Raw genomic sequence first — 48,653 nt, 5'->3', positions numbered from 1 at the left:
CTGGAGGACGACGTGCGCACCACCGACGAGGGCTGGGGCCTGGTCGACGATCCCGGAGGATTGTTCGGCCCAACGATCGTGCGCTGGTGCCCAACCGTTCAGTGGTTCAACGGGGACGGCTTTGCCGATCACCTTCGCTCGTTGTCGCTATACCGGAGGCTCGACCGCGACGTCCGTGAGCCCCTGCTCGACGCAATCGCCGAGCGCATCCGCACGCGGATGGGCGACCGGGCATCACGCCGTTACCTGAGCGTCCTCCGTGTCGGACAGCGCGCCGAGTGAGCCCAGTGGTGAAGGACCTGCCGAATCAGTGGCAACGGACCCACCGCACTTTCATGCCTGCCTGCCGAAAACGCCGTGGGTTCCCGGTGAAAGCACCTCAGTCACGCTGAACCCACGGCCGACGTGGCGGTCGAGTAGGAACCACGCAGAGAGTGCAGTTTGCTGTCACATGATTTGACACCCGGGTTGAGCTGGCTGTTCGCTGTGCCGCGTGGATGAGGTGAGTGACCCGCGGATGGGGTTCCTGCGCTCGGATGTGGAGCGGTACTGCCGGGAGTTGGACGGGCTGGCGCCGGCGTTGCGAATGCGGCTGCTGGAGGAGATGCGGAACGCGCTGGTGGGTGCGTTGGACGAGGCCCGGGTGGAGGCGATGGCGGCAGCCGCCGATGAGGGGTGGGGGCTGCGTCGGATCGGGGCGTTCTGTGGGATCTCGCACGAGCAGGTAAGGCGGCTGCTGGCCGAGCGGCAGACCGATGGCGGCCCGCCGGTCGTCAGCTGACGACGGTCTCCCGCGTGGTGCGCAGGGGGCGGAGTTTGCCGGCGGCGAGTTCGGGTGAAAGCCGGAAATGGTAGCGGCCGATCATGCGGATGTGGTCGTGGCCGAGCGGGGAGAGTCGGGCAAGGTCGGCGTCGGAAACGTGGTGGCCCTCGGCGCGGAGCTGGTTGACCGCCTCCTGGATATACACCGAATTCCAGAGAATGCAGGCATTCAAGGCGAGCCCCAGTGCCGATAGCTGATCCTCTTGCCCTTCTTTGTACTTTTGCCGCAGTTCGCCCTTCTGCCCGTAGAAGATGCGGCGGGCGAGTTCGTGACGGGACTCCTGCCGGTTGAGCTGGGTGTTGATCTTCCGGCGGAAGAGTTCGCTGTGGTAGTAGCGGGCGAGGAAGGCGGAGCGGTCCAAGCGGCCGATCTGCATAACCGCGCGGCCGAGCGGGCTGGGGCGCTGTAGGTTCCCAGCTCCCGTGTCCTTTTCCCACGAGCGGTGTCCCACGGCTGGCCCCCGGATGAGACACCCCAGGTCAAGAGTCCTGCGGCCTGTCTCAACTGCCGCCGGACGGCAGGGAAAAGGACACGGAAGTGAGATGAACCGGTGAGGACACTGCGTGAGACAAGCCGAATCCGCGCTGGTCAGAGCCCTGCCAGAGGACATGGGAAACGAGAACCTACAGGCGCCCCTGGCCGGAGAGGACGGGCAGGATCTGGGAGGCGCGGACGGTGCCCTCGCGCAGGGAGCCCGTGAGGCGGAGGAGGTCGTCCCAGTGGTCGGTGATGGTACGCAGCCGGATACGGCCGCCGGTGAGCGGGTTGCGCGGGCCGTAGTCGGCGGCCTGGTCGGCGCGGTAGAGCAGGGTGTTCCCGGCGTCCGCGAGGCGCGGGGAAAACTGGTAGCCCAGGAGTCGGAACAGGCCGAAGATCATTTCGGAGGCGCCCGCGGTGTCCGTGGCGATCTCGGTGGGGTTCAGCGAGGTGGGCTGGTCGAGGATGCCGTCGAGCAGGTAGAGGCTGTCGCGGCGGGTGCCGGGGATGACGATGTGGTTGAAGCCGCTGTACTGGTCGGAGAGGTAGTTGTAGAGCGTGATACCGCGGGCGGCGAAGTACTTCGGGTTCGGGCCGGAGTTGAGGACCCTCAGCGGGGTGGCGAAGCGAAGGCCGTCGGCGGAGGCGAGTTCGCCGCCGCCCCAGTGCCCGACGATGGGCAAGGTGGCCTGGTGGTCGACCAGGACCGCGTTGGCCAGGCCCAGGGTCTCGGCCCGCAGGTAGTTCTGCTCGACCCAGAACAGCTGGTCGCGGGAGCGGCCAGGCTCGTCCTCGGAGACCATCGCCTGTATCCCGATGTTGCATGCCTCGGCCACGATCACCGCTGCCAGCGAAACGATGAGATGTTCGGCGCGGCTGCTCGCCTCGGAGACGTGGTGGAAGTGGTTGAGGAACCCGGTCCAGGCGTGGACTTCGAGGAGGAGTTCGGGCAGGTCGACGGCGGGGATGCGGGCGTCGACGGCGTCGCGCAGGTCTTTGAGGCTGGCCGGTTCGGTGAGCTTGTCCAGGCCGGTGAGGACGAGGTGGTCGCGCAGTTTGCCGTTCTCGGTGCGCTGCTCGATGCGCACATGGGGGTTGTCGGCGAGCCCGGCGGCCAGGCGCCGGTAGTCGTCGTCGAGTTCGCGGCACCAGCGGTCCAGATCGACGCCCGGCTTCTCGGACAGGCCGAGGCTGCGGCACACCCGGGTACGGGCGTTCTCCCAGGTGGCGCCCTGGAGCAGGGCCTTGCGGGGGTCGCCCCACTTGTCCAGGCCGGGCACGAACACGTCGTGGCGGCGCAGGGCGCCGCGCAGGGCTTCGGCGGTGCCGACGATCCAGGCGTGCTTGTCGACGCCGCCGGCGTGCTCGCCCTCGGTGGGGAACACCCGGGTCTGCCACGTAGGTCCGAGGTGGTCGACTGGGACGGAGGGAAACAGTTCGCTCTGGCGGGACTTGGCCAGGGTCCGCTCCAGCTTGGGCAGGAACGCCAGGGCCTCCATCAGGGGGCCTGCTTCTTCGAGGCTCTCCAGGCCGAGGTGCTTGGCCAGGCGGCGCAGGGGCTGGTTGATGGTGCGGTAGCGGGCGGTCAGTTCGGCGGCGATGGTCTCGGCTTCGGGCCGGGCGAGTTCGCCGACGGTGCGCGCGGCCTGGTGCGTGGCGGTGATGTCGAGCAGGTCGAAGCCGGATCGGACGTCCTGCTCGTGGTCGGCGGCGGCATGGCTGAGGGTGATCCATGCCTCGCGCAGCATCAGGGCGGCGGAGTCCAGGTCGCCCAGGGTGCGCATGCGCTGTTTGGCGGCCAGGTTCGCGGAGGTGCGGGCGAGGTCGGACATCAGCATGTCGAAGACCTCGATCGCCTCGTCCGCGGCGCGGGTGCGCGTCGCGGCGGCGAACGCCACCAGGGTGGCCATCCTGCGCGGTTCGGCGAGGTCGGCGACCGCCTTGGCGCGGACCGAGGAGGCGTAGCGGGACAGTGCGGTGAGGCGGCCGGCGGGGACGGCGGACAGGTCCCAGGCGGAGGCGCCGAGTTTGTTGAGCTCGATGAACCGGTCGATGGCCTTGCCCGCGCCGGGGCCGGTGATGTCGCGCGGGGAGCGGCGCAGCCGGTCCAGTCTGGAGGTGCGGCGGCTGTCCTCAACCGGCAGCAGCGCGCTCAGGGCGGCGCGCTGGGCGGCATCCGGCTTGGCGGCCAGGGTGCGCCAGGTCTTGCGGTTGGTGTGCTCGCGGATGGAGGTGACCATGTGTTCGAGGACGGTGGCGCCGGGCGGCAGCACCTTGTTCTCGACCAGGTGCAGGGTGGCGAGGTCGAACAGGGCGATGGGGCGCTCGTTGCCCGACCAGCAGCGGTCCCACAGCCAGCGGGCCAGCCTCCACCAGACGTCGCCCTTGAGATCCTGGTAGCCGTACGCCTGCTTGATGGCGTTCTGGTGGTCCCAGCGGGTGCGCTCGGCGCCGTACCCGGCGAGCACCGACGCGGGGTAGCCGAGCTGCTCGGCAACGTATTCGACGACTTCAGCGGGTGCGTCCTCGGGGTTGTCCAGGAAGGTGCCCAGGAACCGCACGGTGCCGAGCTGGACGGCGTAGCCGAGCTGCGATCTCGCGCCCCGGCAGGCCATCGCCCGCCGCCGCGCCTCGCGGTCCAGGAGGAAGTAGCCGGCCAGCTGCCCGTCGTCTGGCACCTGCGTGAACGTGCCGTAGTTGCGGCGTTGTTCGTCGGTCAGGAACGCCACCCGTCCCGCCCCTCCCCGTCGCTTCTCCCCGTGCTGTGACGGCGCTCACCTTAAGTCACATGATCAGCAGACGCGGCATCGGGTCAGCGCGGCGCTGAAGGAGCTGCCGTGGGTGCAGGCGCGGCGCAAGTGTGTTGCCGTTGCGGGAGTCACGACCACCGGTACAGGGCACTCTGGACACAGGGCCGCCCGGTCGGGTGGCCGGAGGGGGGAGCTGCTCACGTGGCGTATCTGGTGGAACTTCCGCTCGGCGGAGCCGGCGGGGAGCCGGGGGAGACCGTCAGGGTGGCGATTGAGGAGCAGCCCGTGGACGGTCTGGTCCAGGTCGCCCGGCCGGGACAGGTGGTGGCACGCGCCACCCGGTCCCTCGGTGAACTGCTTTCAGGCGTACGGCCGGTGGCCGAGAACTTCGTGGACACCTTCCGCGGGATGGCGCGCGGGCCCGACGAGATCACCATCGAGTTCGGGCTCTCGCTCTCCGCCGTGGCCGATGTGGTGATCAGCAGCACCTCCGCCCAGGCCAACTTCACGGTACGGCTGACCTGGGACCGCCGGGCGCCGTGCGCCGGGACGTCGGACGCACCGTCCGGTAACCCGGTCGGCCAGGTCGCGGACTCCCCGCCCGCTGGCCTGAGCGGTCAAGTGATGGTCCCCCCGCCCAACACCCCTGGCGGCACCGCATGACCGCCCCTGTGGGGGAGCCGGACAGTACGGGACCGGGACCTGCCACGCTGGGCGCGGCCCTTCTGCGGATCAGCGATATGCGCGGCGGGCCCCGCGGCGTGGGGTTCCTCGTCACCGACGACGTCGCCTTCACCTGCGCGCATGTTATCTCCGCCGCGCTCGGCCTGCCTGACGGCGCGCAGCCGCCCGCCGCTGCGGAGGTCGTCGTTGACCTGCCCTTGGCGCATGCTCCGGCCGGCCCTGGCCCTGCGGCACCCGGCGCCCCGGCCGACCCTGGCCCCGTATCCCCGCCCCGAGTGAGAGCCCGTGTCGCGCGCTGGGTGCCCTCGCAGAACTCCGGCGCGGGGGACATCGCGGTCCTGCAACTGGTGTCGCCGTTACCGGGAGCGCGGCCGGTGCGCCTTGTCGAGGCGGGCGACACCTGGGGGCATGCGGCGCGTGCCTTCGGGTTTCCCGCCGGGCGGCCGGGAGGTGCCTGGCACTCGGGGGTGCTGCGCGCCCGGCAGGCCGGCGGATGGGTGCAGGCCGACCTCGCGGCAAGCGGACGTTACCGGGTCAGCGGTGGGTTCAGCGGCAGCCCCGTATGGGACGACGAACTCGGCGGCGTGGTTGGCATGATCACTGTGGCCGAGGCGGGTGAGCCGCCCGCCAGCTATCTGATCCCGACCGGCACGTTGCTCGCCGCTCAGCCAGGACTGCGCGCGCTCACCCTTCCCCCGTCGCCGTTCCGGGGCCTGGCCGCCTTCCGCGAGGCCGACGTGGACCTCTTCCACGGCCGGGCGGCGGAGAGCACGGAGCTGGCGGAGCAGGCCACCGGTCAGCGGTGGACCTGCCTGGTCGGACCGTCCGGCTGCGGCAAGTCGTCGCTCGCGCTGGCCGGAGTCGTGCCACGGCTGCGGGCCGATGGGTTCGCGGTGGCCGTACTGCGGCCCGCTTCCGGCAGCCGCCCCGCCGCCGCGCTCGCCGCCGCCCTGCTACCGCTGCTCGAACCGGACTTCTCCGAAACCGCCCGGCTCGCCGTACTGCCAAAGGTCACCGACCTCCTGACGCGCGGCTCGTTACCGGACGTCGTCGCCCGGGTCCTGCATCGCCAGGGGCGTGACCGTCTGCTGATCGTGGTCGACCAGCTGGAGGAGGCGTTCGGCGCCGCGCCCGAAACCGCGGCCGAACTGGCCGCCCTGCTCTTCGGTGACCGGTTACCAGAACCGGTGCACGTCCTGACCACCCTGCGCGCCGACTTCCTCGAAGCGGCCCTCGCGCACCCCATGACAGGATCCGCGCTGCACCGCGGCGTCTACGCGCTCGGCCCGCTGGAGCCGGGACAGTTGCGGGAGGTCGTCACGGCTCCGGTCGACGCGGTACCCGGGGTCGAGTACGAGTCCGGGCTCGTCGAACGCGTCCTCACCGACACCGGTGACGCCCCGGGCGCCCTGCCGCTGCTCGGCTTCACTCTCGACCAGCTCTGGCTGCGGCAGACCGGCGGCCTGCTCACCCACCGGGCGTACGAGGATCTCGGCGGCGTCACCGGCGCCCTCGGCCGGCACGCCGACAAGGAGTGGACCGCGCGGGTGCCCGCGGCGGACGAGCCGGCGGCCCGGCGTCTGCTCACCACACTGATCCGGGTGCCGCTCGGCTCGACGGCCGCCACCCGCCGGACGGCCCGGCGCACCGAACTGGACGACGCGCAGTGGCGGATCGCGCAGCGACTCGCCGATGCCCGGCTGCTGGTCACCGGGAGCAGCCCCGAAGGCACCGAGACGGTGGAACTCGCCCATGAGGCGCTGATCGGCGGCTGGCGGCGGCTGGCCGCGCAGGTAGCCGAGGACCGGGCGTTCCTGGTCTGGCGGGAGATGCTCCGGCACGACCTGGACCGCTGGGAGCGCGGCGGGCGGGCCGACGATCTGCTGCCGGGCCCCGCGGCGCTGGCCGCGGCCGACCCCTGGCTGCGCGAGCGCTCCGCCGACCTCAGCGCCGAAGAACGCGCCTACCTGGACCAGGGACGCGCGCACCAGCGCTCCCGCGCCCGCAGGCGTCGTACGTTCCGGTCGGGCCTCGCCCTCGCCTCCGTGCTGGTGCTCGTCCTCGGCTCGCTCTTCGGCTACTACCGGCACGTCAGCGACGAGCGCGCCTCGGAGTCCGCCTCCCGCGCGCTCGCCCAGTACTCCGCCGACCAGGCCGACGGCGACCCCGTGCTGGCGGCACAGCTGGCCCTCGCGGCATACCGCGCGGCGCACACTCGCGAGGCACGGGACGCGCTGCTGCGGGCGTACCTGGCGGACAACTTCTCCGACCGTGTCCTGACAGGACCTCAGGACGCTCCCATCGGCACCGGGGACATCATCACCGGCGACGCCGACGCCGTGCAGACGAGCCTCGACGGAGACGTGGTGCTCGCCAGGTCGTCCGGCGGCCGCGCCACTTTCTTCGTGCACGCCACCAGCGGCCGGATCCGCAGCCAGCACATCGATCAGGGGGTCCAGATCGCCGCTCCGCTGGTCTCGGGCAACGGGCGGCAGGCCGGGTTCGTCGCCCTGAACGGCGAGCTGATCTGGTACGACGTCCACCGGGGCGGCACCGACGAGCACCTGCTGGGGCCCGCGCACCGGCTGCCCGCCGTGTCCGGCGTGAGCGATCAGGCCTACGACGGCTACAAGGCGGTGCTGTCCAACGACGGCCGATTCGCCGCCGCCCTCGGCCGTAAGGACCTGCTGTGGTGGGACCTGGACGCGCCGGCCGGGACCAGGCGGAGCGGCCGGCTTCCGGCGCCGTCCGACGTGACGCACGGCATCCGGCTCGCACCCGACAGCCGCACGCTGGTCGTGGAGGTCACTTCGGCGAGCAAGGACGGCTACAGCGACGGGGTGCTGACGATCGACCGGATCACGGGCAGGACCCGGACGGTGGTGGCGGGCAAGGGCATCCAGGGCGTGAAGATCTCCGGGGACGGGACAGCCGTGGCGGTCTGTGCGCAGCACGGCTACGGGGCCGACGTCACCATATGGCGGCAACCCGTCGCGGACGGGACGCCCAAGAGCCGGCCGCCCGGTTACACGGAGAAGCACCTCGATTGCGACGCGATGGAGAGCGTCGACGCCACCGGCCGCCACGTCGCGCTCAAGGAAAGCGGCTGGGAGAACCTGGTCGACCTGGAGCGGCGCACCATCGCGGCCAGCGCCGGGCGGACGCTCGACGCCGATGGGCTGAGCCCGTACCCCGTACTCGGCACCGTCGGCGGTCAGCCCGCGCTGATCGGCGTGGGCAGAAACCGCGTGATCTACTCCCGGCTCTCCGCACCCAACCGGATCGTCCCGGCCGGCGCGATGGACCTCACCGACGACGGCCACAAGGTGGTCGTGACGCTCGCGGACGGCTCGCGCATCGGGATCCTGCCCCTCGGCGCCTCGAAACCGACGGTCAGGGTCTACCGACCCAAGCCGTACTGGCAGCCCAAGAACTGGGACCTCATCCAGTTCGACCACGCGGGGAAGCACCTGGCGGAACGGGTCGGCAGCAACCGCGTCATGATCCGTACGGTCGCCACGCTCCGGCCGGTCCACGAGATCGCCACCGCGCCTCTGCCGGATGGCAAGGGGGACATCAGCTACTTCTTCGAGCGGTCGGGGAGTCTGATCACGGTCTCCGGCACGGTGATCCAGCGCTGGGACACGGCCGACGGACGGCAGCTGGCGCGATACGACGCCAAGGCCCTCCACCCGACCTGGGAAAACGCTTCACCGAACCTGATGGTGGCCCGATACCCCGAGCCGGGCCGGGTCGCGGTCACCGTGTGGGGCAAGCGGGACATACGCGTGGTCGACCTGGCCGACGGCCGCACGGAAGCCACGCTGCGCACGGGCACGGACACCAACACCGTGAGGTTCTCCTCGGACGGCCGGTACTTCGCGCTGCTGCGCAGGGGTGGTGCGGTGGAACTGTGGCGCCGGGAACCGCTGGGCAGGGTGATGGGGCCCGTGGGACTGGGAGACGACACCGGGCAGTTCGCTCCCGGCTTCCCCACCGAGAACACGTTCCTGCTGGCCAGCCATGGCCTGATCCATCTCTACCGGCTCGGGGACCCAACCAGGGAGGAGGACGTCTACGACCTCGGCCCGTCGCCCCCGTCATACAAGCCGTACACCTTCCGGGCCGTCTCGGGCGACGGCCGGACCCTGCTGTACACCGACGGCTACGGCCGCAGTGCCCCGCTCCGCCTGGACCCCGACGTGTGGCGCAACGCCCTCTGCGCCGTCATCGGCTACCGCGAACTGTCCAAAGAGCAACGCTCGGGGCTGCCGGTCGAGGTACCGGAACGGCCACTCTGCCCGGAGCCGGCGCCCGGCACCGCCGAGCCGAATCCCGGTCGGCCGGAACTGATGTGAGCTACAAGGGGCGCGACTGCTGCGGCGCCTTCGGGTCGCCGTAGAAACGGCCGCGAAAACAACGGATCTCCCTGACCAGCAGGGATAGGCGTGAGGTGCTGGTCAGCCTTCCTATCCGACGGGCCCGGCAGCGGCTTCGCGGTGCTTGCGTAGTTCCCGGTACAGCGTGGAGCGGCTGACGCCGAGTTCGGCAGCGACCTGTTCGGGGATTGCGCCGTCCTTGATCCTCTGGGCGGCTCCGGCTCGGGTGGTGGCGTTGAGCTTCGCGGGGCGGCCGGTCGGTAGTCCGCGGGCTTCTTTGGCGGCGCGGGCGCCGGCGGCGCGCTCCAGCATGTAGATCCGTTCCATCTGCGCGAACATCGCCAGCAGCGCGATGGCCATGTCGGTGCCGGGCCCCGGCTCACTGGTGTCCACGGCAAGATTGTCGCCGAGCGTGCGCAGGAAGACGCCGCGCTCGGTGAGGTCGTGCACGAGGTTCAGGGTCTCGCGCATGTTGCGGCCCAGCCGGTCCAGGGTGAGCACATTGATCCGGTCCCCGGGTCGGGCGAAGCTGAGCAGAGCGGCCAGTCCTTCGCGTGGTGCACGGCCGCGGCGACCTCCTTGCGGTGCGAGGCCACCCCGATCACCCCCACCGCGTCCGCCGCGGTCCGGGCCTTGGGTCTCGGCACGTGGCGCACCCGGTGGGGGACGCCCCGAGCGATGAGGAAGCCGCGGGGTACCTGGCTGATCACCACGGCGTGAAGCCGGTGCAGACCCCTGATCACCGCTCCATGCGAACACAGCGCGAGGGGAGCGGGGTTCGCGTCATCCCAGGCCCCGCACGCCATGTCGTGTGCGAGGCGGCGCGCGTGGTCCACATCCGGATCAGGCCGGCACCCGGTCTCCCGCGTCAGCGCCAGTAGCCGCTGCGCCCCGGTCGGCGTGACGACCTGCACGGTGAGCTCGGGCAGCACGGGCCTGCTCATGAACCGTTCCCTTCCGATGTGTTCTGCGGTTGGTCCCATCCCAGCAGCCGCAGCCTTCCCGTCATGCCTCGGCCACATCCCCCACACAGCGATCACCCGATCGAGACTCTGAATTGCCCTCACTGCAACCGAGTTGCACTGAGGGCAATTCGATCGGTAGCGTGGCAGCATGCCGAACGACCTGGAAACACCGAAGAGCACTCTCGAGGTCCTGCGAGGATCCGTGGAGGCGCTGCTTAAGGTCGCCGGCCAGGAGCAGAACGAGCTGGCCGACGGAATCGGCTTGCCCAACTACACCGTCAGCCGCCGCCAGTCGGGCCGCTCGCCGTGGACCTTCGACGAGGCCGACGCCATCGCACAGCACTTCGGCATCCCGACGCTCACACTCCTTGCTGGGTCGGAAGACGCCTGCGAGGCATACGCCAGCAGCCGGGGAAGCAAGGTGACGCAGCTCATCGCCATCCGCAATGAGGCGTCGGCCACCACCGACGCGCCGACCACACCGGCCTCAACCGCGTCGCCGGAGCCGCAGAGCAGCGAACCCGCGCCTGCTCCGGCCGACGACGTCACCGAGCTGCCCGCCCCGGCACCCTGCGTGCTGTGCCAGCTCCCGGCCACCACCGCCCTCGAAGGGTTCCCCCAGCACGTCTCCGCCGACGAGTGCGCAGCAGCGGCAAGCGCCGCCCAGCCGCAGGAATCTCCGGCCGAGCCCCAAGGGAACCAGGAGACCCACCACAGCGAACCCGCCCCGGCCCGCGAGCCCGACGCATCCCGGCGTCCGCGTCCGTCGCGCGAGGGGCGTCCCTCCCGCCCCCGCCAGGAGCGCAGCGACACCAAGGACGCCGGTGTCGCCTTCCTGCGCCGCAACATCCAGGACGCGCTCGAACAGCACGGCGGTGACCTGGAGGCGGCCGAGGCATTCCTTGTCCGCAAGGCCATCCCCCACGCGATGGAGCTCCTCGACCTCACCCGCCGCGGCGGCCGCTACGACGTGGTCGCCTTCCCGCCCCTTCCCGACATCCTCAAGAAGCCGACCAAGGACAAGCCCGACCAGATCTGGGAAGCCCGCCCCAAGTGGAGCCGCGCCTGGGACAGCCTGCCGCCCGGTACCCACACGGTCGACGAACTCGACGTCAACGGCGCCTACCTCAGTTCCCTCAAGACTCATCTGCCGCTCGGCGAACTCACGCACAGTGAAGGCCACATCGACACCATCCAGCTGCGGCGGTCCGGCTTCCACTTCGTTACACCGGGGGAGTGGACGCACGAGCACCTTCCCAATCCGCTGGGTGCGCGCGATGAAGACGGTCCGTTGTGGATCGGGGAACCCACTCTGCGTCAGCTGAACCGCGCGGCCTCCGAGAAGTACGGGCGGCTGTGCGCTCCTCCGGAGATTCATGAGTCCTGGACGAGCGGCAGCACGGAGCACCTCCTGGAGTACGCGCGTGCTGCCCTCACCGAGGTGCGGGCCGAGGCGATCGCCGACGGCGACATCGTGGCCGAGGAGTACGTGAAGGCCATGTACTCGAAGCTGGTGTCGACCATGGGGGACTCGAACTACAACCGTGACCTGCACCGTCCCGACTGGATGCACATCATCCGCTCGCAGGCGTTCTCCAACCTCTGGGAGAAGGCGTTCAAGGCGCACGCCGCCGGGCTGCACGTCGTTAGGGTCAGTGGCACCGACGAGCTCCACGTGATCGGCGACTGGCGTGCAGCCGTCACTACAGGGCGTCGTCTCCTCTTCCCCGAAGGACGAGGCGTGACAGAGATCAAGCCCAAGAACCAGCGGACGATCACGATCGGCTCGGAGGCGTAGAAGTGCCCGACAGGAACATCGACTTCGGCCACTACAGGGCGATGGGGGAGCTCAGCAGCCTCGCCGCCGCCCGCGTCCTGGACAATCTCGCGGGCGGCATCACCTCCCCGGTGACCACGCGCCGCGGCCTGACGGCGCGACTGCGTTACATGACCCGCTCCGAGCACGCCCGCAACCTCATGGCCAGCGAGGGCCTCAACCCCAGCCGCGAGACCCTGTCGAAATGGCTGGACGGAACCCAGCACCCCAAGCTGGCCAACCTCGTCCTGATCGACCGGACCTACCGGCGGATGCGCCGCCATAACGTGGCCCGCTACCTCCTCCAGCGACTCAATGCCGGCGGCGGCACCCGCGTCGAGATCCACCCTGCCGACGACACCTTCGTCCAGGACCGCCACCGGCGCCGCGACAAGCAGATGCGCAAGATCAACATCAGGAAGTGGGACCGCATCATCGAAGCCTGGGCGGACGGAGCCTGGGAGAAGGGCAATGAGAAACCTCTCGACAATGCATGGGTCGACGAGCTGCGCGACGCGATCGGATCAGACTGGGGTGCCTACGAGTACACCAAGTCGCTCGGCTTCAACGCCTGACATCCCGGCCGCCTCTGACGGACAAGGACTCCGAGCCATGCTCTTCACACGCATCAGCGCCCAGACGACGGTACGGAACCTTGACCCACAGACATCCGACCGGCTCAAGGCAGCGCTCGCCGAGCTCGGCCTGGGCGAGTCGCTCCCGGAACCCGTCCACCACGCCTTCGTCCGCCCTCAGTGGCGCTACCGGCTGGTCTACCGCGCCACGACAGTGATCTTGGAATGCGCGGCCGCTCACCGGGAACATGCTGAAGGCGGCACCCCCGACCTCGCGCCTCTCGCCCGAGCCAGCCGCCTGGCGTGCGACGACATCAGCCGCGTGCACTGGATGCGCGGCACGATCCCCTTCGACCGGCGCCACCGCATCGACGCCGTACACGCCCACGCCCGCCGCGTCGTCAACCGCGTCCAGTGGGCCGAGACGAGCCTGGACGCCAACCCAGCAGCCAACTTGCCTCCCTATGCCCGCCGTTGGCTCACCATCGCCGACCGATACCTGGTGGGCCGGATCGGCGCCCTCCTCGACGACGTTGAGTGGTCGACACCACGCCGCACGTAGGCGCCCGCCCCACTCCCGTCCCGGGCTGCACGAACCATGCCAGGACACCAAACAACCCCAGCCGAAACGGAAACGAGGCAGGTCTCTACATGAGCGGATTCATGCCGGGCGGAGCAGTCGACCCGGAGATCCGGGGCACCTTCCGAGTGGATGCAGACGAATACATTTCACGGAACGCCGGCGGGTTCATTTCCTGTCCGCCCTCCGTCATCGCCCGCTGTGCAGCCCATCGAGTCGCGCCCGAATCACTGACACTGCCAGCCGGATACAGCCAAGAATCCCTTGCCCAGATCATGGCAATCACGGGGTTCGTCGATCAGGACGTACGCATCTCAGGACGGCAGGCAGAGGAACTCGCGCAGATGGGCGAGCAACTGCTGAAACTGCACAGCGCAGGCAAGGTGCAGCCTCCCCTCGGGCCCTTCGAGGAGCAGTCAGTCGCTCACCTGCTTGACACCGTGTCGTGGGCGAGAGAGTAGACCGCGGAGATCCCCGAAGCCACGACCCCGTCACCTGAGCACACCGCCAGCTCCCATCACCCCCAACCCGGGCGACACAGCGCCCGGCCACCGACCATCCCAGGCCCCGCCCATTGGGCGGGGCCTGAGGCGTGCCGCGCTGATTCCTCTACCAGCCCCACGGCCCGATGGTCCGTCCAAGCCCTCGTTGGCACTTGCGGCACTAACCGACCCGCTTCCTACCGTCTGGCAACCAGGCGCCCCACCGATCTTGAGTGAGCCCCAGCGGGCCCCAGTCGGCTGGTGATTTTGCGCCGCCCCCAGGTTCCGTAGGAGAGCTTCCATGCTGGCGAAATCCGTCATGTCCCGCGCCCGCCGCCTTGCCACGAGCATCACCAAGGGCCGCACGGCGATGACCAACTGGTTCGGCCGCAGCACGCCGTCCGCCCCTCAGCCCTTGCGCCATGAGCTCCACCGTGCCGCCCGCTTCTGGCCGGTCGAGTCCGCCGGCTTCGACGGAGAGGACACCCTTCCCGCGCTCGAGCTGGGTGGCGTCCTCGTCTACCTCGACGCTGACTCCGCCGAACTCCGGGTCAGCGCCGACCTCGACACCGTCGACCAGCGTCTCGTCCGTCACGACGATCCCGACGAGACCGTCCCGATGCACATCACCGTCCAGGGCGACACCGTCTTCCGCGCCTGAGCCGCGAGCAATCACTCCCGCTCCCGGCCGCCTGCCCGGCTCGCCCCTCTCGGCCAGCCAGCATCCGCGTGGTGCTCGCCCGCACCGCCCGTCACTCAGCGCCACAGGCCGCGACACCTCGAACTTCCAGAGGACACCACCCATGCGCACATTCCCCCTCACCTGGCAGGACAAGTCACCCCACACCGAGCAGGAGTTCTCCGGCAACTGGCCCGGCCCCCCTGTTCAGCCTCAGCCCCTCGATCATGCGAGGCGAAGGGTTTTCCCTGACAACTCAACTCCCCGTACGCATCCCACAGCACGGCGCCTTCCCCTCGAAGCAGGAAGCGAAGGACACCGCTCAACGTCTCTTCGACCGGTTCGTCGCCCGCATCGCGCCCACCACCAGCGCAAACCCTCCCGCCACCGCCCTGGTCGAGGTCCTCAAGGTCCTCACGCCCCCGTTGCCCACCGACCACCGGCCGACCGACGCCACCCACCACCGAGTTGAGCAGCCGCGGAACGCCCCACCGGGAGACAGGTGACTCAGCCGGACAGTACGTAGTCGTGGACCTCCCGGACTCCCACGTGATGCACTTCCACAACCCCTTGAGCTCCGACTACGGCTACGACTGGGACATCACCGACGCCACGGCGCAGCAGGTCCTCACCGGCACGCTGAGGCTCGGAGCCGCCGAGACAGCCCACCGCATTCACTCCCTCCTGAACATCCTGGGCTGAGAGCAACCGTCCGCTCCGGGCACCGGGACTCACCGGCCTCCCGCGAAGCCACCCGCCCCACCACCCGTCTCCAGCCCGGGCCCGCACACTCTCGTGCGGGCCCGGGCGCCGTTCCAACCGGCGTCCCCTGCCCTCCACTCCGCAACCGGGACTGGTCAAAACAGGGACCGGTGGAGGAGTTGCGACGCTTGGCGGGCGCCCTCCGACAGTGCGCTCCACCGGGCCGCCGCTCCGCGATGCGCCCGTCGTCACCGATCGACGACAGGAGCCCCATGTCCTCGCAGTCACCCCTTCAAGTCACCATCTACGACTCTCCCGAACACGAGCACCCCGCCGTCCGCCGGGCCATCGAGTCCTTCGGCCTCGCCACGGACTGGGGAATGCACGCCGGACGCGCCAGGACCACACCGGCCTCCCTCCGGCTGGGGGAGAGCTACGGCAGCCACCACGCCCCTCTGGGCGCCTCCGACGACCTGGCCGCTCGTCTGCGAAAGGACGCGCCGGACACCGCATTCCTGCTCTGGCAGGACCCGTACTTCGAGGAGGCCGACGGCCACTACGTCGCGTACGTGCCCGGGGTTGGCGGCTTCGAGAGCGCGTGCAACGCCAACGGGTCCCCTCACATCGCGCTCTCCGAACTCATCGTCAGCCTGCACCAGACGCCGGCCCTGACGACCGGGCAGTGGCTCGCCGGACCCGGGGAGGCCATCCTCGGCACTCGCGTGAGGAAGGTTATCGCCGACTATGAACGGCCGTATGCGGCAACATAGTTGAGCGATCGAGAGCGCATTGGTGCAGTGAGGTGAGGGGTGTTCCCCGCGGGGAACACCCCTCACCGTTTGCCCCACCGCACCGCGACGGATGTTCAGGCACCGGTGCCGATCGCAGTCGCCATGAGCGCGCTGACGCTGCGGCGCTCCCTCCCGGGGCGGCCGTCGTGCGCTGGCCCTGACCGGCATCCTCTGGCTTCGCCGACGAAGTTGCACAGCTAACTGCCTCCCGCGTGACGTTCGCCGAGCAGCAGCGAGTAGGCCGCGCAACCATTCCAGCGGACAGGAGCACCTACTTCATGATCAACTCAGTTGTCTCGGGTGAACGGCGCAGGATCACTGTCGATCTGCCGAGCAACCAGCACTTCATCGACATGTTCGGCAAGCAGCGGGCCATCGCACAGGTCGCCCTCAGCTTCACCGATACCGCGCTGAAGGCGGTCCGCCTCACCGCCGACGACGGCGAGGACGCATACGTCAGCCGGGCCGATCTCGATGACCTGGGCAGTTGGCCGGACTGGCTCCGCGACGTGATCACCGAGCACCGCCCCAGTCCCTTCGGAACCGGGCAGCAGCTCGCCGATGCACTCCTCGCCGCCCTGTGTGAGGAAGCGAAGGATCGCGCTGCACACGCCGACGCAAGCGACGGCTCCCTGCTCGCCTGGCTCGACGGGCTTGAGCCGACCGAGGCCCTGAGCAAACTGGACGAGCTCGGCCTTCTCACCGGCTCCCTCCTGCGAGCGGCCAAGGACGCGCTGACGTACCTCGATCGGCGCACCTACGGATCGGCGATGCGCCAGCAGGACTGACCGCACCACCCTCACCGGCACAGGACGTTCCCGGACCGCCCTCTTCTGGGCGGCTCCGGGGACGTCCTTTTGTCTGCCCAGCCGCTCGCGGGCGCTGCCATCACACGCGGCCTCCGGGGGTCACCGCGTTGGTGGACCGTTCCGAGCAGGTGCCACGCGAGTGATTCCGCCTGGCGGAGCGCCCTGAAAGAACCCGGTGCAGCCGGGCGGGAGACTCCCGGCCCACCGCCCACCCGACAGGCTCAGTCCTGCAACAGCAACACGGCGTACGAAGCCAACGACAACGCACGCCACGAGACCACCGGCAAAACCCAGACCGTTCCCTTCGCAGCCCGGGCAGCCGCCCACGAGCTGCCCTTCCCGAGCGAGGCCACCGCACCCTTCCTCGTCCAGACTGCCCGCCTTGCGGTACGCACCATGAGCTACAACATGCAGCCCTGCCCGCTCGCCGTCGAGCTTCCCGCCGGGCACTTCGGCAACACCCCCGCATGGCTCGCCCACCAGGCCGCCGCCCGCTTCCGCGACGGGGCCACCCACAACGAACCCCGCTACGACACCCCCGCTCTGCGGGCGGTCCTCCACCACCTCGCCGCCCTTCAGACACCCGCCGCCGGAGACTGGCTCAGCCTGTACCTCACCGACCCGCCGGCCGACACCACCGGCCGGGCCCTGGACCCGGACCCCGTCCGCGAAGGCTCCCCGTCCACGACGTGATGCCCGGCGCTGTCATCCCCGGGGGAGCAGGTGCAACCCATCGCCGACCTGCCCGACGCCGACGAGTACGTAGCCCAGTTGGGCACTGCGGGCACCTGGCGCTTGCCCCACCACGATGAACCCGAGACCTGACACACCGGCCGCACCCCCGGCCCGCAGCCCTCTGCGGGCCGGGACGGCTCCACGCGGGTGCGCCGCCGTCCAGACGTTGGGTCACCACGTGCCGGTCGGCCAACAGCGCTTCGACCGGCGCCCGCCATCCCGGCCGCATCACGCCGCCAGAGCGCCACCGCACCGGCCGGTTCCGCCCGAACTTCGGCGCCCTATCCCCGCGCCGACGGCCTGGCTTTCGGAGCCACCACCCAGACGCACCACGTCCAAGGAGACGCCCGTGCCCAGCTCTGCCAACATGCAGCCCGTTCTCGCCCGCCCGTCTTCACCCCAGCTCCAAGACGTCCTGCCGACCAACGACCTCGGCGAGTTCCCCACCGCGACGCCATGGTGCCAGCGGTGGCGGGACCGACGGCACTCATGGCGGCACACCAGCGCCGGCGGATTTGACCCGCGCCACTACATCGTGGAGCCGCTCGCCGTGCGCACGGCCAAGGAGTTCGTACTCCGGCACCACTACTCCGGCTCCTCCGGCGGCCAAGAAGACGTTCGGCCTGTTCACCATCTCCGACGGCGAACCACGACTGAGCGGAGTGGCCGTGTTCGGGCTCTCCGTCAGCAAGGCCGTTCTCGAGCGCGTACTGCCCGACCTGGAGCCCAATGTCGCCGCGCTGGAGTGCTCGCGGTTCGTGCTGCTGGACGAGTGCCCGGGGAACACTGAAACCTGGCCCGCACCTTCGACGCCCTGCTCACCTCGGACGTGCGGGGTGTGGTGTCCTTCGCGGACCCCGTACCAAGACGCACCAATAAGGGCGAACTTGTATCTATCGGGCATTCGGTGACGATCTATCTGGCTTATGCAGGTTCGGACACGTCCAACGTCGGGTGTGAGGGTTGTCCATTGCGCAGGAGGGACGCATGTGTCCGCTTACGCCAGAGACAGCGGCCTCGCGTCGCGGTAACCGTGTGTGACAGGTACTATCCCCACCCTTGACAGGTCTGCTGCTTGCCCCGCCGTGTACGGACCGCTGGCGAAGTCGGCTGACCCTTACTGATCTTGGGGTCACTCACCTGGCGGTCGATGGCGGGGCTACTGCCAGTGCTGGGCACCCCACGCGGAAGTGTGCGTCGGATCTACGGCGGCATGGGTTATTGCTCAAGTCCATTGTTTCCCAAGACGGTTGCCATCGCATTGCCCGGCCGCTCAGACTGCCGTCCATGCCAGACAGCAACCGCATTCTGCTCCTGCATCTCGACATCGACGAGGGGCGGGTGGTCATCGCACGGAACGACCCGGACGACGCGCGCCATGTGGTCGTGATGGTTCCCGGCGTCAGTATGGGGGCGCAGGCCATGGACCGGCAGCTGAAGCGAGCGGAGGAGCTGTTCCGCAAGTTCGCTTCGGGACCGGACGACGACACGCTTTCCGTCATCACCTGGGCCGACTACGTGGCGCCTCGGTCGCCCCAGGAGGCCCGGGACGCGGCGTCCGCCGCCACCGGTGCCCCGCGGCTCGCGAGGTTCCTCGCCGGACTGCCCGCTACGGCGGAGCACTACGGACGTTGGCGTGCTCCCGCGAGGGTCACCGTGATCGCACACGGCTACGGAGGGCTCGTCGCGGGTCTCGCGGCGCGGGAGCACGACCTGGACGCCGCTGCGCTGGTGTTTCTCGGATGCGCGGCGGTCGGTGTCGAGACGGTGGGCGCTCTGCGCTACAAAGGCCCGGTCTACGCCACATCACCCGATGTCAACGGCGACGGAACCCCCGTCGGCGTGCACGGACCGCGGCCCGACAGTCCCGGGTTCGGGGCGACGGTCCTGCGATCCGGCCCGCTGTCGTTCCAGGGTGATCCGGTGATCCGGTACCTGCCGGAGCTGCGTCGGATCATCCTGGGTGAGGCCTGAGCGTGGTCAGGCGCCGAAGTGCAGGTGCGATGCCCACAAGGACGGAGTGCCGGGGTAGTTGTCCCGCTGCGAGCGGACGGCCCGATGCAGGGAACGCGCCGCACGGCCGAGGTCGAGCTTCCCGGTGCGTGTGTCGCGAAGCCCCGTGTAGAAGTCGTCGGTGATCTCGACGGCAATCTCGTCGTCCACTTCCCACAGCGTCCCGACGACCTGTGGGAAGCCTGCTGCCTGCAGTCCCCCGGCCAGGTGCATGCCCTCGCCCAGTAGGCGCTCGGCCGGGTTGAGGGCGGTGTGGCAGGCGGAGAGATAGGCGAGCTGTGCGCCGTCGAGGTTGATGGCGTTGAGATCGGCGACGGTCAGCGGGTTCTGTTCGTGGTCGTGCAACAGGAGCCGGCTGGCCGCCGGGTCATCGATGTCGTAGCTGCCGTGGCAGGCGAAGTGCGCGACGGCGCGGCCGGGGAGGTCCGCGAGGACCCGGTCACGGTCCGGCTCGGTCAGGACGAGGGGGGCGGGCAGGATGTCCGCCAGCAACTCGGTCTCGTCCGGGACGTTCCGTAGGTCCGGCAGGCCCGGGGTGGTAGGCATGGCGACGATCAGCGAAGTGTGCGCGCAGGTGCCGGCCGCCGTCTGTCGCCGTCGCGCGTGACGCAGCGTCCGGATGGTGGGCGTGTAGGAGGACACGACGCGGTCCATGACCGTCCGGCCGCTCGTGGGATCGTCGTGGTGGCCGGCGGCGTGCAGCGGTAGCAGGCTGAGGAATCCGCCAGGCGCCCACCACAGTCGGGGCCACGGTGTGCCGTCGGCCGGGGGGCCGTGGTGGCCGAGCGCATCGAGGACCGGGCCGGTGATGTTGTCCCAGAGCCACTTCAGGACCGTGGTGATGGTGTACTGCGCCGCGACGCGGTCTCCGGCCGGGTCCTGGGCTTCGCGCAGCGCGACGTGGAAGGCGTTGACCTGGTCGATCACCGTGCTCGCGGTGACGGCGGGCAGGTGCAGCGAGGTGATGCCCTCCCGTGTGAGCAGAAGGGCGTCGGCGCGGTACGCGACGTTGAAGCTGACGATCGGGCCCTGGTCGGCGACGGCGAGAAGTTCGTCGGCCGTGGGAGGCAGGGAGAAGGTGGCGAAGCCGTCCAGGCACCGGATCTCGCGAAGCGTCGCTGCCAGCTCCGTGGCTGCCCCGATGCGGTCGCTGTCGCCGGGCAGTGCCGGGTCCGCGTCCCGGTCCAGAACGTCGATCAGAGCTGTGAAGCGTGCTGCCAGCTGAGGGTGGGCCTCCTGGAGCCCGGTCAGGTCCCCACGGGTGTCGAGGAGTTGGCCGAGCAGCACAGCGCGGCCCGCTTCCAGCAGTGACAGGGCGCGGCGCGCGCGCTCGCTCGGCGGCCTGGTCGGCTCGGCCAGGGACAGAGCCGCGGCATCGTCGGCGAGTCCTGTGGCCGACTCGATGGCACCCTGCTGCTCGGCGCGGCGCATCCGGCGCGGCGCCACCTCAGGCAGCAGGTGGACTGCGGTTTCCAGGAGGTCGGAGGCGAGCGCCAGATCCTCCGGTCCCGGTGTTGCAGGAGCTGCCGCGGCCAACCATGCGCCGGCCTTCGCCCCGTGAACGCGTAGCCGTGGCGCCGCGGCAGGGGAGCGGACCAGCTCCGACAGGACGCGAAGCGCCTCTGCGCGATCCTCTTCGCGGCCGGTCTCGCCGTCGGCATCACTTCCGCGACGGTGGGTGATCCGGGTCACCAGTACTTCCCCGAGAACCAGCAGCCACTTCGGCCGGGAAAGGGCATCGTCGTCGGCCTGGAGGGCTTGACGCGCGGCATCCACGGCCTCGTCGATGTCTGTCGTGTACGGGTGCAGCTTGAAGCGGGTCTCCAGCACTTGGCAGAGGTTGCCGAACGCTTCTGCCCGTCTGTCGCTGTCCGACGCGATCTGTGTCGCGCGGCGGCCCAGCTCGATGGCTTCCTCGAGATCAGCCTCGTTCCGGTCCGCCAGGAACCGGTCTTGCATGGCGGAGCTCAGGTACCCCAGATAGACGGCGTTCTCCGGATCCAGCGCAAGGGCCTGCCGACACGTTGTCACGGCTTCGTCGAGGTCCGCCCGGTTGCCGGTCCGGTGGTAACGGAGTTGGAGCGCGTAGCTGAGCGAAGCCAGCTTCCTGGCGTGCTCCGTACCGTCGGCGCTCGTAGTCGCGGCCGCTTCCCGCCGCGAGGCCACTATGGCGTCCACGTCGGCCTGCACGTAGGTCCATTCGAACCGTCGTGTCAGATAGGCCCCGAGCAGGCGCCGCACCTCGGTCCGACCCGGCTCGTCATCGTCCCACGGGTCCGTCCAGATGTCCGTGGCGCGTAGCTGGAAACTGCCACGAGGCCGGCTCGCCCGTGGCCGGGATTCCGAGGTCGTCGCGGCAGCGGCACGCCGGACGAGGGCGATCGCCGCATCCAGGTCGTCCAGACTGCCGACCCGTCGCGCGCGAGCGTCCAGCACGACCGCCATGCTGATCAGCAGTCCCGGCGCGGGTTCGGGCTGTGCGACGGCGGTGAAGGTTCGGGCGATGTCCGACGCCTCGTCCAGGTCGGATCGCGCGCTGGAGTGATCGTAGCGGCGCTGCAGTGCGCAGCTGAGATCCGACTGGCAGGACATGCGCTCGGCGTCGGTCGCCGCGGCTGCCAGGGCGTCGCGTAGGACAGAGATGGCGTCGTCCAGGTCCGCCGGCGTCCCGCGGACTTGGAAGCGGTGGAACAGGGCCTGAGCCAGCCGGGAGAGGCGCTCGGACAGGTCCGCGCTGTCGGCCGCGGTCGCCTCGGTGATCGACCGCCGGATGACGATCACCTCGTCCAGGTCCTCGGACGCACCGGAGAGTTGAAAACCCGCCCACAGCGCGTGATCGAGCTGGAGCAGGGCGGAGAGGTGGGCCTGGTCCGCCACTGCCGAGATCGCGACGGCGCGACGGGCAAGAGCGGTGGCTTCGATGAGGTCCGCCGTTGTCCCGGACGCCTCGTGGCGGACCCGCAGCGCGGTACTCAGGCTGGTGAGCAGCGGCGCGCTGCCGGGAACGGCGTGGACGGCCTGCCGGTTGAGCGCGACCACGTCATCGATGTCTGCCGTATCGCCGGTGCGGGCGAACCGCGCGGATAGGAATTCGGCGAGGCGTAAGAAATCGTGGACGCGGGAGTCGTGCTCCGCGGGCCTGATGTCGACAAGGCGGCGCGAGACCACGATGGCCTCGTCCAGATCGGCTTCTGACGCAGTCAGTTCGAACGTGTCGCGCAGCACGTCTGCGAGGTTCGACAGGCACATGGCTTCATCGGCCTGTCCTTCGCCAGCCAGTACAGCCTGACGCGCGACGCCCAGCGCCTCGTCGAGATCCTCCGGCGAGCGGGTGAGTTCGAAGCTGTCATGCAGCGACCTGGCCAGGTTGTGCAGGATCGCGGCCAGTCTCGGGTCGTGCGGGTCGGCTGCTGCGACGGCTTGCCGGGACGCTCGTGCCGCCTCCGCCGCGTCCTCCGGCCTGCTCTCACGCCGGAAGCGCAGACTCAGCACTCCGCTGAGGTTTGTCGCCGCGGCGGCCACCCCGCTGTGACCTGCCGCAACAGCGACGGCTTGGCGTGCGACGGCGATGGCTTCGTCCAGATCCGCCGCATCGTGAGTGCGCTCGTACCTCAGCTTGAGAGCGGCCCCCAGGTTCGAGAGATACATCCCCAGGTCCTGGTCGTCCGCGCCGAGTTGCACGGCGCCGCGGCCGGCGGCCAGCGCCTGGTCCAGATCCGCCAGCGCATCGGTGCGCTGGGAGCGGGTAGCCAGCACACCGCAGACTATCGCCAGCCGCTGCGCCCGCTCTGGATGCCCTTGCGGGGTGGCGTTCACCACATGGATCCATTGATCGACCAGATCCGAGAGCAGACGTGTATCCGGGCCGAGCATCGCATGGTTCAGCATCGCGGGAAGTCGCAACGCGGCCTCGTCGGCCACCGTGGGAAGCAGCAGTTCGGGGAAGTCCACCCAGCCGATGGCGATCGAGGCCGCGGCCAGCAGGTCCAAGGCCTCGTCGACCAAGGCCTGACGCCGTCCGTGCGGCGCGGCTTCGGCCTGATACCACTTCAGCCAGCCCAACACATGCCTGGCTGGGATGTCCGGGTGCTCTTCCTCATCGAGGCTTCTTGCCAGGCTGTCTGCCATCGCGATCACACCGGGGGACCATGCCGGTGACGGATCGCCGGTCGCTCGGATCCGCTGCACGAACTCCCCCAGCAACCCCAGCAGTTCATCGCGTCCCATCAAGCCCTCCTCGTGGCACGGTGTCTCAGCGTACGATGGCGGCGACCCACAGCGCTCGGGCCCGCTGACGGCGACAATCCGGGAGAAGGCCAGTGGCACGCGGAGGTAGGCGGACGGCGGAACAGATCGCCGACGGCATTGCACGCGTCTGCGAGAACGTCGAACAGATCCGCGCCACACTGGAACGCGGCCCGGCAGACGACCTGCGGCAACTCGACGAACTGCTCACCGCCCTGCACGACGGCACGGATCCCGCCGACCTGCTCGAAACCGTTCACCGCGCGCTGCGGCGGGCACAGGACGCCATGGGCGTCTTCGGGCGCGTCCGTGACGCGTCGATGGTGACCTTGGCCGGGATCGATGCCGGACTGCCCGGCGAACCGGTCCTGCTCTGTCCTCGCGCCGATCATCCGTGCGCCCGTTACGCCTGGCCGGGGCCGGAAAGTACGCCCGTCTGCCATGTGACGGGCACTCCCCTCCGGCGCACGACACTCACGACGTGACGGATTTTCTCGGCGGGTTCGGCACCGAACTCAGCAAGAACCTCGCCGACAAGTGGGTGAGCCTGCTGGCACTGCCCGGGGCCCTGTATCTCATGGTGTTCACGGCCGGACGAGCCCTCGGTTACTCCCACGCACTGGATGTCCCGCTCCTGATCCGGCACATCACCGCCTGGGCCCATGATCCGGCGGTCACCACAGCGGGCGGCCAGGTCATACTGCTCGCGGCCGTCCTCGCGGCGTCCGTGGCGACAGGTCTGTCGGCCCGCGTCCTGGGAGCGGTGATCGAACGGGTGGCACTGGCAACAGACTGGCGCTCGTGGCCGCGCCCAGCGCGTGCCCTCGCGCGACGCCGGACCCATCGTCGCCGGAACCGGTGGGACGAGGCACACCGGGATTACAGCGTCCGGTGGAAGGAGGCCGCGCGCGCACAGGCACTGAACCGTCCCCACGACCCGGGGCCGCGGCAAGCCGCGCTCCACACCAGGACGGCGATCTCCGCGGAACGCCCGGACCGTCCGACTTGGAGCGGTGACCGAATGCACTCTGTTTCCGTGCGGCTGCAGCGTGACCATCGCCTGGACCTGGCCCAACTCTGGCCGCACATGTGGCTGATGCTTGGTGATGAAGCGCGCAACGAGATCACCGCGACACGCACCGCCATCGCCCGTGCCACCGAACTCGGCGCCTGGGCAGTGCTGTACGCACTGCTGGCGTTCGAATGGTGGCCCGCGGGCATCGTGGGGGTGTTGCTGGGGGCGACCGCCTGGCGGCGCACTCGCGACACGACGGATTGCTACGCCCAGCTTGTGGAAGCAGCCGTCCGCCTGAATGTCCACGACCTCGCGCAGCGGCTCGGAATCGACCACGCCGGGACGCTGTCCCCCGACGCCGGTGAACGGTTCGGTGAGCTGCTCGGCTCGGCGCCACCGATAGATCCTGATGCACGGTTGGAGTCCGGCTGATCGGATTGGAAATCAGTCGGCTTGAGGATGCCTCCACCCTCTGGCGCCTCTTCGGGGTACTAGGCGCGCCGCGGGCCATCTGTCGTTGATCTAGATAGCGCGGAGGCGCCGTCCACCCGTTCGGCGGGCCTCCGCGCGGCTGGACTTGAACCGGATTCACTGCCGACGGTTGCGGTGGGCAGCGAGGTCGGTTACGTGGGCAGACTGCTGGACCTGGCTGCGTACTTCCTCGTAGTCGAGGGTGAGCTGGCGCAGGGACTCGGCGTAGATGGCGAGGGTACGGCGGAGCTGGGTGTTCTCGCGACGGAGGTCGGCGATGGTGTCTTCCTGGGCGTTTTTGCGCTTGGTCTCCTGTCCCGGCTTGGGGATGTCGCGCTGGGCATCCACCTGTTCCTGGAACCAGGTGATGAGGTGGGGGAAGTTCCGGTAGAAGGTGGCGTGCTTGACGTCCAGCCGACGCTCTACGGCCGTGATGGTGGCGCGTCGGCCGGTCTCATGGGCCTCGCGGAGCACGAGGTTCATGGCGAGCTGTACTTCGTCGTCGGTGAGGGTCGGCCGGGTCACTGCACGGTCTCCTTGGTCGTCGTGTTCATGCCGGTCGGGATGTTGTTGGCTTCGAGGAACTCGGTGAGTTCGGCGCGACGCTGTTCCATGCGGTCGCGCACGTAGGGGGCGAGGATGACACCGTTGGCGAGGGCGCGTTCGAGCCGCCGGAGCCAAGCGAGGAAGGCGTCGATGTTCTCGGCGGTCAGTGCGACGTTGCGGCACTTGAGCGGCTGGCAGTCGGGCAGGGACGGACCGTCGCCTTCTCGTCGGCACAGGGCCCGGTCCGGGTTGTAGACGCAGGTGACGAACTGGCCGGGGTGGATGTGAGGGTCGTGTCGTAGCATGAAGCGCTCCAGGCGCTTGCGGTCGGTGATGACCTTCCCAGCGAAGTGGACTTCGTTTTCGAGGGAGGCGAGACGGGCTTCGGCCTCTTCGGCGGCGGGGCCGGTCAGACGCTGTGGGGCGGGGTTGAGGATGATGTCGCCCAGCTGTTCTCCGCGGGCGATGGCCTGCTCGGCCTCCACCTCATGCCGGAACCCCGATGCCGAGGTGTCGGCGTATCCTTCGAACATTTGAACGGAGTGGTGGCGGTACTGGATGGCTCCGGCGATGGTGCCGCCGGGCTGCCGGGCGATGGTCCACGCCAGGTTGTGGACATGGTTGAGAACTGACCGTTGACCGCTCCTCTGCCCTGCCCCGATGGCGGTCGGCGGCATAGCACAGGATCTTGTGGCTCCTTGTTCAACGACGTGTGGCCCTGCTGTTGATGCTCGTGACGTTCGACGTCTCCTCCAGTGCCTCTTTGAGTCGTTCGTTGCGCAGGGCAAGGTTCTGGATCTGGGCAGCAGCGAGGGCGAGTTGAGTGGTCAGCTCGCGGTTGCGCCGCCGGAGCTTCGCGTTGCGGGCGACGAGTCTGTCGTGCGCGGTCGGACCAGTGCGAGGAGCGGCGGGGGTGGCCCGGTGATCAGCGATTTCTTGGGCGATGTCGGGGTAACGGCGGCGGAAGGTGGTGTTGGTCAGGTCAAGGCGGCGGGCCAGCATGAGGACACTGGGCTGCTTGTTGGTCTCGCGGCAGGTGTCCAGCACCTCCTGAAGGTGCTTGCGGACCAGGGCCTCGGGCAGGTCGGGGACGTTGCGAGTCATGCCGGAACAGCCTCCTGCCCGTTCGCCGTCAGGAACTCGACGATCTCGGCCCGTCGGCTCTCAAGGAGCTGGCGAAGGCGGGGTGGCGGCGTTGGCCGCGACGCGATGCGCCCGTCGATGCGGACGATCTCGCGTTGCCAGGCGGCGGTGTTCTCGGCGGTCAGTGCGACGTTGCGGCAGGCCAACGGCAGACAGCCGCCGTGCGAGGGAAGTCCTTCGCTGTTGCCGCGGCGGGCTTTCTCGCAGAGGGCCTTGGCCGGATCGTTGACGCAGGTGATGTATTCGCCGGGATAGATCGCCGGGTCGTGACGCTTCATGATCCTTTTGAGGCGGTGTCTGTCCAGCGCGACCTGGCCCTGGAACTGCGCGCGCTCGCCGAAGTCTGTGAGCCGACGGGCTGCCTCTTCGGCGGACGGACCGGTCAGTCCCGCGTGCTGGTGGGAGTCGATCATTTCCATGTAGACCTCGCCGCGGGTGATCGCCTGCTCGCTCTCAACCTCGGCCCGGAAACCGGAGTCGCTGGTCCCCGCATATCCTTCGAACATTTGGATTGATTGATGCCGATATTGCAGGGCCCCAGCGATGACTCCGCCAGGGTGTCGCGCAATGAACCAAGCCAGAGTTCGCCTGAAGACTCTCCCTCTCGCATGCTGTTGCGCCGCTTGCCCCTCGCCTCACCACGCTGCGCCGGCAGCCGGTCGACCGAACCGGCTCTGACCGAGAGGCATCCTCATGGGGTGGACGTTCTACCAGCGCACCCAAGCGCTGAAACCAACGCAGAGCACTTCGGCAACAAGTTCGATTCACGCTACAAGATCGAAGGTGTCTTCTACGCAGCCGTCCGCGACCAGACCACCAGCCACCTGACTTCCGTCACGCCGGACCCGGGAAGCGCCGCTGCCAGATCCTGGGCCCCAGCCAACCGCGTTGCGCGCGTAACTCCCGCTTCCCCCATGGTCCGTGCCGTCCAGCAACCCACTTCTTCACCAAGGAGTACCTCCATGACGGCACAGCCCACCCAGCCCACGGCCTTCCACACCGTCCTGGCACAGCTCGCCGCCGCAGGCATCGACTGCGAAGTCGAATCCGACGGAAAGCTGACGGACCAGACGTACGGCGCCTACCACTTCGCCGATGGATCCGACCTCACCTGGGACACCCAGAGCAACACCGGCGCCGAGAACTCCATGACCCACCCGGTAAGCGCCCACGGCCGCCTCGGCGGCTTCTACACGGACGACACCAAGGACGAGGCCCGGGAGTTCACCACCGGCGACTTCGACACAGACGCGGCCGCGTTCGTCGCCTGGGTGACCGACCTCGCCGACCGGCACGGTCGAGCATCCAAGTAGCACCGCCTACCCACCCGCCCCGGCCGCCGCACCGCGCCCGCTGGCCGGGGCAGCGCGGCTCCCCGGCACCACACACACCGACCAGCCCCCGGCACGGCCTCCCACGCCGCCGGGGCGCTCTGGTTGCCACCGCACCCCGGACCTGCGCACACCGGCCGCCGACGAGGCCCCGCCTGAGTAACCGAACATCCGGCGCCCCACCATCGCGCCGCCCTCCCCGCCAACGCCCCCCAGCCCCCGGCTCCCGCTCCCAGCGTGGCGCCGGGGGCTTCCGTCCGTCCAGCCTCCGCCCGACCCCCGGGCCGCGCTCTTGCCCGACTTGCCCCGCCCCGATCCACGGTCCGACCAACCAACCCCTCAACCTTCAGACCCGGGAGTCCCCCCGATGCCGCACACCCCCACAGCACGACCCGCCCCGATATCCGCCCCGGCCCTCACCGCTGAAGCCCGCGCCCACCACGCCGAACGGATGCGCGCCCAACTCGCGGACTTCTGGGGCAAACCACTGCGCGGAATCCCATGCGGCATGGACCTCCTGCGGACCATGTTCATCACGGTCACCGCACACGACCTTCACCTCGACGGCGCGATGTACTACCTCGACCTGTGCGACAACAACGCTGCCGCCTACCGCACCAGCGACGTATGGGTAGCGCCCCACAGCATGGGCCAGCGCATTGCCGAACACCCGCACCTGACATCCGACAGCATCGCGGTCGGCAACCTCGAAGACGTAGCCCCCGCTCGCGACGGACTCGTGTACTTCCCCACCCCCATCCGCCTCGACGGGCTCCACCCCATCCACGGCCTGGCCTGGCACATGGCAGGGACGGGAGAAGACCTCATCGTCGACTTCGAGACCATCACCGCCACCCGTCTCATCCCCACCCACCTGCCACCGAAGCTCGCGGCCAGCACCAAACTGCCCCGCACCCCGTACTGCCCCAACGGCCTGGCCACCCTGCGCGGCAACCTCCTCAACGGCTACAGCAACCCTGACCCGTTCGGCGCAGCCGGACCGGCAACCCTCCTGGCCCTCCTGCTCGCCTTCTGGGACCTGCGTAGCCCCACCGTCGCCCCCGACAACCCGGACCCGGCGGACGAGGACATCGTCAGCGTCCCCCAGCACACCACCGAAGGCACCAAACCCCGCTCCCGCGGGCGAGGCCGCAAGGCCAAGCGCCCCGCCCGAGCGCCGCGCAAGCGCCACATCCGCATCATCCATGAACCCGCCCACACCCCGACCACCAGCCAGCCCCGGCCGACCGCCGACACCATCGGGCCCAACTGGAAGGACGACACACTCCGCTGGGAGGTCTCGCAGAAGTACCAGAACCGCTGCCCCAACCCGCACCAGCACCGCGCCATCATCGAAGCGGGCGGCGAATGCAGACCCGTCCGCGTCCCCGTGCGCGCCCACGTCAACGGACCCAAGGGCCGCGACATCGACCCCCGGCGCACGGTCCGAGTCGTGCCCGACCACCCGGCCGTCCGCCCATAGGGGTTGCGCCCAGGCCCCCATCACCCGCGCGGTGACGGGGGTCCTCCCGTGCTCGGCACCGATGCCCCAGCCGCCACACGGCCGTTGTGCTGCTAACCCGCCGCGCTCCAACAGTGCCACCGCCCACCTGGGCATCCGACACCGAAGGAGCACCCCTCCCATGTCCGTCCAACTCGAACCGGCCGTCACCAGCAGCAGCCACCAACCTCTCGTATCCGAGGCAACCGACGAGCAGCGCATCACCGATGAGTTCAGCCTCCCCACCGGTCGGCCAGTGACCGTGATCGGCAAATGGCACCGTGAATTCGAAGTTGTTCCGGGGCGCCTCGACGACGCCGCCCGCGAGGCATTCACACACGGCCAGTGCCACGCCTTCGCGCGCGCACTCAGCGCCGTGACCGGATGGCCCACGATCGGGTTGCTGACCGATGACTGCTACGGCCAGGAGCGCATGTGCCGGGGCGAAGGAGGGGACGACTGCCCCTGCCGCATCGGACACATCGTCTGCCTGCACCCCGACGGCTCCCACGTCGACATCAAGGGAGCCCACTCGCCCGGTCGCGTACCCGACTGCGAGAACGCGGACTCGCTCCCCATGACCGACGAACTCTGGCACGCCATCGACGCCGCCACCGCCTGGCGCGACGCAGACATGCCCGTGGCCCGCTCCATGGTGATGCCGTTTCTCGCCCTCCTCGCCAACGACCGCCCATAGCCGCCCGCCCTGCCCTCGAACCCTGGCCTCCGGCACCGCCAACTGCGCGGGTCGAGGGCCGCTGTCTGTCCGGAGCCGACACGCTTGCCCCCCTTGCGGAGCGCCAGTCCACGGTCCGGACATGACCCAGACCCACCGCGACAGCCTGCGTCTGATCGCCCTCATCTCCACCCACGACCAGACCAACGGCAACGCCCCGGACCCCGAGGGAAAGATCGCCGGATACGACAGCTTTTCCCTCCTGGGAGCAGCAGGCCACCGTTCCCAGCTGATGGTCGAGGGCTTCGGCACTCTACGGAAGACCCTCAACCCCCAGCAGCTCGATGAGCTGCACGGCCTCCTCGCCTCGATGTGGATGGACGGGTTCGCCATCGGAGCCCGCTCCCAACAGCCTTCCGACACTCACGACGAGGGCACCGTGCAGGCCCGCTGCGCCGAGTGTGACCACCCCCGCACCGTGCACCTGGACGGCGACGACCCTGTCACCCCCGGACAGTGCACGGCCTGTCTCGTCGACGACGCGTGGCACGACTTCGCCCCGGCCGGCTGTCCGTGATGGTGCACCCGGCCGTATGCCCGACCCGGCGCCCTTCGTTGATCGCGCCGGTGGACGGGCGGCCTGACCGCATTCCCCCATGGCCCCGAACATCCCGCTCTCACGTGGGTGTTCGGGGCCTGCGCATGCCCGCCCGGTCCGCGCACGACCGCCCCATGACGCCGCCCGCCACGCCACAGCGAGGAACAGGCGTACGCCTGCTCCGCTCCCGCGGTCCCTGGGCCCGTCTGGCCCGGTGTCCGGTCGCCGTTACGGCGCGGTCGTGCGAACAGGAGAGCGGCGGCCACCGCTCTTGCCGCGCTAACTCGCAGCCTCGGCAGGCTCGCTCTCACCAGCCCCGCCCGGCGGTCCCGGCATCGCGCCGCCACTGACCTGGGCCTATGGGCTGCCGCCACGCGCAACCACTCACCGCATCTGCGACCGCGCGCGGCCAACATCGAGTTCCCGAGGAGACCCGCATGGGTTACGACATGTACATCAACGACCCGATGACTGATGAGGAGGAGGCCACGTTCCAGAAGGCGCGCGAGGCGTTTGAGGCGGCAGTGCGCGACCGTGACGGACTGCCTCGTGCCCAGGCCGAGTATCAGGCCGCCCAACGGCGCTTGGAGGCCGCGAGGGCACGGATGGAGCAGGAAGGCAGCTCCACCGAGCTGGCCATGACCGTCATCGAGGCGGGCGGCGAAATGCACCGCCTGGCAGTGTCGCACCCGGGCTATCGGGCCGCCCAGCAGAAGGTCGACGAGGCGTACGAGGCCCTGCAGACGGCACACACGTCGTACTTCCGTCTCGGCATCCACGGCATGGGCGCCTTCCGGACTGTCATGGGCATGCTGGGCATGCTCGTCACCGGCTACCAGACTCCCGACTTTCCCGACCTGCCGGACGGCGTGACCTGGGCAGACATCGACGCCGCCGAGGAGGAGCCGAACCCTGAGCCGACGGACGAGCTCCCCATCAAGGCGGCGGCTGCCGTCTATGTCAAGGAACGCAACGCCCACCTCTCCTGGCATCCGGAACCCGCTCCCGGAATCGCCGTGCACAAGCTCGGCTCGAACGACGGATGGCTCGTGACCCCGCAAGAAATCGACGCAGCACTGGCGGCCTACCGGACACACAACGCAGACGAGGTCAAGACCCTGCTCGCTACCGAACTCGGGGACGAAGGCGACCACACCAGCTACTGGATCGAATGGATCACCTACCTGGAGCGCGCCAAGACGCGTGGCGGCTTCAAGGTCCGCTGACGCCACGGCCGTGTCCTGATCAGCCAGCCCGGCCGCTGACCGCTCAACGCCCCGGGACCGTCCCGCGCACCGCCGTGCGACGGTCCCGGCCCCGACTCCCGCCGTCGCGCGGCGGCAGGGTCGCCCCACCGCCCTCGCAGGTCAGCGTCCACAACCTCACTTGTTCGCAAAGGACTTTGAGCATGCGCCCCTTCCCCGTCCAGCCGGCCATCACCCACCACCAACACCACGAAGACCCCGCCCTGCGCGCCGACGACACAGGCAGGGACGCGATGGACTCGTACGAGGTCACCGTGTTCCGCACAGAGATGATCACCTTTACCCTGCGCGCCGACTCCGCCCAAGACGCCGAGGAGCGCTACCTCCTCGACGGCGAGGAGACGGACAGCGAGACCGTCGGGCTGCGCGTCGACTCCACCAAACGGCAGGACGAACCGACGCGCCCCGTCTAACGGCCACACCCCCGTCATGCTCGGCCACGGATCACTACGGCGGGCGAAAGCCGAACTGGCCGACAGCAGCACAGCGTGGCCCGGCGTCTACCTCGTCCAGCGCCATGACCGCGACCCCTGGCAACGCGTCACCGCAGAGTGACAGAACCGCGCGCACCTGACTCACCGCCCGTCGACCGCGCCTGACCCGCACGCCCGGTGGCCCGCCCCCATACGAACGAACAGGGAGCGGGCCACCGGCATGCCAGGCCCCTTGCCCATCTTGCCGACTACCGCTCCACGGTACGGATCACCGGCACCCGGCAGGACCGGCGATCACCCTCTCCTGCCCCGTACCGCCACCATCCGCCGCATGAGCAAGACGTCCCGGTCCGCCGCACGCACCTGACCCGCGGCGGTAACCCGCCCCCGCACCCGGGGTCGGGCCTGCTGCCGACACGGGCCCGGCCACTACCGCCCCACCCCGCTTCGGTGCCCGGCATTGCTGCGCCGGGAGCCGGTCCCTGCCTGCGCCGCTCATGCCTCGCCCGCGTCCGTACGTCCTTCCGCTTGCCTGCCTTGGCAGCCGCCGCGGCACGGTACGGACCGCCGCCCCACGGAGGGCGGGGCGATCACCACCGCCGCGTCGCCCGCGCCCGACAGCGCTCCGGCTCTGCCCCCGCGCTGCCGACCCTCTCGGCTGACACCCGCCTCCCGCCACCCGTACGGCTTCCCGGTACCCACCACCCAGCGGCGCCCGCGCGGGCGCCGCGAGACGGAGACTTCAGTGACCATTCCGCCCGCCGCCCTGGCCACCGCTCACCGAGCCCGCGCCATCGCCACCATCGCCCGCACCCGCGCTACCAAGACGACACCTGTCCTGGACGACGCCGGCCGCACCGCGCTGCGGAAGATCGCCGATCTCCTCGACGCGGCCGCGCATGCCCTGGAAACGGAGCCTGCCACCATCGACAACGGCGGCCTTCACTTTCCGGCAGACGCCTGGCTCTCACTTCAGGCGGCCGAAGCCGTCGCCCTCGCACACCCCAACATCGGCATCCCTCACACCCTCGGCCAGTACGTCACGGCCGTCCTGTACCCGCACGGCACCCCGGAGAGCGAGGTCTACCTGCCCCTCTCACTGCTTCCCCGCTCCACCAAGGCAATCGTCCGCGAGGCAGAACTGTTCGGTCGGATCCACGGCCTTCACGGCGCTCTCCGATTCGTCACCGATCAGGCGACCACCACGCTCGTGCTGGAAGACGTGTTCCGCCTGCACTGGCAGCACGCTCGCCTCGCCGACGCCATCGCCGCCGACCGCGCTCGATCCGGCAGCGGCCAAACTCCCCTCCCCGCCGCCATCGAAATCGCGCCCCCAGCCACCCCTTGGGCGCTGCGCCGAGCCCACGAGGACCTCGGCCCCACCCTCACATACGAGCTGACGTCCACATCCCTGTCCTGCTTCTCTCGCGTACATCCCCAGCCGTACCCCGCCGTCCGGATGGTGTCCCACCGAGGCGTCACTGTCCCCACCTGCGACGAGCACCGCGACGCGGCCGCTCACACCGCCCAAGAGCTGTACGACGCCCTCGACTGACCGAGCCGGCTCCCCGGCGACGCGCCGGTCCACCGCCCTCGCCCGACCCGCATCCCAGTGACCCGCCCCAGTTCGTGAACGGGGCGGGTCCCGGACAACCCCGTCGCTGCCCCGGCGGACCGCCCACCCTCGCCGCACTCCGGCGCGGGCGGGCCTGACCTGTCTCACTGCTCGCGCCCTCACCCTGCCTTGGCCAGCTTCCAGAACGGCTACCGGTCCGTACCCGGCCCGGCTGAACGTAGTTGCCCGGCTTGATCCGCCCCACGCAACTGTCCGAGCCAACCCGGCTGCACAAGCCCCGCAGCCGTCTAGACGTGAGGACAGATTCCATGGGACGCGAAGTACGCCGAGTGCCGCTCGACTTCAACTGGCCTTTGAACAAGGTCTGGGAAGGCTCCCTAACGCCAGACCACTTGGGCGAGGAACAGTGCCCTGACTGTACGATCGGCTACTCGCAGCAAGCTCAGAACCTGTACGACCTCTGGTACGGCAAGCTGCCGTTCGACCCAGTCAGCACCGGCTCCGAGCCCTGGCGGCACGAGACCCCTGCCGTCCGAGCCGTTGCCGAGCGGCACATTCGATCCGCACCAGAGTTCTACGGCAACAGCGAGGCCGCCACTGTCCGTGAGGCGCAGCGTCTCGCCGACCTTTTCAACGAGCAGTGGTCCCACCATCTGAGCCAGGACGACATCAACGCTCTGATCGCGGCCGAGCGGCTCCACGAATTCACCCATACCTGGAGCCGTGAAAAGGGCTGGCAGAAGATCGACCCGCCTGTGAGGCCGACCGCGGAGCAGATCAACGAGTGGTCTCTCACCGGCTTCGGCCACGACGGGATCAACGCACACGTAGTGATCGAAGCCCGTTGCGCACGCGAGGGCATCGAGTCCCGGTGCCCGACATGCAAGGGCCACAGCAGCCTGGAGAGATACGAGGGCCAGCGCGCCGAGGCCGAGGCGTGGACACCGACCAACCCGCCGAAGGGCGATGGGTGCAGCTCGGATGGAGTGATCGTTCGGGCAGGTTTCGTCAGGTCGTGGCTGAGCGCCATAGCCAGCGGAGCGCATCGGGGAGTAGGACTCCGCCGTGGTTGGGGCTGTGGCCACCGTCGCCGAGGACGAGACGGAAGTCGTAGCCCGCTTCCGCGAGAGCGGCTGCCACACGCAGATTGCTGGCGAGCCAGTTCCTTTCGGGCCCGTTCCAGTTGAGGTCGCGGTGGCCTGCTTGCATGAAGATGCGCAGCGGTTTGCGGGGGGCGTTGGGGATCAGGGCAGGGTACGGGTTTCCGTTCGGCATCTGCGTGAAGCTGGAGAGGTAGCTGATGACTCGCCGGAACTTGTCCGGGCGCATCCACGCAGCCGTGAAGGCGCAGTTGCCGCCGCTGCTGCCACCGCAGATGCCCCATTGGTCGGCGTCCTCGGCGATCGAGTAGCGCCGTGTGACTTGGGGGATGATCTCAGTCAGGAGAAAGGTGACGTAGCGGTCGTCGAACGCGTCGTACTCGGTGTTGCGGTTCTTCGGTTGTTCGGCGTTCTTGAGGACGCCGGGGTCGACGAAGACGCCGATGGTGACCGGGATCTCGCCGCGGTGGATGAGGTTGTCCAACACGATGGCGCCGCGGACCTGCCCGTCCGGGTCCAGGTACCACCATCCGTCCTGGAACACCATCAGCGACGCGGGTTCGGAGGGGTCGTATTGCGCGGGCACGTGAACCCAGTACCGCCTCGTGGTGCCGGGGTAGATCGTGCTCTCGCACCAGTCGAACTCCACGGTCGAGCCGGCGGGGACGCCCGGCTGTATATCCGAATCGGGCCCGTAGGCGTAGCGAACGTCTTGCTGGTCGATGGGGAGGGGACGAAAGGGCAGCTCGATGGTCACGTCCGCACCTTAGAGATGCTGTCCGATCGTCTCAAAGGGATTGTGTGCGGTTTGTTCGGAGCGACGGCCGCGATCAAGAGGTGAGGGCGTAAGTTCTTCGCTGGTCGGGGGTGGGGTAGAGGCGTTCGTGCTCGCGGGTGGCGTGGTATCGCCAGTAGGGTTCGAGGTCGCCGTTGGAGACGACGGCACGCAGTCGCAGGACGGCTTCGGCTCCGGGAAGGCCCCAGCGGGCGCCGGTGATGTCGAGGCGGTCGGCGATCAGGTGGCGGCAGGCACCCTCCACCGCGCCGGTGGCGATCGGCCACCCGTTGTTGAGCGCGGTGTCGTAGTGAAGCTGGTCGAGATGCCCGGTCAGGTAGCGTTCGCAGGCGTCAAGGAGGCCAGCCGGAATATGCCTGAAACAGGCAATAGGCAGGTGAGGCGTGCTCCGTCCGGGTGAACACCGCAGAGGCGGCCGTCCCAATGTCTGCCCAGGTGGTGTGGGATTCCACCGGCCGTAGGGCAGGGGAGACGTGTGCTCCGTCTGGGTGGCCGGCGGGATCATGCGGTGCATGGCTTCGGTGGAACGTACCGCGTACCCGCGGTTCAAGCGCACGGTCTCCTCTCGCGAGTTGCATGAGTCGTTTACCCCGGGGCCGTCCGAGGTGGCGTGGGCGCGGGGGAAGGCGCGGTCGGCGGAGCATGTGCTGGCGCTGGTGGTGTTGCTGAAGAGCTACCAGAAGTTGGGCTATTTCCCGGACTTGGCCGAGGTGCCGGAGCTGGTGGTCGGGCATGTGCGCGGTCTGCTGGGACTGGGCGAGGAGGTGGCGCCCACGCATGACTCCGCCCGTACGCTGCGGCATCACCGTACGGTCGTGCGTGAGCGGCTCGGTGTCGTCTACGACCAGGAGAAGGCCCGCGAGGTCGCCGCCGCGGCGAACTACGAGGCCGTGCAGACCAAGGACAACCCGGCGGACCTGATCAACGTGGCGCTGGAGAAGCTGGTCAAGGCCAGGCTGGAGCTGCCCGGCTACACCACGCTGGATGAGATGGCTGCGGCGATCCGGACCAAGGTGAACGAGGATTTCTTCGCGCGGGTCGTATCGCGCATGGACGAGGTTGAGCAGGCCCGGCTGTTGGCGCTGCTACGGGTGGTGGCGGGCTCGCGCAGCAAGTTTGACGAGCTGAAGCGGCCGGCGAAGGCGCCGACGGTCTCCCATTTGCGGGAGCACCTGACGTATCTGGACTCTCTGGAGCTGCTGGGCTCGACCGTGAAGTGGCTCGATGGGGTGCCGCCGGGGAAGGTGGAGCACTTCGCCGGGCAGGCGAAGGTGCTGGACGCCGCCGAGATGTCCAAGGTCGGCGTGGTGAAGCGGCTCGCGTTGCTGGCGAGTCTGCTGCACATGGCGAAGGTGCGGGCCCGCGATGAGCTGGTGACGATGCTGTGCAAGCGCATGGCGTCGGTCACGAAGAAGGCCAAGGAGGACCTGGAGAAGATCCGTGAGCGGCACCGGGCGGAGTCCGAGCGGCTGCTCGCCGTGCTCGGCGAGGTGCTGGAGGCGGCCAAGGACGCGGTCGGCTTCGACGGCGAGTCTGTCACCCTGCCCACGAGTACCCGCAAGCGGAACCAGGTGCATGCCGAGTGCGGTGAGGCGGTGCTGGGGCGGCTGGAGAAGGCCGGCGGTCTGGCCAAACTGTCCGAGGATCATGAGCTGGTCTCCGCCCACCACGGCGACAACTACGCGCCGCTGATGCGGCGCCACTTCCGCGGTCATCGCAAGGTCCTGCTGGATCTGACCGAGGTCTTGGAGATGGTGGCCACCTCCACCGACGACGAGGCGCTCAGGGCGGTGGAGTTCTGTCAGGCCATGCGCCACCGTGGCAGCGAGTGGGTGCCCGTCACGTACACCGTCACCGATGAGGACGGGGTCGAGAAGACGAGGACCGTCACGGCCGGGTTCGCCTCGCAGATGTGGCAGCGCATCCTGTTCGACAAGCGCCGCCCGAAGCTGATTAACCGGCGGCACTTTGAGGTGTGCACCCTCTCCTTCCTGGTCCAGGAGCTGCGGACCGGTGACGTGGCGGTGATCGGCTCGGAGTCGTACGCCAACCTGCACGACCAGCTGCTCTCGTGGGAGGCGTGCCGGCCCTTGGTCGCCGGGTACTGCGAGCAGGCCGGGCTGCCCGCCACCGCCGCCGCGTTCACGGTGGCGCTGAAGCAGCAGCTGACTGCGGTGGCGGCGAAGGTGGATGCCGGGTATCCGGACAACGCGGACCTGACCATCGACGCCGCGTCGGGGAAGATCGTGCTCACGCCGCGCAAGGGCAAGGACCGCCGGAAGTCCGCGCAGGACCTGGAGGCGGAGATCCTGAAAAGGCTGCCGGAGTGGAGCCTCTTGGATGTTCTGGCCCGTACCGCGTACTGGATCCAGTGGTGGCGGCATTTCGGTCCGGCCTCCGGGTCCGATCCGAAGATCCGCGACAAGCTTGCCCGCTACGTCTTGACGGTCTTCTGCTATGGCACGAACGCGGGGCCAGCGCAGGTGGCGCGGCACATGCGGCAGAAGGTATCGGTGCACGAGCTGTCGCTGGCGGGCAACCAGCACATCACCGCGGAGAAGCTGAACATGGCGTCGGCGGACGTGATCGACATGTTCATCCAGCTGGATGTGGCGCACGTGTGGGGCGACGTCGGCAAGGCCGGCATCGACGGCTCCCAGTACGACACCTGGGAGAACAATCTCCTCGCCGAGTCCCACATCCGGTACGGGGGATTTGGCGGGCTCTCGCTACGGCATGTCTCCGATACCTACATCGCGCTGTTCAGCCACTTCATCCCGTGCGGGGTATGGGAGGCGGTGTATCTGTTCGAGGGGCTGCTGAAGAACGAGTCCGAGGTGACCGTCGACATCGTGCACGGTGATACGCAAGGCCAGTCGCTGCCCGTCTTCGGGCTCGCGCACATGCTCGGTGTTCAGCTGCTGCCGCGCATCCGCAACTGGAAGGACCTGACCTTCTACCGGGTCAGCTCCATGGTGAAGTACCAGCACATCGACCCGCTGTTCGGCGATCCGGAGAAGGACGTCATCAACTGGCGGCTGATCGAGAACCATTTCGAAGATCTCATGCGCGTGGTGCTGTCCATCCGGGAGGGGAAGCTCTCCTCGGCCGTGCTGCTGCGACGTCTGGGCAACGAGTCCCGCCGCAACCGCATCTACCAGGCGTACCGAGAACTCGGCCGCGTGATTCGCACCATCGTGCTCCTGCGGTTCTTGTCGGAGCCGGGGCTACGGGAGTCGATCCAGGCGATGACGAACAAGGTCGAGGCGTTCCACAAGTTCAGCAACTGGCTGATGTTCGCCTCCGACGTCCTCCAGGACAACGACCCCGTGCACCAGGAGAAGATCATCAAGTTCAACGAGCTGCTCGCGAACTGCCTGATCTTCCACACTGCCCAGGACATCACGAAGGTGGTCAACGACCTCGTCGACGAGGGCTGGGAGGTCGACCCCGTCGACCTGGCGACCGTCACGCCATACATCACCAGCAAGATCCGCCGCTTCGGGACTTGGCACCTGGACATGGAGCCGCCCGAGCAGGAGGCCATGGGGCGGCTGAGGATGGCCGCCTGAGCAGGAGCCCGTGCGAGCTGATCGATGAAACCGCGCAGGTCACCGCGTTGCCAGGCACCCCGGGCGGGGCCGTCGCTCTCCCCGTCCGGGACGCCTGGGGTCTGCGGTCCTCTTCAGGGTCTGGGCAGTGGTAGGCCGGGCATCTGCGGGTGACGCAGGTGCTGCCCGCCGTCGTAAGCATGCAGCCAGAACGTCTCCGGCCAGCCGGAGGTGTCGTAGGCGTCAGGGTCGTCTCGATGCGGTCCCACAGCTTGAGGGGGCCGCCTTGGCGTACCTCCCATCCGCCGCCGTGCAGGGTGAGGGTGGCGGCGGAGCCGTCGCCCGCGACGGTCAGCAGCACACGGGCGTATCCGTAGAGCCAGCCGGCCGACGGCTGACGCTGCCGGCCGGCTTGGGCTGGTTCCAGAGGCTGGTGCTGACGGGTGATCTACTCGGTATGCAGCGCCGAGGCGATGGTCATCCGGGCCGCCGACCGGGCTGGGAGCAGGGCGCCGAGGACTGCGATCGCCACACCCGCCAGGAGCATCGCGGCCAGCTGCGGCGCGTGCCACACGTCCTTCATGTACGCGGGGAAGTCGACCACCCCGACGTTGTCCACGACGATGCGGTGCGCCACGATCCCGAGCGGGATGCCGAGCAGTCCGCCGACCACGCCCAGCCCGGCGACGGAGGTCACCGTCATCACCACCACCTGCCGGGGGGTCATCCCGATCGACTTGAGCATGCCCAGGTCCCGGCGCCGCTCACGGGTGTTCAGAAGAACGGTGTTGAAGACACCGAGCGACGCGACGAGCGTCAGCAGCACCGTGAACACCGTCGAGAAGGTGACGACGGTGGCGGTGCCGGCGTTGCCGGAGTCCATCACCGACGCGTGCAGGCCCGGGTCGAGCGCCGCGACCGCCTCGGCGTAGGCGCGAGCGTCGGCGCCGGGGGCGAGCCGCACCGTGTACTCGGTGGCGTGGGCGTCCGGTGCGAGTTGGGCGAAACTCTCCCAATCGGCTTCCAGGGCCCGGGCGTCGCCTTCGATGAGCTGACCCACGACGGTCGCGGTGATCTTCCTGCCGTTCAGCTCCAGCGTGACCCGGTCACCGACCTTCAGCCCGCGCTGGGTCAGGAACGCAGGCCCGGCCACGATCTCGCCTGCCGCGGCCGGCGCCCGGCCCTTGACGATGGTGTGCTCGTACAAGGAATCGTCACCGCGGTAGAAGTCGGCGAAGACGGACTGGGTCTGCCCGGTCATGTTCACCTGGGACAGCGCGCGGGCCCGTACCCCCTCCGCGCTTGGCAGAGACCGCAACCGTTTCTCGATCTGCGGGTCACTGAGCCGGGGCGGGGTCCGGTCGTTGCCCGACCCCCCGGTCGTCACGTGGATTCTGGCGCCGCCGTCCTCCCGCCCGACGTTGCCGTACGCCACCATGGTGCTGGTCAGTCCGGTCGCCAGGGTCACTGTGGTGACCCCGAGGATGATGGCCGCCATGGTCAGCAGGGTGCGGCTGGGGCGGGTGAACGGCTGGCCGAGGCCCAGACTGACCGGGCGCGGCAGCCGGGTGGCGCCGAGCAGCCGCTGGATGCGCAGCCCGCGTCCGGTCCGCGGCGCGCCGCCCGCGCTGATCGCCTCTGCGGCGGGCAGTCGGTGGGCGCGCAGGGCGGGGACCAGCGCGGTCAGCAGGACGAGGGCGGGCATGCCCACGAGGCAGGCCACGGAGCCCCACGGGCCGATGTCGCCGACCGAGGCCCGGCCCACGTCGATGCCGGTGAACGCGACCTTCAGGATCGGCCCGGCCAGCGCGTTGCCGGCCAGAGTGCCCAGCACGCAGCCCACCACCGCCGGTACGGAGAGCATCGTCAGGTAGACGGCGACGACCTGGTTGGGGGTGAAGCCCAGGGCCTTGAGCACGCCGATGTGCCGGTACCCCGAGACAATCGCCCCGCTGACCACATTGCCGACGATCAGGGAGGAGACCAGCAGGCCGAGGATGCCGAAGAGGGTGATGAACGGAAGGTAGGAGTCGGCCAGCGCGGAGAAGGCCTGTTTGAGAGTGAGCCAGGTCTGTGCGCCGGTCAGCGATTCCTCGGGCAGTCCCATGGTGGCCCGTGCCAGTGAGGCGCTCAGCCGGGCCTGCGTCGAGGAGTCCGTGAAGCGGTACAGCATCTGGGCGGAGGTCGGGTGCAGTGCGGCCATCTGCTCGGGCGAGACCCAGGCGCTCGCCGACTTGCTCATGCTGGCGGCGAATCCAACGACGGCCAGCGTCACTCCGCCGGGGGTCTCCAGCTTGGTGCCGAGGAACGCGGTGCCGGGGGAGCCCTGGGCGGACCAGTTGACGACGATCTCGCCGGGTGCGGTGGCCCAGTGGCCCTCAAGGAGTTCGATCCGGTCCACGGGGCCCGCCGGATCGGCCCGGCCGACTACCGTGAGGGTTCCGCCCGCCATCCAGAGCCAGTCCTTGGGGATGTCGACGACGGCCTGCCCGAACGGCCCGGCCGCGGCCTCCACCCCGGGCTGCCGGGCGGTCCGCGCCAGCTGCTCCTGCGAGACCTCCGTGGTGTCGAAGGCCGCCACCATATGGGCACCGCGCTGTGCGGCGTAGGCCTTGTCGAAGGGATCCGAGGCAGCGCTCAGCAGCGCCAGCGCGAGCAGGACGGTCGTGGTGGAGCAGAGCACGACGAGCCCGATGACGAAGGTCTGGAGCCGGCGGCGCTTCACGGCCGCGCGCGAGGCTCTCCATACGGCGCTCACGCGGTCGCCTCCAGCGTGCTCTCGCGGGCGACCCGGCCGTCGGCGACTTCGACCAGCCGGCTGGCGCAGCGGGTGGCCAGCTGCGGGTCGTGGGTGACGATCAACAGGGTCTGGCCGATCTGGTTGAGGTCGATCAGCAGATCCATCACCTGCTCGCCCGACCGGCTGTCGAGGGCGCCGGTCGGCTCGTCGGCAAGCAGCAGGGCCGGGCGGTTCATCAACGCCCGTGCGACGGCAACGCGTTGGCGCTCGCCACCGCTCAGCGTCGCCGGATAGTTGTTCCCGCGATCGGCGACACCGAGCTCGTCCAGGAGCTCCAGGGCACGGCGGCGCGCCTGCCGGGCCGAAGTGCCGGTCAGCTGCGCGGCCAGCGCCACATTGTCCAGGACGGGCAGATCGTCGATGAGGTTGAAGAACTGGAAGATCATGCCGACGTTCCGCCGCCGGAACAGCGCCAAGCCGGTCTCGTTCAGTTTCCCGAGGTCGTGCCCTTGCACTTCGACTGTGCCCGAGGTCGGCCGGTCCAGGCCGGCCACCATGTTGAGCAAGGTGGACTTGCCGCAGCCGGAGGGGCCCATCACGGCGACCGCGTCCCCCGCCCTGATCTCCAGCGACAGGCCGTCCAGGGCCTTCGCGTCGCCGTACTCCTTGTGCACGTCGTCCAGCCGCACCACCACTTGCCGGGCACCGTCGTGATCAGTTGTCATGGCTCGAACCTAGGACGAAGTGAGCGGACGGGGCGTCACACCCCGGATGTATCCGTTCGGGCAGGTCATCCCGGGGATGTACGGAGCTGCGTCCAGGGGCTGATGCGGGGCGCGTCGTGCGGCTGCGAGGATGATCCGGTGTGGGTGTGGGGATCTGGGACGATCTGGCTGGTCATCGCCCTGGCGGCGGCAGTTGGCGCCGCAGGGTGTCTATGCGTGGCGGTGGTCCGGGCGCGGCGGTTGTATCAGGCAGTCATCGGGGAGCGTGGCTGGCTGCTGGAGCGGGAGCGCGAGAGCGCGGCGCGGACCGCGGTCGACGCCGAGCGGGCCAGGATCGCCACCGAGCTCCACGACATCGTCAGCCATAACGTGAGCCTCATGGTGGTCCAGGCCGGGGCCGCCCGCGAGGTGCTGGCCACGATGCCGGACGAGGCCGCGGCGGCGATGAGAGCCGTCGAAACCGCCGGGCGGAACACGATGACCGAGCTGCGACACCTGCTCGGCCTGCTCGCACCCGCGCAGAACGGCGACGACGAACCCTACGGTACGGACCTGTCACCGCAGCCGAGCTTGAGCCGACTCAGTCCACTGATCGACCGGATCGCCTTTGCCGGCCTGCCCGTGGAGATGCGCATCTCGGGTGAGCCGCGTCCGCTGCCGACCGGGATCGATGTCACCGCCTACCGGATCATCCAGGAGGCCCTGACCAATGCCCTCAAACACGGGGACGGAGCGAAAGCCGAGGTGACGGTGCGATACGCGGACCACTACCTGCGAGTCGAGGTGCTGAACAGCGGACCGAGCATCCTGTCGGACAGCCGGCCCGCGCGGAGAGAGCCGGTCCCGGGCCAGGCGGACGGAACGGGACGCGGGCTGCTCGGCCTGCGGGAGCGGGTCGCCGTCTACGGCGGCGACCTTGACGCCCGCCGCCGCCTCGGCGGCGGCTACCGAGTCCGCGCCCGGATCCCGCTGGACCGGCCATGACGACACACACCGAGCCCGCCCCTCGCGTCGTGATCGCCGACGACCAGGAGCTGGTCCGCACCGGCTTCCGCCTGATCCTGACCGCCCGCGGCATCGACGTGGTGGGCGAGGCCGGCGACGGAGCCGAGGCCGTGGCCGCCGTGCGGAGGCTGCGGCCCGATGTCGTACTGATGGACATCCGGATGCCCGCTATGGACGGCCTGGAAGCCGCCCGCCGCATACTCGCGCAGACCTCGGACTGCCGGGTGATCATGCTGACCACCTTCGACCTCGACCACTACGTCTACGCCGCCCTCGCCGCCGGAGCCAGTGGATTCCTGCTCAAGGACGTCACCCCCGCGCATCTGGCCGCCGCCGTACGCCTGGTCGACACCGGTGACGCCCTGCTCGCACCCTCGATCACCCGCCGCCTGGTGGAGCGCTTCGCTTCCAGCGCCCCCAGAACCGGTTCGGGACTCGTAACCCCCGCCGTCCACCGAGACCTGGCCGTGCTGACGCCGCGTGAGCGCGAGGTGCTGACGCTCATGGGCCGGGGTCTTTCCAATTCCGAACTGGCGCGGGAACTGACGCTCAGTGAGGCGACCGTGAAGACCCACGTGGCCCGGATCTTCGCCAAGCTGACCCTGCGCGACCGGGCCCAAGCCGTCGTCCTCGCCTACGAGACAGGACTCGTCTCACCGGGCGAGTCCGCTGACACCGCCAACCCCTGCCGATAGCCAGCAATCTGGAGATCAAGCATGAATCAGGCAGAGTACGCGGTTTGGTGTCACATGAGGTGACACCTCGGCTCGGCGCCGTGTTCGGAAACGGTCGTTGGCGGAACATGATCACTAAAGGGTCCCGCGCCACCGGAATCATGTTCCAGAACTCGTGTCCGGAATCTATGCACCGTCAACCCTCGTTTGCGGCACACTGATCGGTCATGAGCGACGCATTCAAGATCGGATACGGGCGTGTATCCATGCTCGACCAGAACCCGGACTCGCAAGCCGACAAGCTGACCGCGGCCGGCTGCACCGACGGGCACATCTACGTCGACAGGGCCACCGGCAAGCACGCCAACCGGCCCGAACTCCGCACCGCGCTCAAGGTGCCCCGCAAGGACGACGAGTTCACCATCACCAAACTCGACCGGCTCGGCCGCTCCATCCGCGACCTGTACGAGATCGCCGACTCCCTCGCCGAACGCGAGGTGCGCTTCACGATCATCGACACCGGGATGACGGTCAACTTCAACGACCCCTTCGGGAAGATGTTCTTCGGGCAGCTGGCCCTGTTCGCCGAGTTCGAGCGAGACCTGATCGCCATGCGCACCAACGAGGGCCTGGCTGCCGCCCGCGCCCGTGGCCGCACCGGCGGGCGCAAGTCCAAGCTCACCCCGGCCGCCATTAGGCAAGCACGGCTGATGTACGAAGCGAAAGACGCCAAGGGCAAGCGGCTGCACACCGTCGCCGAGATTGCCTCCGCGTTCAACGTCACCCGCGGCACCATCTACCGCGCCTTGGAAAGGACCGAACAGGCCCCGATCCCCGCACAGCTGCCGCCGGTGCCCGACGACTCCACATTCACCGACCTCGGCCCGGCCACCCATCTCCAGGGCCTGGCCGACCTGCTCAGGGCAGGCGCCCAGGCGGATCAAGAAGAGAACTGACCGCCGTCGCCCCTGTTGCCTGTTTCTGCCGTACTCCGGCTGGCCTCCTACCTGAACCTGACGATCAAGACCGTCAGCCGCCCGAAGGACGCCTCCGGGTTCGTCGTTCTGCCCCGGCGCTGGGTCGTCGAACGCTCGCCTGGGTCATGCACGCCCGCCGACACGCGCGCGACTACGAACGGCTCATCCAACACTCGGAATCGCTCATCACCTGGGCCGCGATCACGCTCATGACCAGGCGGATCACCCGCCGAAGCTCCCGCAGAAACGGTCAGCCGGAATCTCGCGAAGCGCAACGGGACTGACCAAGACGGCGGTCACGGTCACCACCGCCACCCAGAAGCCGCCCGATTCCTCGGGCCTGGCCGGATCATCCCATCACCACCGGAAGGCCGTCAGCGGAACCGTTGATGTCGTCACCGGAGCAACCCAAGCCCGCCCCGTTCGAATCCCTGAGCTGGACAAACGCCCAGCTCAGGATTGAAAATAGGCACTTACGGATTCATGGCCAGATGGGTTGCGGCCGGGGTCGTCGGGCAGATCCGTGATCAGCTCCGCAAGCGGATCCGCTGCGAGATGGGCCGGGCGCCCGGAGCGGTCGCTACGGTGATCGATTCCCAGTCGGTCAAGGCCTCCGAAACCGTCGGCAAGGACTCGCAGGGCTATGACGGCGCAAAGAAGATCAACGGCCGCAAGCGGCATCTGGTCGTGGACACCAAGGGGCTACCGCTGTTCGTCATGGTCACCCCAGCCGATATGACCGACCGCGACGCGGCCAAAGAAGTCCTGTTCCGACTGCGGCTGATGCACCCCGAGATCACCATCGCCTGGGCCGACTCCGGCTATGCCGGACAGCTCGTGACCTGGGCAAAGAAGCACCTCGGGCTAACCCTCAAGACCGTCAGTCGACCAAAGAACACCCCCGGATTCGTCATCCTGCCCCGCCGCTAGGTGGTCGAGCGCTCGCTAGCCTGGATCATGCACGCCCGTCGGCATGCGCGAGATAACGAACGGCTGATCCAGAATTCGGAATCGTTGATCACCTGGGCTTCGATCACGCTCATGACCAGACGAATCACCAGACGAACATCTCGCAGAAGCGGTCAGCCAACCTCCCGTGAAGGCCAACGGGACTGATCAATCCGGCGTCGGTCCTCACCACCCCGGAAACCCCGAATCCGCAGCAGCTGCACAAATCCTCTCACCACCGCCGCGAGTCCGTCAGCCCGACCAGCGAAGCACAAGCATGGACGACCGGCGGCGGGCCGATCACCTTGCCATCCATTCGCACCTGATTGTGCGCACCACCGGCAAAAAGGTGTTGACGGTACCGGTCTGCCCGCAGCAGGATCTCAGCGTCCGGATGCAAGTGATTCACCGAGTGAAATGGAATGACTCATGCGCGAATTCGTGTGCCCAGTCACCGCCGACCCGCACACGAGGAGCCATGATCCGTTCACTCTCATACCGATCGACCCAATCTGACGCCTCCACCACCGCGGCGTACTGCCACGATGCGCCGGGCCGGGAACCCTCCCGAAGGTGGTGGCGATGACCCAGCAGGCGTTGCCGCTTCACTCCGGGTCGCCCGGTCCCGACCGACTTGCACGCCGTTTTCTCAGATGGAACCTCCTACGAGCCGTACTGCACAACGGTTGGTGGTTGGTCACCAGTCTCTACATGGCCGTGGACGTCGGCCTGTCGCCCGCGCAACTCCTGCTCATCGCCGCAGCGCAAGGTGTGGCGAGTATCGTCTTCGAGGTCCCTGCGGGCGTTGTGGCCGACACTCTCGGCCGCAAGCCGGCGATCGTCACCTCGCACGTCCTCATGGCCGCCGCCATGGTCACAACAGGGCTGTCCACCGGTTTCGTGCCACTGATGCTGGCTCAGATGCTGTGGGGGATCGCCTGGACATTCGCCAGCGGTTCGGACGTCGCATGGGCGACCGACGAGATCGATCGACCAGACCAGGTGCATCTCCTGCTCGCTGCTCAGGCGAGATGGCAGCTGATTGGCGCGGGCGTCGGGATGGTCACCTTCGGCGGGCTCGCGGCGCTTACCAATCGCCCGACGGCCATCATCGCATCAGGCGCGGCCATGCTCGCCCTGGCGGCATGGTGGGCGGTGGCGTTTCCCGAGCGGAGATTCATCCGCGTTCGCGAGGACCATCTCAAGACCGCCCTTGACATCGCCCGCCGCGGCGCCCGCTTGGCTATCCGCGACCGGACCCTACTCATGCTGGTCATCGTCACCGTCTTGGTGAACGGTGCGGCAGATTCTTTCGCGCGGATCTACCCAGTCAGCCTGGCCGGTCTCGGCCTTCCGTCCGCCGCATCGGGCACCGTGTGGTTCACCGTCATCGGACTGGCCGGCTACGCAACCGCAGCCCTGGCGCTCCTGGCCGTCCAACAGCGGCTGCACTCCGATCGCGGCGCCCGGGTGTCTCTAGCGCTCAGCTGTTTCTCGGGACTGATCAGTCTCGCTCTGTTGGGGCTGGCGCCGAACCTGAGTTCCGCGGTCGTAGCAGTGATCGTTGCGAATGGCGTTGCCATGCCCCTGGTGCGGACGGTCACCACGATCTGGGTCAACCGGCGAACCACGAGCGACATCCGCGCCACGACGCACTCCTTCCTGGCACAGGCCGAGTACTGCGGTGAGATCCTGTGCGCCATTACCCTTGCGGCGCTCGCGGACGCAGCAGGAGCGGGAGGCGCCATGGTCTTGGCGGCAGCCCTCTTCGCGGTGAGCACCGGCATCGTTGCACTGAGCCGACCATCACCGCCGCCCGAGCCATAACTTGAGGGCGAGCACCACATCGCCCTTGCGACTTCAGGCTGGCGCGGCCGCCGACGAAACGTCAGTCACCCCGCTCGAAATGGACTCCGTTCGATTCCCAACCGCGGAGAGCCGTAGGGCAGGATTGAAAACAGGCTCTGAACTTGTCGTTTAACCTCGATTCTTCGGTGGGGTTTGGTCGTTGGGTGGCCAGGTGGTTCACCCGTATTGTCCCTCGCTGTGTGAGGGCGGGCCGTCGCGTGTCGCTGC

The 48,653-nt window shown here is 68.9% G+C and carries 42 protein-coding genes and 4 pseudogenes; 32 read left to right on the top strand and 14 right to left on the bottom strand.

Annotation, left to right across the window (positions count from 1 at the left end; translation table 11 throughout):
- Positions 1-282: pseudogene (locus ACWEKM_RS27785) on the top strand (hypothetical protein); the annotation flags it as partial.
- A gap of 211 nt (positions 283-493) precedes the next feature.
- Positions 494-781 (top strand): hypothetical protein, encoded by a 288-nt coding sequence (locus tag ACWEKM_RS27780; RefSeq protein WP_451623975.1) that lies wholly within the window; start codon positions 494-496, stop codon positions 779-781.
- Here ACWEKM_RS27780 and ACWEKM_RS27775 read toward each other — a convergent pair.
- Both ACWEKM_RS27775 and ACWEKM_RS27770 read right to left on the bottom strand, forming a co-directional pair.
- Positions 774-1,433 carry a Tn3 family transposase gene (locus tag ACWEKM_RS27775; RefSeq protein ID WP_451623974.1) on the bottom strand — a complete coding sequence of 220 codons (660 nt, stop codon included), beginning with the start codon at positions 1,431-1,433 and terminating at the stop codon, positions 774-776. The two genes, ACWEKM_RS27780 and ACWEKM_RS27775, sit on opposite strands and share 8 nt — an antisense overlap.
- 13 nt (positions 1,434-1,446) lie before the next feature.
- The gene (locus tag ACWEKM_RS27770; RefSeq protein ID WP_451623973.1) at positions 1,447-4,029 is read right to left on the bottom strand and encodes a Tn3 family transposase; all 2,583 of its coding nucleotides are present in this window, start codon (positions 4,027-4,029) and stop codon (positions 1,447-1,449) included.
- Between the two features lie 222 nt (positions 4,030-4,251).
- On the opposite strand from ACWEKM_RS27770, the gene ACWEKM_RS27765 reads away from it, so the two are divergent.
- A complete protein-coding gene (locus ACWEKM_RS27765) occupies positions 4,252-4,713 on the top strand; it encodes a CU044_2847 family protein (protein WP_451623972.1) in 462 nt (153 codons plus the stop codon).
- Complete coding sequence (locus tag ACWEKM_RS27760; RefSeq protein WP_451623971.1) at positions 4,710-9,092, top strand: nSTAND1 domain-containing NTPase; 4,383 nt, start codon at positions 4,710-4,712, stop codon at positions 9,090-9,092. The genes ACWEKM_RS27765 and ACWEKM_RS27760 overlap by 4 nt, the downstream gene beginning before the upstream one ends.
- A gap of 111 nt (positions 9,093-9,203) precedes the next feature.
- Here the strand turns inward: ACWEKM_RS27760 and ACWEKM_RS27755 are convergent, their stop codons facing one another.
- Both ACWEKM_RS27755 and ACWEKM_RS27750 read right to left on the bottom strand, forming a co-directional pair.
- Complete coding sequence (locus ACWEKM_RS27755; RefSeq protein ID WP_451623976.1) at positions 9,204-9,650, bottom strand: recombinase family protein; 447 nt, start codon at positions 9,648-9,650, stop codon at positions 9,204-9,206.
- Complete coding sequence (locus ACWEKM_RS27750; protein WP_451623977.1) at positions 9,569-10,057, bottom strand: hypothetical protein; 489 nt, start codon at positions 10,055-10,057, stop codon at positions 9,569-9,571. The genes ACWEKM_RS27755 and ACWEKM_RS27750 overlap by 82 nt, the downstream gene beginning before the upstream one ends.
- A gap of 169 nt (positions 10,058-10,226) precedes the next feature.
- On the opposite strand from ACWEKM_RS27750, the gene ACWEKM_RS27745 reads away from it, so the two are divergent.
- The 11 genes from ACWEKM_RS27745 (at position 10,227) to ACWEKM_RS27695 (ending at position 19,221) form a co-directional block, all read left to right on the top strand.
- Positions 10,227-11,876, top strand: a complete 1,650-nt coding sequence (locus tag ACWEKM_RS27745; RefSeq protein ID WP_451623970.1) for a hypothetical protein — start codon at positions 10,227-10,229, stop codon at positions 11,874-11,876.
- A 2-nt stretch (positions 11,877-11,878) separates the two neighbouring features.
- Positions 11,879-12,469: a transcriptional regulator gene (locus ACWEKM_RS27740; protein ID WP_451623969.1), complete on the top strand. Its 591-nt coding sequence runs from the start codon at positions 11,879-11,881 to the stop codon at positions 12,467-12,469.
- A gap of 37 nt (positions 12,470-12,506) precedes the next feature.
- Entirely contained in the window at positions 12,507-13,031 is a 525-nt protein-coding gene (locus tag ACWEKM_RS27735) for a hypothetical protein (RefSeq protein ID WP_451623968.1), read from the top strand.
- 89 nt (positions 13,032-13,120) lie between these two features.
- Positions 13,121-13,510, top strand: coding sequence for a hypothetical protein (locus ACWEKM_RS27730; RefSeq protein WP_451623967.1), 390 nt, complete (start codon positions 13,121-13,123; stop codon positions 13,508-13,510).
- A 322-nt stretch (positions 13,511-13,832) separates the two neighbouring features.
- Positions 13,833-14,192: a hypothetical protein gene (locus tag ACWEKM_RS27725; RefSeq protein WP_451623966.1), complete on the top strand. Its 360-nt coding sequence runs from the start codon at positions 13,833-13,835 to the stop codon at positions 14,190-14,192.
- Positions 14,193-14,437: 245 nt separating this feature from the next.
- Complete coding sequence (locus tag ACWEKM_RS27720; protein WP_451623965.1) at positions 14,438-14,716, top strand: hypothetical protein; 279 nt, start codon at positions 14,438-14,440, stop codon at positions 14,714-14,716.
- Between the two features lie 22 nt (positions 14,717-14,738).
- Positions 14,739-14,912 (top strand): hypothetical protein, encoded by a 174-nt coding sequence (locus ACWEKM_RS27715; protein WP_451623964.1) that lies wholly within the window; start codon positions 14,739-14,741, stop codon positions 14,910-14,912.
- 272 nt (positions 14,913-15,184) lie between these two features.
- Positions 15,185-15,682, top strand: a complete 498-nt coding sequence (locus ACWEKM_RS27710; RefSeq protein ID WP_451623963.1) for a hypothetical protein — start codon at positions 15,185-15,187, stop codon at positions 15,680-15,682.
- A gap of 299 nt (positions 15,683-15,981) precedes the next feature.
- Positions 15,982-16,491 carry a hypothetical protein gene (locus ACWEKM_RS27705; RefSeq protein WP_451623962.1) on the top strand — a complete coding sequence of 170 codons (510 nt, stop codon included), beginning with the start codon at positions 15,982-15,984 and terminating at the stop codon, positions 16,489-16,491.
- 417 nt (positions 16,492-16,908) lie between these two features.
- The gene (locus ACWEKM_RS27700; protein ID WP_451623961.1) at positions 16,909-17,205 is read left to right on the top strand and encodes a hypothetical protein; all 297 of its coding nucleotides are present in this window, start codon (positions 16,909-16,911) and stop codon (positions 17,203-17,205) included.
- 1,329 nt (positions 17,206-18,534) lie between these two features.
- A complete protein-coding gene (locus ACWEKM_RS27695) occupies positions 18,535-19,221 on the top strand; it encodes an alpha/beta hydrolase (RefSeq protein ID WP_451623960.1) in 687 nt (228 codons plus the stop codon).
- Between the two features lie 6 nt (positions 19,222-19,227).
- Here ACWEKM_RS27695 and ACWEKM_RS27690 read toward each other — a convergent pair whose 3' ends face one another.
- A complete protein-coding gene (locus ACWEKM_RS27690) occupies positions 19,228-23,487 on the bottom strand; it encodes a CHAT domain-containing protein (protein WP_451623959.1) in 4,260 nt (1,419 codons plus the stop codon).
- Positions 23,488-23,579: 92 nt separating this feature from the next.
- Between ACWEKM_RS27690 and ACWEKM_RS27685 the strand changes: the two genes are divergently transcribed.
- Both ACWEKM_RS27685 and ACWEKM_RS27680 read left to right on the top strand, forming a co-directional pair.
- Positions 23,580-23,990, top strand: coding sequence for a hypothetical protein (locus tag ACWEKM_RS27685; protein ID WP_451623958.1), 411 nt, complete (start codon positions 23,580-23,582; stop codon positions 23,988-23,990).
- On the top strand, positions 23,987-24,952 hold the full coding sequence (locus ACWEKM_RS27680) for a hypothetical protein (protein WP_451623957.1): 966 nt from the start codon (positions 23,987-23,989) through the stop codon (positions 24,950-24,952). Before ACWEKM_RS27685 ends, ACWEKM_RS27680 begins: the two co-directional genes overlap by 4 nt.
- Positions 24,953-25,108: 156 nt before the next feature.
- Here the strand turns inward: ACWEKM_RS27680 and ACWEKM_RS27675 are convergent, their stop codons facing one another.
- The 4 genes from ACWEKM_RS27675 to ACWEKM_RS27660 are packed head-to-tail and all read right to left on the bottom strand — an operon-like array spanning position 25,109 to position 27,186.
- Positions 25,109-25,516 (bottom strand): hypothetical protein, encoded by a 408-nt coding sequence (locus ACWEKM_RS27675; RefSeq protein ID WP_451623956.1) that lies wholly within the window; start codon positions 25,514-25,516, stop codon positions 25,109-25,111.
- Complete coding sequence (locus tag ACWEKM_RS27670) at positions 25,513-26,214, bottom strand: hypothetical protein (protein WP_451623955.1); 702 nt, start codon at positions 26,212-26,214, stop codon at positions 25,513-25,515. Before ACWEKM_RS27670 ends, ACWEKM_RS27675 begins: the two co-directional genes overlap by 4 nt.
- Positions 26,215-26,239: 25 nt before the next feature.
- Positions 26,240-26,641: a hypothetical protein gene (locus ACWEKM_RS27665; protein ID WP_451623954.1), complete on the bottom strand. Its 402-nt coding sequence runs from the start codon at positions 26,639-26,641 to the stop codon at positions 26,240-26,242.
- Positions 26,638-27,186, bottom strand: a complete 549-nt coding sequence (locus ACWEKM_RS27660) for a hypothetical protein (protein WP_451623953.1) — start codon at positions 27,184-27,186, stop codon at positions 26,638-26,640. Before ACWEKM_RS27660 ends, ACWEKM_RS27665 begins: the two co-directional genes overlap by 4 nt.
- A 456-nt stretch (positions 27,187-27,642) precedes the next feature.
- Here ACWEKM_RS27660 and ACWEKM_RS27655 point away from each other — a divergent pair, with 456 nt between their 5' ends.
- The 8 genes from ACWEKM_RS27655 to ACWEKM_RS27620 all read left to right on the top strand — a co-directional run bounded on the left by ACWEKM_RS27655 (position 27,643) and on the right by ACWEKM_RS27620 (position 34,040).
- The gene (locus ACWEKM_RS27655; protein WP_451623952.1) at positions 27,643-27,993 is read left to right on the top strand and encodes a hypothetical protein; all 351 of its coding nucleotides are present in this window, start codon (positions 27,643-27,645) and stop codon (positions 27,991-27,993) included.
- A gap of 385 nt (positions 27,994-28,378) precedes the next feature.
- Positions 28,379-29,494, top strand: a complete 1,116-nt coding sequence (locus ACWEKM_RS27650; protein WP_451623951.1) for a hypothetical protein — start codon at positions 28,379-28,381, stop codon at positions 29,492-29,494.
- Between the two features lie 160 nt (positions 29,495-29,654).
- Positions 29,655-30,209: a hypothetical protein gene (locus tag ACWEKM_RS27645; protein ID WP_451623950.1), complete on the top strand. Its 555-nt coding sequence runs from the start codon at positions 29,655-29,657 to the stop codon at positions 30,207-30,209.
- A 121-nt stretch (positions 30,210-30,330) separates the two neighbouring features.
- Positions 30,331-30,765 carry a hypothetical protein gene (locus tag ACWEKM_RS27640; protein WP_451623949.1) on the top strand — a complete coding sequence of 145 codons (435 nt, stop codon included), beginning with the start codon at positions 30,331-30,333 and terminating at the stop codon, positions 30,763-30,765.
- 458 nt (positions 30,766-31,223) lie between these two features.
- Complete coding sequence (locus tag ACWEKM_RS27635) at positions 31,224-32,012, top strand: hypothetical protein (protein WP_451623948.1); 789 nt, start codon at positions 31,224-31,226, stop codon at positions 32,010-32,012.
- A 182-nt stretch (positions 32,013-32,194) separates the two neighbouring features.
- Positions 32,195-32,464, top strand: a complete 270-nt coding sequence (locus ACWEKM_RS27630) for a hypothetical protein (RefSeq protein ID WP_451623947.1) — start codon at positions 32,195-32,197, stop codon at positions 32,462-32,464.
- A 16-nt stretch (positions 32,465-32,480) separates the two neighbouring features.
- Positions 32,481-32,606 carry a hypothetical protein gene (locus ACWEKM_RS27625; RefSeq protein WP_451623946.1) on the top strand — a complete coding sequence of 42 codons (126 nt, stop codon included), beginning with the start codon at positions 32,481-32,483 and terminating at the stop codon, positions 32,604-32,606.
- Between the two features lie 624 nt (positions 32,607-33,230).
- Positions 33,231-34,040, top strand: a complete 810-nt coding sequence (locus tag ACWEKM_RS27620) for a hypothetical protein (protein WP_451623945.1) — start codon at positions 33,231-33,233, stop codon at positions 34,038-34,040.
- A 398-nt stretch (positions 34,041-34,438) separates the two neighbouring features.
- Here the strand turns inward: ACWEKM_RS27620 and ACWEKM_RS27615 are convergent, their stop codons facing one another.
- The 3 genes and pseudogenes from ACWEKM_RS27615 to ACWEKM_RS27605 form a co-directional block, all read right to left on the bottom strand.
- The gene (locus ACWEKM_RS27615) at positions 34,439-34,774 is read right to left on the bottom strand and encodes a hypothetical protein (RefSeq protein ID WP_451623944.1); all 336 of its coding nucleotides are present in this window, start codon (positions 34,772-34,774) and stop codon (positions 34,439-34,441) included.
- Between the two features lie 295 nt (positions 34,775-35,069).
- Positions 35,070-35,918 carry an alpha/beta hydrolase gene (locus ACWEKM_RS27610; RefSeq protein ID WP_451623943.1) on the bottom strand — a complete coding sequence of 283 codons (849 nt, stop codon included), beginning with the start codon at positions 35,916-35,918 and terminating at the stop codon, positions 35,070-35,072.
- A gap of 73 nt (positions 35,919-35,991) precedes the next feature.
- Positions 35,992-36,294, bottom strand: a pseudogene (locus ACWEKM_RS27605) (ISKra4 family transposase); the annotation flags it as partial.
- A gap of 175 nt (positions 36,295-36,469) precedes the next feature.
- On the opposite strand from ACWEKM_RS27605, the gene ACWEKM_RS27600 reads away from it, so the two are divergent.
- Positions 36,470-39,529 carry a Tn3 family transposase gene (locus tag ACWEKM_RS27600; protein ID WP_451623942.1) on the top strand — a complete coding sequence of 1,020 codons (3,060 nt, stop codon included), beginning with the start codon at positions 36,470-36,472 and terminating at the stop codon, positions 39,527-39,529.
- 427 nt (positions 39,530-39,956) lie between these two features.
- On the opposite strand, the gene ACWEKM_RS27595 is transcribed toward ACWEKM_RS27600, so the two are convergent.
- Together ACWEKM_RS27595 and ACWEKM_RS27590 are read right to left on the bottom strand one after the other, a co-directional pair.
- Complete coding sequence (locus ACWEKM_RS27595) at positions 39,957-42,266, bottom strand: FtsX-like permease family protein (RefSeq protein ID WP_451623941.1); 2,310 nt, start codon at positions 42,264-42,266, stop codon at positions 39,957-39,959.
- Positions 42,263-42,973: an ABC transporter ATP-binding protein gene (locus ACWEKM_RS27590; RefSeq protein ID WP_451623940.1), complete on the bottom strand. Its 711-nt coding sequence runs from the start codon at positions 42,971-42,973 to the stop codon at positions 42,263-42,265. The genes ACWEKM_RS27595 and ACWEKM_RS27590 overlap by 4 nt, the downstream gene beginning before the upstream one ends.
- Positions 42,974-43,189: 216 nt before the next feature.
- Here ACWEKM_RS27590 and ACWEKM_RS27585 point away from each other — a divergent pair, with 216 nt between their 5' ends.
- The 6 genes and pseudogenes from ACWEKM_RS27585 to ACWEKM_RS27560 all read left to right on the top strand — a co-directional run bounded on the left by ACWEKM_RS27585 (position 43,190) and on the right by ACWEKM_RS27560 (position 48,404).
- Entirely contained in the window at positions 43,190-43,957 is a 768-nt protein-coding gene (locus tag ACWEKM_RS27585; RefSeq protein ID WP_451623939.1) for a sensor histidine kinase, read from the top strand.
- Entirely contained in the window at positions 43,954-44,673 is a 720-nt protein-coding gene (locus ACWEKM_RS27580) for a response regulator (RefSeq protein WP_451623938.1), read from the top strand. Before ACWEKM_RS27585 ends, ACWEKM_RS27580 begins: the two co-directional genes overlap by 4 nt.
- Positions 44,674-44,879: 206 nt before the next feature.
- Positions 44,880-45,608 carry a recombinase family protein gene (locus ACWEKM_RS27575; RefSeq protein ID WP_451623937.1) on the top strand — a complete coding sequence of 243 codons (729 nt, stop codon included), beginning with the start codon at positions 44,880-44,882 and terminating at the stop codon, positions 45,606-45,608.
- Between the two features lie 48 nt (positions 45,609-45,656).
- Positions 45,657-45,859: pseudogene (locus ACWEKM_RS27570) on the top strand (IS5-like element IS4811 family transposase); the annotation flags it as partial.
- 244 nt (positions 45,860-46,103) lie between these two features.
- Positions 46,104-46,691: pseudogene (locus tag ACWEKM_RS27565) on the top strand (transposase); the annotation flags it as partial.
- 468 nt (positions 46,692-47,159) lie between these two features.
- Positions 47,160-48,404, top strand: a complete 1,245-nt coding sequence (locus ACWEKM_RS27560; protein WP_451623936.1) for an MFS transporter — start codon at positions 47,160-47,162, stop codon at positions 48,402-48,404.
- Positions 48,405-48,653 lie beyond the last annotated feature (249 nt).

This window comes from Streptomyces sp. NPDC004752 (assembly GCF_053601275.1).
This window is presented reverse-complemented; position numbering and strand designations above follow the sequence as displayed.

Coding starts and splice junctions, on each gene's coding strand:
- ACWEKM_RS27670 (WP_451623955.1), bottom strand. CDS start 26,214: ATGCCGCCGACCGCCATCGGGGCAGGGCAGAGGAGCGGTCAACGGTCA.
- ACWEKM_RS27700 (WP_451623961.1), top strand. CDS start 16,909: ATGAGCTACAACATGCAGCCCTGCCCGCTCGCCGTCGAGCTTCCCGCC.
- ACWEKM_RS27600 (WP_451623942.1), top strand. CDS start 36,470: ATGGCTTCGGTGGAACGTACCGCGTACCCGCGGTTCAAGCGCACGGTC.
- ACWEKM_RS27655 (WP_451623952.1), top strand. CDS start 27,643: ATGACGGCACAGCCCACCCAGCCCACGGCCTTCCACACCGTCCTGGCA.
- ACWEKM_RS27720 (WP_451623965.1), top strand. CDS start 14,438: ATGCGAGGCGAAGGGTTTTCCCTGACAACTCAACTCCCCGTACGCATC.
- ACWEKM_RS27705 (WP_451623962.1), top strand. CDS start 15,982: ATGATCAACTCAGTTGTCTCGGGTGAACGGCGCAGGATCACTGTCGAT.
- ACWEKM_RS27635 (WP_451623948.1), top strand. CDS start 31,224: ATGGGTTACGACATGTACATCAACGACCCGATGACTGATGAGGAGGAG.
- ACWEKM_RS27775 (WP_451623974.1), bottom strand. CDS start 1,433: ATGTCCTCTGGCAGGGCTCTGACCAGCGCGGATTCGGCTTGTCTCACG.
- ACWEKM_RS27625 (WP_451623946.1), top strand. CDS start 32,481: ATGCTCGGCCACGGATCACTACGGCGGGCGAAAGCCGAACTGGCCGAC.
- ACWEKM_RS27725 (WP_451623966.1), top strand. CDS start 13,833: ATGCTGGCGAAATCCGTCATGTCCCGCGCCCGCCGCCTTGCCACGAGC.
- ACWEKM_RS27645 (WP_451623950.1), top strand. CDS start 29,655: ATGTCCGTCCAACTCGAACCGGCCGTCACCAGCAGCAGCCACCAACCT.
- ACWEKM_RS27745 (WP_451623970.1), top strand. CDS start 10,227: ATGCCGAACGACCTGGAAACACCGAAGAGCACTCTCGAGGTCCTGCGA.
- ACWEKM_RS27730 (WP_451623967.1), top strand. CDS start 13,121: ATGAGCGGATTCATGCCGGGCGGAGCAGTCGACCCGGAGATCCGGGGC.
- ACWEKM_RS27650 (WP_451623951.1), top strand. CDS start 28,379: ATGCCGCACACCCCCACAGCACGACCCGCCCCGATATCCGCCCCGGCC.
- ACWEKM_RS27710 (WP_451623963.1), top strand. CDS start 15,185: ATGTCCTCGCAGTCACCCCTTCAAGTCACCATCTACGACTCTCCCGAA.
- ACWEKM_RS27640 (WP_451623949.1), top strand. CDS start 30,331: ATGACCCAGACCCACCGCGACAGCCTGCGTCTGATCGCCCTCATCTCC.
- ACWEKM_RS27560 (WP_451623936.1), top strand. CDS start 47,160: ATGACCCAGCAGGCGTTGCCGCTTCACTCCGGGTCGCCCGGTCCCGAC.
- ACWEKM_RS27575 (WP_451623937.1), top strand. CDS start 44,880: ATGAGCGACGCATTCAAGATCGGATACGGGCGTGTATCCATGCTCGAC.
- ACWEKM_RS27760 (WP_451623971.1), top strand. CDS start 4,710: ATGACCGCCCCTGTGGGGGAGCCGGACAGTACGGGACCGGGACCTGCC.
- ACWEKM_RS27750 (WP_451623977.1), bottom strand. CDS start 10,057: ATGAGCAGGCCCGTGCTGCCCGAGCTCACCGTGCAGGTCGTCACGCCG.
- ACWEKM_RS27660 (WP_451623953.1), bottom strand. CDS start 27,186: ATGTTCGAAGGATATGCGGGGACCAGCGACTCCGGTTTCCGGGCCGAG.
- ACWEKM_RS27630 (WP_451623947.1), top strand. CDS start 32,195: ATGCGCCCCTTCCCCGTCCAGCCGGCCATCACCCACCACCAACACCAC.
- ACWEKM_RS27735 (WP_451623968.1), top strand. CDS start 12,507: ATGCTCTTCACACGCATCAGCGCCCAGACGACGGTACGGAACCTTGAC.
- ACWEKM_RS27665 (WP_451623954.1), bottom strand. CDS start 26,641: ATGACTCGCAACGTCCCCGACCTGCCCGAGGCCCTGGTCCGCAAGCAC.
- ACWEKM_RS27615 (WP_451623944.1), bottom strand. CDS start 34,774: ATGGGTGAATTCGTGGAGCCGCTCGGCCGCGATCAGAGCGTTGATGTC.
- ACWEKM_RS27690 (WP_451623959.1), bottom strand. CDS start 23,487: ATGGGACGCGATGAACTGCTGGGGTTGCTGGGGGAGTTCGTGCAGCGG.
- ACWEKM_RS27590 (WP_451623940.1), bottom strand. CDS start 42,973: ATGACAACTGATCACGACGGTGCCCGGCAAGTGGTGGTGCGGCTGGAC.
- ACWEKM_RS27580 (WP_451623938.1), top strand. CDS start 43,954: ATGACGACACACACCGAGCCCGCCCCTCGCGTCGTGATCGCCGACGAC.
- ACWEKM_RS27695 (WP_451623960.1), top strand. CDS start 18,535: ATGCCAGACAGCAACCGCATTCTGCTCCTGCATCTCGACATCGACGAG.